Raw genomic sequence first — 55,345 nt, forward strand, 5'->3', positions numbered from 1 at the left:
TTTGCAGCAAATTTCCGGCCAAGTCGGAATTTACCTGACAATGCGGCGACGGAAATTTTTTAGGCCGATGACGACCCTTTAAGGGGCATTTCCCGGGAAGATGCAGTGCGGATGCACGCAGTACCCGCGCAAGTCATTGTTTTGCCTTCGCCTTACAATGCGCAGACCTTAACGAATTATTTTTGCAGGGACTCGTAAACACTTTGGTTACCATAATTCGTCATGCTTCGAACCAGTCAGTTCCGAAACCGGCGTGGTGTTTGCCCGCCCTTCGGATGTCCCAAAATCCCTCCGGCGTCGGCCGGGTGTGCGTGAACGGTTCGAGTAACGAGTATCATGGCGTTTTCTGCTGCGGCCTATAATGGCGCCGGTCTTGCCGGTTCGTCTTCCGTCAAGAGAGGCAAATCCTTCGCGTTCGGCCGAATGTCCGCCCTCCTTGGCGGCGGCGCCTTTGCCGGCCTTTTCGCCTTCGCCGCCTTTGCCTCGCTGCACAGCATGGCCGCCGCTTCGCATGGTGTCGGGCAGTTTGAAAAGACGCTGGTGACGCGATTTGCTTCCACGGAGACGGCAATTGCCCACGCGGCTGCGCGGGATATTCACGTGCGCAAGTTTTCCCGCCTGAGCGACCACAGCCATGGCCAGCAGAAGGCGGTTCGCCTCGCTGGCATCATGCCCGAGATCGGTGCAAAGGAATTCGGCGAGCGCTTCGGCGCGGCTGCCAACGCAAAAGGGCCGGCGACCGTGAAGCAGCTTGCCGCGCTCAAGCCGTCGGCGATCGTCGATTCGGCCCTGGGTCGCACCTCCGAGGTTGCCTATCAGAGCGCCGTTCCGCAGCACCCGGCATTTGAAGTGGCGCTGGCGCGGCCGCAGATCGAGGAAGAGGCAAGCAGCCTGCTGCCCGATGATGTGCCGCTGCCGAGCTTCCGTCCCGAGGTGGCGACGGCTCAGACGGTCGAGCCGTCACCGCGTCCCGCGACATCGTCCAAGACCGAGGAACATGTTCCGGCCGTCGCTTCGGCGCCGGCTTTCGATGCGCCGGTTCCCCTTCGCGCGCCTGCGCCGCCGAAGCAGAGCACCGGCGCCATGCTCGCCTTTGCAAAACCTGACAATCCGATGCGTGAGCCGAGCAAGATGGATGCGGTTCCGTGGCCGGATCGCGGTAACGGCACGGCCATCTACGATATTTCCTCCGGCGTGGTGCACATGCCGAATGGCGAGAAGCTCGAAGCGCATTCCGGCATCGGCAAGATGCGCGACAACCCCGATTACGTGCATGTGAGAATGCGCGGTTCGACGCCGCCTTCCAGCTATCGTCTGACGATGCGCGAGGCGCGGTTCCATGGCGTCGAGGCCATTCGCCTGACGCCGGAAAACGGCGTCAACCCGCACGGCCGCGACGGTCTTCTGGCGCATACCTACATGCTGGCGAAACGCGGCGAATCGAATGGCTGCGTGGTGTTCCGGGATTACCCGCGCTTCCTTGCGGCCTTCAAGCGCGGCGAAGTCAAGCGCATGGTGGTGGTGCCGAAGTTGAACGGCAACCGGCCGACACTTGCAAGCAGCGGCGGTAAAAGCGGCGGCAAGACCCTGCTCGGCATGTTTTCGCGCGGCAGCGATTCCTGAGCTTTCCGCATTTTCCTGACGTAAAACCGCTGCGCACTTTTACTGGAAATGCTCTAGCGACCGCGCCGCTGTGTCAGCACCATGCCGGCGAAGATGAGCAGGATGCCGAGTGCGCTCGCCCAGAGTTTCGGCGGATGATCGCCGAAAAGATCGAGAACCACGCCTGAGACCATCTGGCCGCTGATGACCAGAAGGGCGGTATTGACCGCACCGATGCGCGGAATGAGCCAGCTTCCCGAAGCGATGAAGACGACACCGATCGGCCCGCCGATAAAGGCAAGCCAGGGCGCATCGGCCGCGCCCGGCGGAATGAGGCCGCCGACGATGAGGCCGATGACCGTCAGCACGGCAAAACCGACAATGTGGTTCCAGAACGATGCGATGAGCGGCGAGTTGGACAGGCTGAGGCGGCCGTTGATCTGGCGGCTCAGCGCCACGAAGACGCCGCCGGTAAAGGCCATGGCGATCCAGACGATCATGCCGTTCTCCCGACAAGGATGATGAGCGCGCTACCGCACAGGATCAGCGCCACAGCCGCCATGTCCCGCAGGTCCGGCTTTCTTCTGGGCAGGCCGAAGAGGCCGAAAAGATCCGCGAGAAGACTGAAGATCACCTGTCCGCCAAGCCCGAGCGCGATGGTGCCGGAAAGCGCCAGCGGCGAATTGACGGCGGTGGAGGTGAGGATGACGATGGCCGCACCCACGACGCCGCCGCAATAGGCCCAGAGCGGCGCTTTCGGTTTTTCTGCCGCGCCCGCGTCTTTCTTCGGACGCATGATGGCGAGATAGATCAGCGCCGCCACCGTGCCGGTGCCATGCGCCGTCCAGGAGGAAAACAGCGCATTGCCGTAATGGGCAAGCTGACCGTTGAAATGCACCATCAATGTCAAAAGGCAGCCGCTGGCGAAGGCGGCGGCAAGATGCAGCGGGTTGAGGCGTGGATGCGTCGTGTCTGTCATGGCGGGCCGGAAAGCTGAAGATGGAGACGAGCTTTAGCCCATATGTGCCTGAAGCGGAATCGAATTGCGCCGGCTCACCGTTTTAGACGACATTATCCTGTGCGTTGCGGAACAAGCGATGCGGCCACGCATTATTCCACCATGAAGAAAACGACGCGCAAACCATTGAACCGGATGATGATTTTCGTCATTTCTATTTTCATTCTCGCAGCCGTGGTCGCGGCGGTCTATCTCGTCGGCTTCACGCCCGGCGAAGTGTAAGACGGATCGATCAGTGACCGGCCTGGGCGGTCTTGCCCTTGCCGCGCTCCATCGCAACGCACACTTTGGCGACGGCGAAGCGAATGCCGCGCAGCAGGAACCGGCTGGTTTCCAGATAGGCGCGGTAGGGCAGAACAGTGAAATAGCGCCAGCGCGGCAGGCGGTAGATGCGCAGATTGTTCTGGATCTGGCTTTCCCCATCCGCATCCTGCGTGGCGCAGAGCGGGTAGAGGAAGGCCGCCTTCAGCCCCGCGAGATATTCGAGATCGAATGCGATGTCATAAGCGAGCCGCATGGGGATCAGCTTCGATATCCATTTTCCGGCGCGACGGTTGACGAGATAGGCTCCCGACCCTTTTTCCCGCGTGATGGCAATGGCGAGCGAACGACCGTTGGAAAGCGGGCGGAACGGGAATTTACGGCCATTGCTCACCGTCGTGAGCCGCAGCAAGTCCCAGTCGCCGCCGTTCAGCACCGCCTCGTCGATGGCGTTGAGAAAATCATCGTCGAAGACCACGTCGTCCTCAAGGATGAGCGCGATATCGGCATCGCCCGCCATGAATTTATTGGCGCAGGCGACATGGCTGAGATAGCAGCCGATTTCCGGCGGCGAGGTACGGCGGCCATGCATGAGCATGTAGGAAATCTCGCTGAATTCCGGGATGGGGTAATTCAGTTCCCTGCCATTGACGCCGGGAACACGCTCCGCCTTGAGCCCCATGGCATCGAGGCGCGCGGTCATATCCGCGAGGCGTTTGGTGGCGCTGTCCATGTTGATCAGGAAAACGGCGAGCCTGCGCTGGCTTTTCGGTAATATATGCAAAGCTGTCCTCGCCAGTTCCACTTCCCCATTGCAACTCCTTTATTGCAACGGCATGACGTGGGCTATGGAAAAAGCAGCCTTCAGGCACTCATGGTTGTCGAATCAGACCTTTTCCACAAATCCGTCCAGCACGCGCTTCTGGCCGGCGCGGTCGAAGTCGATCGTCAGCTTGTTGCCTTCGATGGCGGAAATATTGCCATTGCCGAATTTGAGGTGGAAGACGCGGTCGCCGACAAAAAATTTCGATGGTGTGTCGGCAACGGATTTCGCCACCAGTTCGCCGTCAATCGTGCGGGTGCGCGGGCCGCTTTCGCCATAACCGATGCGTTCCACCGCATGGCCGGAGCGCGTGCCCCAATTGTCACGCGTGGCGTCGCTGCGGTTCTGCTGCGCGCGCTTCCAGCCGGGGGTGGAATAGTTGTTGGTGAAAGGATCGGCCTTGTCGAAGCGCGACTGGCCGTAGCCGCCGCGTCCGCCATAACCGCCGTAACTGCTGTCGGATGCCGCGACATCCACATGGGCGGGCGGCAATTCATCGAGGAAACGCGAGGGCAGGGTGGATTGCCACAGCCCGTGAATGCGCCGGTTCGACACGAACCAGATATGGCAGAGCTTCTTGGCGCGGGTGATGCCAACGTAAGCGAGGCGGCGTTCTTCCTCCAGACCGGAGCGCCCGCCTTCGTCCAGCGCCCGCTGGTGCGGGAACAGGCCTTCTTCCCAGCCGGGCAGGAAGACGGTGTCGAATTCCAGACCCTTGGCGGAGTGCAGCGTCATGATGGAGACGGCATCGAGATTTTCGTTCTGCTCGGCATCCATGACGAGGGCGACGTGCTCGAGGAAGCCGCGCATACTCTCGAAGGCCTCCATCGAGCGGATGAGTTCCTTCAGGTTCTCAAGCCGTCCGGGCGCTTCGGCCGTCTTGTCGGCCTGCCACATGGCGGTATAGCCGCTTTCGTCGAGAATCTGCTCGGCAAGCGTGGTGTGTTCGGTGTTTTCTAAGAGGCCCTGCCAGCGGCGGAAATCCTGCACCACATCGAACAGCGCCTTGCGCGCCTTCGGTTTCAGCTCGTCTGTCTCGATGATGTCGGTTGCTGCGGCCAGCATCGGGATATCGCGGGCGCGGGCATAGTCGTGCAGGTTACGGATCGTCGTATCGCCAAGACCACGCTTCGGCGTGTTGACGATCCGCTCGAAGGCGAGATCGTCGGCCGGCTGGCAGACGAGGCGGAAATAGGCCATGGCGTCGCGGATTTCGAGGCGCTCATAAAAGCGCGGGCCGCCGATGACGCGGTAATTGAGGCCAAGCGTGACGAAACGGTCTTCGAACTCGCGCATCTGGAAGGAGGCGCGGACGAGGATCGCCATGTCGTTCAGATTATGGTTCTTGCGCTGGAGCTGTTCGATTTCCTCGCCGACCGCACGGGCTTCCTCCTCGGAATCCCAGGCGGCATGCACCACGACCTTTTCGTCATCCGGGCTGCTGCGTTCTGTGAACAGCGTCTTGCCGAGACGGCCCTCATTATGGGCGATCAGATGGCCGGCCGCGCCGAGAATATGTTCGGTGGAGCGGTAGTTTCGTTCGAGCTTGATGACCTTGGCGCCCGGAAAATCCTTGTCGAAGCGGAGGATATTGTCCACTTCCGCGCCGCGCCAGCCATAGATCGACTGGTCGTCGTCACCCACGCAACAGACATTCTGCGGCTCACCCTTGGCGCGTTGGGCAAGCAGCCTGAGCCACATATATTGCGCCGTATTGGTGTCCTGATATTCGTCCACCAGAATGTAACGGAACTTCTGGTGATACTCCTTCAGAATATCGGTGTGGCGGCGGAAGATGCTGATCGGATGCATCAGAAGGTCGCCGAAGTCGCAGGCGTTCAGCGTTTTCAGTCGGTTCTGATAGGCGGTGTAAAGTTCGCGTCCCTTGCCGTTGGCGAAGGCGCGGCTGTCGCCCTCTGGAATGTCCGGCGGCGTCAGGCCCTTGTTCTTCCAGCCGTCGAACATGCCGGCGAACTGTTTTGCCGGCCAGCGCTTGTCGTCCAGACCTTCTGCCTGAATGAGCTGCTTGATCAGCCGCACCACGTCATCGGTATCGAGAATGGTGAAGTCCGATTTCAGGCCGACGAGTTCGGCATGGCGGCGTAAAAGCTTGACGCCAATGGAGTGGAAGGTGCCGAGCCAGGGCATGCCCTCGACAGCGCCGCCGACGAGAACGCCGATACGTTCCTTCATCTCGCGGGCAGCCTTGTTGGTAAAGGTCACGGCAAGAATCTGGCTCGGATAGGCGCGGCCGGTGGCGAGAATATGGGCGATGCGGGTCGTCAGAACGCGGGTCTTGCCGGTGCCGGCGCCGGCGAGGACGAGAACGGGTCCGTCCAGCGTTTCCACGGCATCGCGCTGTTCCGGGTTGAGGCCGGAAAGATAGTCGGGCGCAGCACGCGTCTGATCGCGCGCCGCCATGGCGCGGGCGGCAATGCCGAGCCCGCCGCCGCTTTCCGCACCGGCATTGTTCGTCGCCCTGCGCGGTGCGGCGGGTTCCTCATCGAAGAACGGCATATCGTCAAAACTGTTGCTCATGCGGCCCAATGTAGTGATTCGGGATATAAAGGCCAGAACCGTGTTCTGCTTTTATTCCGGTATCAACCGTCAAAACGCCCATTCCAAGGCATTTTTTCGTTTCATGTCTGCCTGTCGGCGTCGAAAGCGGCGTCAACGGGCACTTGCAGCGCCACCGCAAGCTGGTTGGTTTTGGCGGCAAGCGCGATGACGCGCAGCAAATCGGCATGCTGCTCTGTCGTCATGCCTTTCGCTTTGGCGGCTGCCGTGTGGGAATGGGCGCAATAGGAGCAGCCATTGGTGACGGAAACGGCGATATAGAGCATTTCCTTCACCACGGGATCGAGCGCCGAAGGTGTCGCCATCACCGCCTTGACCTCACCCCAGGTCTTTTCAAGCAGATCGGCATCGAAGGCGAGGTAGAGCCACATATTGTTGATGAAATCCGATTTGCGGGTGGCGCGGATGTCATCGAACACTGCTTTCACGCGCGGGTCGGTTTCCGGGTTTTCGGTCTTCGTCACGGTGCTCATGGCTTCCTCCGGTTATGGCGTCTCGGGGGCAGATTAGCCCAATGGCGGATATTTGCGACAGGAATGCACGGATGGATTGCGGATTTGCTGCTCCGGGCGGCATTTGCGGCCAAATTACAATTACGTAAGGAACGGATTTGTGCGTTGCCTTGCCTCAGCCAAGCGGGAATACTGCATCTGTCCCGGAACGTAGGTTTTCGGGAATGCTTTATGCTGCGCGGATCAACCGGAGAAATATATGCGGGTCTGGAAACAGGTGGGTGTCAGTGTTGCCGTGGTGGGAGCGGGGCTCTGTCTCTGGGGCTTCTATTCGCCCGAAGCCCGCAATGTGCTCGCCAGCATGGGGCTTGGCAAAACGCCTGCCGGGGCGATTGAAGTCGCCGCATCCGGCGGCCCGGCAGCCGGTGCGTCCACAGGGCAGAATGGCGGCGGTGCGCGCCGCAACGGCAACGCCACACTGGTGGTGACGGCCCCGGTGAAGAAGGGCACGGTCAATGACCGGCTGAATGCCATCGGCAATGGCGAGGCGATCCAGTCGGTCGTCGTCATGCCGCAGGCTTCCGGCACGCTTTCTGAAATTCGCACGTCGTCTGGCGCACGCGTCGTGAAGGGGCAGGTGCTTGCGCGGCTCGATGATGAAGAGCAGGTGATCGAGCGCGACAAGGCACAGGTGGTGCTGCGCAGCGCCGTTGAAAAATCCAATTCCTACAAGAACCTGAAATCCGTTTCCCGCCTCGATGTGCTGGATGCGCAGATTGCCGAAGAAGCCGCCAAACTTGCGCTGAGCACCGCCGAACTCAATCTCAAACGCCGCGACATCGTTGCGCCGATAGAGGGTGTGGCGGGTATCGTCGCCGCCAATATCGGCGATAACGTCACCACGCAGTCAACCATCGTCAGCATCGATGACCGTTCGGAAATTCTCGTCAATTTCTGGGCCCCCGAGCGGTTCGCAACCGCGATCAAGGTCGGCATGCCGGTGGAGGCGACGTCCATTTCCCGGCCGGGTGAGACCTTCAAGGGCGAGATCGAGGCCGTCGACAACCGCGTCGATGAGGCGAGCCGCACGATCCGCATCCGGGCGAAGTTCGGCAATGAGAAGGACGAGCTGAGGGCGGGCATGTCCTTCGGCGTCACCATGCGCTTCGCCGGGGAAACCTATGCCTCGGTCGATCCGCTGGCCGTGCAGTGGGATGCGGAAGGCTCCTATGTCTGGCGTGTGGCGGATAATAAATCTAACAAGGTGCGGGTTCAGATCGTGCAACGCAATCCCGATGCCGTTCTCGTCAAGGCGGAGCTGGCGGATGGCGAGCCTGTCGTAATCGAGGGCCTTCAGCGTGTCAGGGAAGGCGGCGCGGTCCGCGTCGGCAGCCAGCCGAAGCCCGAGGAGGTTGCCAGCCAATGACGACGCAACCGCCCTCGGTTAAGGATTCCAAGCTCGCCTTTACGGCATTGTTCGTGCGCCGACCGATCCTGGCGGCGGTTCTCAATACGCTTCTGGTCGTTGCCGGCCTTGCGGCGCTGGTGGGCGTTGAAGTGCGCGAATTGCCTGACGTCGACCGGCCGACGATCAGCGTCAGGACCACCTATGAGGGGGCGGCGCCCGAAACCATCGATCAGGAAGTGACGCAGACCATCGAAGGTGCGGTGGCGCGTGTCAGCGGTGTCAAGTCCATCTCGTCCAACTCGCAGTTCGGCACCAGCCGCGTGACGCTGGAATTCGGAGACGATGTCGACCTGGCGGTTGCCGCCAATGACGTGCGCGACGCCATCGGCCGCGTCACCAACGAGTTGCCTGACGATGCCGACGAGCCGCAGATCATCAAGGCGGATTCCGACAGCCAGCCGATTATGCGTCTCGCCGTCACCTCCTCCACGCTCAGCATGGAAGACCTGACCAAGCTGGTGGATGACGAGATCATCGACCGTCTGGCCGCCGTCGACGGCGTGGCCGATGTGGAGCTTTACGGCGATCAGGAAAAGGTTTTCCGGGTCGATCTCAATCAGGCCGCATTGGCGAGCCGTGGTTTGACGGTGACCGACGTTTCCAATGCGCTTGCCAGCGCCGCCCTCGATGTGCCGGCGGGATCGCTGAAAAGCACGACGCAGGATATCGTTGTGCGCGCCACGGCCAGCTTGACGAAGCCTGAGGATTTCTCCAACCTTCTCATCAAGAACAATATCCGCCTCAGGGACGTCGCGACCGTCATGCTGGGGGCGGATGACGAATCCACCTCGCTGCGCTCCAATGGCGTGCAGGGCGTCGGTCTCGGTGTCATCCGTCAGGCGCAGTCGAACACGCTCAGTATCTCGACGGGCGTGAAGGCCGCCGTCGACACCATGTCGGCCAATCTGCCCGAAGGTACGCGCATCGTCGTAACCAGTGACGATGCCGTCTTCATCGAAGGCGCGCTGCATGAGGTCGAGCTGGCGCTCGGTCTCTCGGCGATCATCGTCGTCGTCGTGCTTTATCTCTTCCTGCGCGATTGGCGCGCCACCCTCATTCCGGCAATCACCATGCCGGTGGCGCTGATCGGCACCATCGTCGCCATCTATATGGTCGGTTTCTCGGTCAATATTCTGACCCTGCTTGCCATCGTTCTGGCGACCGGTCTCGTGGTCGATGACGCCATCGTGGTGCTGGAAAATATCGTGCGCCGCCGGGCGGAAGGCATGGGGCCGCGGGCTGCCGCCGTTCTCGGTACGCAGGAAGTCTTTTTCGCGGTCATCGCGACGACGGCGACGCTTGCCGCCGTGTTCATTCCACTCTCTTTCCTGCCGGGTCAGCTTGGCGGTCTGTTCCGCGAATTCGGTTTCGTTCTGGCTTTCGCGGTGGGTTTGTCCTCCATCGTGGCGCTGACACTCTGCCCGATGCTCGCTTCGCGCATGTTGAAGGAGGGGCTGAAAGAGCCGACGGGGCCGCTCGCATGGTTCGGCAATGTCTTTGCCTCCACCTACAAAACGACGCTTTCCGCCTGCCTCAACAATCCGCTGATCGTCATCGTTGTTGCGCTCATCTTTTCCGGCCTGTCATGGATCGCCTTCGGCATGATCCAGAACGAGCTGACGCCGCGCGAGGACCGCGCCTCGGTCATGATGCGGGTTACCGCGCCGCAGGGTGTTAGCCTTGAATATACCCGCGACCAGCTGCAGCGGATCGAGGAAAACCTGCAGCCGCTGCGCGACAGCGGTGAGATCCGCAATATCTACTCCATCACCGGCATGAACGGCTCGTCCAATACTGGTTTCATGGTGCTGACGCTCGCGCCCTGGGCCGACCGTGAGCGCACGCAGAACCAGATTGCCGCCGATGTCACCTCCGCCGCCAACAGGGTGCCGGCGCTGCGCGGTAATGCGATGCAGCCGAACAGCCTCAGAATTCGCGGTGCCGGCAACGGCCTACAGATGGCGATGGTCGGCAGCAATTATGCGGCGCTGACCGAGGCGACGCAGAAATTGCTGCTTTCCATGGAGGAGAGCGGCCTGTTCGATACGCCTCGTTTCGACAATGAACCCAATCAGGCGCAGATTTCCGTCTCCATAGACCGCGAGCGTGCGTCGGATCTCGGCATCGATATCACCGGCCTGTCGCGCGCCATGCAGTCGCTGCTGGAAGGGCGCTCGATTGTCGACGTCTTCGTGGATGGCGATGCGATCCCGGTGCGGCTTTTGTCTTCCACCCGGCCGATCAACGATCCGACCGATCTGGAAAACGTCTTCCTGAAAACCGGCGACGGCAAGATCGTGCCGATGTCGGTCATCGCCACGCTGAAGGAAAATGCGGTTGCGCCGCAGCTCAACCGCGAGCAGCAGCTTCCCTCCGTCGGCTTTACCGCCAACCTCAAGGATGGCGTTTCGCTGGGCGAGGCGCTGCAAAAGGTGAATGAGCTCTCGCAATCCGTCATGCCGCCCGGCGCCCGTCTGCTGCCGCTCGGCGAGGCTGCGACGCTGGAGGAAAATTCGAGCGGCATGCTGCTGACCTTCGGTTTTGCCATCGCCATCATCTTCCTCGTGCTGGCGGCGCAATTCGAAAGCGTGCTGAGTTCGGTCATCATCATGACCACGGTGCCGCTCGGCCTTGCCTGCGCGGTCATCGCGCTGCTCGTTACCGGATCGAGCCTCAACGTCTATAGCCAGATTGGGCTTGTGCTGCTCGTCGGTGTGATGGCCAAGAACGGTATTCTCATCGTCGAATTCGCCAATCATCTGCGCGATCAGGGCGCAACCGTGCGGGAAGCCATTGAAAAGGCCACCAGCATTCGCCTGCGCCCCGTCATGATGACGATGATCGCGACCATTCTCGGCGGTGTGCCGCTGGTGCTGGCGCAGGGCGCCGGCGCGGAAGCGCGCATCGCGCTCGGCTGGGTCATTGTCGGCGGTCTCGGTTTTGCGACGCTGGTGACGCTTTACATCACGCCGGTCTCCTACCTGCTGATCGCCCGCTTCGCCAAACCGCAGGCGGATGAGGAAATCCGCCTTCACCGCGAGCTTGAACTTGCCGCCCGCCGCAAGGCGCTGGAAGAGGACAAGCCGCTGCTGGCGGCGGAATAAAAACGGTTGCCGCCAAACAGTGTTTGGCGCAATCGCGATGCTGGACAAAGCGTTAACCTTATCCCATACCACCTGACGGAATTTCGTAACGGATCGAATCCTTTACGAGCAGATGTTGCGGTGGAGACGGACGATGGCGCTGAAAGATGTGGTGGCGGGAAAGCGAAACGAAGAGGGTATCGCGTCAGCGCTCGCGGTGCTGAAGCAGCAGCTCGGCGACAGGCTCCAGACCGGACAGGCGTTTCGCGAGCAGCATGGCCACACCACCACCTATCTGACCCTGCAGGCGCCTGACGGCGTCGTCTTTGCCGAGAGTGCGGACGATGTGAAGGCGGTGGTAAAGGTCTGCGCGCAACACAAGGTGCCGGTCATTCCTTTCGGAACGGGCTCTTCGCTGGAAGGGCAGGTGAATGCGCCGAACGGCGGAATCTGCATCGATTTCAGCCGGATGAATCGCATCATTGAGGTGAATGCCGAAGATCTTGACGTGACGGTGGAGCCGGGCGTGACGCGCGAGGACCTCAATGTCTATCTACGCGATACCGGTCTGTTCTTCCCCATCGATCCCGGCGCCAATGCCTCCATCGGCGGCATGGCCTCGACGCGGGCCTCCGGCACCAATGCCGTGCGTTACGGTACGATGAAGGACAATGTGCTGGCCGTCACGGCTGTCGTCGCCAATGGCGAGGAAATCCGCACCGCCCGCCGCGCCCGCAAGTCGTCTGCGGGTTACGATCTGACGCGGCTTTTCGTGGGTGCCGAGGGGACGCTGGGTGTCATTACCTCCGTTACGCTGCGGCTTCAGGGTATTCCGGAAAAGATCGCCGGCGGGGTCTGCACTTTCGACAGCATCAAGGCTGCCTGCGATGCCGTCATCATGACGATCCAGATGGGGGTTCCGGTCGCCCGCATCGAATTGCTGGACGAGGTGCAGGTGCGGGCCTGCAACGCCTATTCCGGCCTGAACTACGCGGAGAAACCGACACTCTTCGTGGAGTTCCACGGCACCGAGGAAACGGCGGCGCTGCAATCGCAGCAGTTCGCCGAGATCGCCGCCGAATGCGGCGGCGTGGATTTCCGCTGGACCAGCGACGCGGCCGAGCGCAACAAGCTGTGGAAGGCGCGGCATGACGCCTACTGGGCGTCCCGCGCGCTCGCGCCCCATCTCGACGGGCTTTCCACCGATGTTTGCGTGCCGATTTCGCGGCTGGCGGATTGCGTGGTGGAAACCCAGCAGGATATTCAGGAAAACGGTTTTCTGGCACCGATCGTCGGCCATGCGGGCGACGGTAACTTCCACGTCCTCATCCTCTTCGATGGCAAGGACGCGGAAAGCGTTGCGAAAACCGAAGCATTCGTCGCCCGCCTCAACCGCCGGGCCATCGCCATGGACGGCACCTGCACCGGTGAACACGGCATCGGCCAGGGCAAGATGAGTTTTCTGGCCGAAGAGGCGGGAAATGCACTGGATTTGATGCGTGCCATCAAAACGTCGCTCGATCCCGATAACATCTTCAATCCGGGCAAGTTGTTCCGTCTTGTCTGATCATTCTCATATTTGATTGGTACAAAAGGCTGCTTGCCGTTAAGGCAGAAAAGAATAGGTTTGCAGCGTTCGCGAAGGGAGATGCAGGTCAGTGCTCGGACGTATTCTGGTTTTTCTGGGCGGACTGCTGGCCGTGGTGCTGTTTTCGGCGCTACTTATTCCCTATTTCGTCGACTGGACGGATTTCCGCCGCGATTTCGAGGATCAGGCAAGCCGTATTCTCGGCAAGAAGGTGGTGGTGCATGGCCGCGTCGAAGCCCGTATCCTGCCTTTCCCTTCGGTGACATTGCATGATGTGCGCGCCGGAACGGATGCGGATGGATCGCCGCTCATTCAGGTCGCCCGTTTTTCCATGGATGCCGAGCTTGCACCTTTCCTCTCCGGCGAGGCGCGTATCTTCGACATGCGCATCGAGGAACCCAAGGCCAAGATACGGTTGCTGAAGGACGGCACGCTGGACTGGATGCGCGGCAGCCGGGCGGAAATTCCCGCCCGTACCGTGGTTCTGGAAAGCGTGCAGATCGAAGGCGGGCAGATCGAATTCATCGACGAGCAATCCGGCCGCAACCGTGTCGTGACCGGCCTCAATGCCGACATGTCCGCCAATTCGCTGGCCGGGCCGTGGAAGGCGGAGGGACGCGCCGCCGTCGACGGACATCCGGGCTCCTTCTCGCTCTCCAGCAGCGAGCCCGATTATGCCGCCGGCCGCATGGGGCTGAGGGTGCGGCTGGTGCCGGATGAACATCCGGTCGAGGTCGATCTCGATGGCGCGATTGCCGCAACGGCGGGAAAGCCGGCCTATAGCGGTTCTTTCTCCTTCAGCTTCCGCGAAGACGAAAAGCAGAAGCAGCAGGCCGGACAATCGCTGTTTTCCTCGCCGCGCACCCGCGGCAGTTTTGAACTCACCAATGAGAGCGTGCGTATCCCGAGCTACCGCATGGAACTCGGCGGCAGTGAAAACCCCTATGTTGTGACCGGGGAAGCGACGCTCGATACCGGCGCCAAGCCGGAATTCCTGCTGACGGCCGATGGCCAGCAGATCGATGTCGCCCGCTTTGCGCCGCCCGTCGTGCAGGCGGGCAAGACCTCGCGCCAGCCCACCGCCTCGGTTCGCCAGCGTATCGAGGCCTTTGCGGCCATGGTGGCACGCATTCCGGTGCCGCCGGTGCCGGGCAAGGCGAGCATCAGCCTTCCGGCGCTCGTTTCCGATGACACGACCATTCGCGACATCAGGCTGGATGTGCGCCCTGAAGGCAGCGGCTGGCAGGTGGTGAATGCCGTGGCGACCCTGCCGGGCCGGACGCAACTTGAGGCCAAGGGATTGTTGACGCTTCTCGGCGGCCCCGCTTTCAACGGCAATCTGCTTCTCGCCTCCAACCAGCCTTCGGGTCTGGCGAACTGGCTTTCCGGTTCCGTCGATCCGGCGATCCGCCAGCTCAATGCCGCCGGTTTTTCCGCCGATGTCTCGCTGACGACGCTCAACCAGCGTTTCGACAATCTGGAGCTTGCAGTCGGCGATGCGTCGCTGAAGGGTGAGCTGGAGCGGCGCTCCGACGGCAAGACCTCCAATCTTTCCATCGATCTTGCCGGTAACGAAATCGATCTCGATGCGCTGAAGGCGCTCGGCAGCCTGGCGCTTGGCGATCAGGTCGGCAGTTCCGTCCTCGACCACCGCATTACCGCGAAATTCAAAGCTGACCGGTTCAACATGGCCGGTGTGACCGCCAATCATGTCGAGACCGCCTTCACCATGGCGGGGGGCGTTCTCTCGCTGGAGAACATGACGGCCGGAGACATAGCCGGTGCGGAAGTCAGGGCAAGGGGTGAGCTGCAGGGTTCGCTGCTGAAATATGCGGGCAAGGGCACGGTGAACCTGCATGCGGCGGATATGCAGCCGTTCTTCACCATGCTGCAGCAGAAATTGCCGAACCATCCATTCCTCAGCCGTCTGGCGGCGAGCGCGCCGTGGTACGCCAATTCCGATCTGGCAATGGATGTTTCGGTCAATAGCGAAAATGGCGGCGCCAATGTCGCCGTTTCCGGTACCGTCAATGGCAGCCGACTGTCGGCCGTGGCCAAGATGCCGGATTTCCTGTCGATCACTGATGATACCGCCATGTCGCTGGAAGCGGTTCTGAAAAACCAGTCGACGGCCATCCTGTTCGGGCAGGCGGGGCTCGATCCGCTGCCCTTCGATGCGGATGGCGAGGGGCTTTTGTCCATCAAGCTCAACGGCACGCTCGGCTCGCCCGCCCAGACGGAACTGCGCTTCTCGACGGAGCGCACGCATTTTTCGATGAACGGTTCCTTTGCCGTTTCGTCGGCCAGTTTCGGTGAGGGCAGCGCTGACGTGGCGCTCGAAAGCGCCGACATCGAGCCCTATCTCATCATGAACGCCGTCGGCCTGCCGCAGCTTGGCGGCGGCATGGCGTTGAAGGCCAATGCGAAAGTGGCGGTGGATGGGCAAAAGATCGCGCTTTCCTCGATAGGCGGGCAGGCGGGCGGAAATCCGTTCTCGGGCAATCTGACCTTCCAGCGCGCCGCGCCCTATCCCGTCACCGGCGATCTTGCGGTCAGAACGGCCGATCTTGCCTGGCTGGGTGACGCGATCTATGGGCCGGTGATCGATCCGGAAACCGGGGCGCTCAACGCCAAGCCGCTGGCCATGGCCGCGTTCCCGCAGCTCAAGGCTGCGCTTGCCTTGAAAGCGGAAAGCTTCGAGGCCGGGCCCTTCGGCACGGCCACGGGTGTTTCGGCCAAAGTCACGCATGATGCGGGCAGCCTCTCGCTCGACGATGTTGCCGGCACCTTCATGGGCGGCAAACTCACGGGACGGCTCGCCATGTCCACGGGCGAGGGGGCGGGCATTTTCCGCACCAAGATCGCGGTGACCGACGCCAATCCGGAGCCGATCCTGTGGGCGAATGCCAATGGGCCGGTCGCGGCGGGCCGGGTCGCCATCGACCTGACGGCCGAATCGACCGGTAAGAGCGTCGGTGAAATGCTGAGATCGGCAGGCGGTTCGGGTGAAATCCGGGTCGGTGGGCTGGTGCTGAAGGGGCTTAATCCCGGCACCCTGCCACCGATCCTGCAGGCGGCGGACGGCTTGCAGCAACCGATCGACGCGCCCAAGGTGCGGCCGCTGGTGGACCAGAGCCTGTGGCAGGGCGAAATCGGCCTCGGCGATGTGGCCTTGCCATTCTCGCTGAATGGCGGCGCGCTTCATTTCAAGAATTTGCGTGCGGGGATCGATCCGGTAACGCTGACGGCCGATGCAACGGTCGATCTTGCTGCTTCGACGGTGAATGGCGACCTCGATCTCCTGTTCAATCCCGGCACCGAAACGGTTGCGGGGGCCGAGCCTTCGGTGCGCCTGAATTATAACGGCCCGCTTGCCGCGCCGGCTTTGACGACCGACGTTTCGGCGCTCAGCAATTACCTGTCGCTCCGGGCTTTCGAAAAGGAGCGCCGCCGGGTGGAGGCCATGCAGGCCAGCGTTCTCGAAAAGCAGCGCCTGCGCCGCGAAGTGGCGCTTTATCGCTCTCAGGCGGCCGAGCGGCAGGCCGAGAAGGAACGGGCGGAGGCGGAAGCCAAGGCCAAGGCCGAGGAAGAGGCACGTTTGAAGGCTGCGGCCGAAGAACGTCTGCGTCAGGAAAAGGAACAGCAGGAGCGGTTGCAGCAGCAACAGCAACAACAGGAACAGGGGCAACAACCGACGCCCGAGCGGCAATCCGCGCCGGTTCTGGTGGTGCCTCCGACGGAAAACGCCATCCGGCAACTGGCGCCTGAAAACGCTCCCGCCACGCCGTAAGCTTGCGTGGCAGGGGAGGCCGATCTCCCTTTAAGCTGGTTGACGGACGGCGCGGGGCTCCCCTCCGTATGCCGCGTCATTCTCCGGCCTGTTTCTTAACGTGTTTAGATTTTTGGCGCAGTTCCGAGGACGTCGAACGAAAGTACGTTCTTCACCGGCGACTTCAAGGGGACCGGACAGCAATGGTTTGACCTAGCGATAAGGCCAATCCGGCAAAGGTTTGCGGCCTTCCGCGGCGAGCATTTTGCGCCGCCCATCAATCGCTTTGACGGAGAAATCCTGACGAAACTGTCAAATCCAGGTTTCGCGTTCGCCGAATGGCGTGTCGGCGTCGAAATTTTTGGTGCCAATCCTGGCGCTTTCACCGGAAAGGCTCGGCTTTTCCGCATTTCCGCTCGACGATGCCGATTTTTCTGCGCTGTTTTCGAGAGCCTCGAGCTGAGCTTTGAGCGACGCGATTGCGCTCTTCAGCTCTTCCTGTGCTTTCGCTTCCGTGGTCTGGGCAAGCTCCGACTGCTTTTCGGCAATCTGTGCTTTCAGTTCGGAAACGCTTGAAGACGATGTGGATGAAGAAGACAGCAGGGAAACAGCGGTGCTCGTTCCCGAAACGGCAGAAACCATGGTCGCCTCGTGGCGGATGTGTGGAATGGAAGGATCTGAAACAAAATCTGAAAGCAAGGCTACGCAATACGGGGATGCCTTGGAGCGCAGATTATGCCGCTAATGTTTAATGAATACTTTCACGGCGTTACGAGTTTTCGGCGGAATTTTTCGTAGTGGCTGGATGGGTAAAATCCGGCGGGCGAGATGCCCGCTCGTGGCCGGAGCGTCTTTGACAGGACAGCTTGCGGAAGGTCAGCGGGTTTTCAGCCAGTTCAGCACATAAACCCGCAGCGACGAGGACAGGTTGCTGTCGGCGGAGCGGTTGTCGTCTATTTCGGCAAGCAGGGCCGCGAAACTGATCTTGCGTCTTTCCGCAATGGTTTTCAGCTCGTCCCAGAAGGCATCCTCGAGTGAAATGCTGGTGCGGTGGCCGTGCAACGTCGCGGAGTGCTTGCGGATCATCAGATCGGTCTCCGGTGAAACCGGTTGGAGGTCTGAATCATGTCTCCCCGGCAAGTCCCTGTTTTGCGATTCTTTTCCGATAGTCCCGAAATTCGCGACGGTCGGCCGGCGTGTCAGTCTTTACCGGTCCCGTCATCGTTTTTTTCGAGCCGCCCCTGATCGAGCGCCTTTTCGGCCTTTTCGTTCAGGGCCGAGGTAAGATTTTTTTCGGTCTTGGTGCGGCCGAAGGACAGGCGGTTCTGCTCCGCCTGCTTTTCTTTTTCGCTACGGGCTTTCTGTTTGCGAAACTGGCGCAGATTGACGATATCGGCCGCCATGGGGATATGTCTCCTCGGGTTTCGTAAGCTCGGCGTAAAAGCCGTTATTGCTTCTTGCGGAAGGCATCCAGCGAAACGACCGAGCCTTCCTTCTTTTCCTCGCCGGATTTGGGCGTCTCGGAAGCGGCAGCGGGTTTTGCCTCATGGGAAACGGGATAAGCGGTGATCTCCGCGTCTTCGATTTCTTCCTCTTCGGCCAGAGGCACGTCGAATTCGAGCTCGAAATTGACGGAAGGATCGTAGAAACCGCGAATGGCGTTATAGGGAATGACCAGCTTTTCCGGCGTATCCGAGAAGGACAGGCCGATTTCGAAGCCGGTTTCGGTTACTTTCAGGTCCCAGAACTGGTGCTGGATAACGATGGTCATCTGCTCGGCATATTTCGCCTTGAGGTGCTGGGAAATCCGCACGCCCGGCGCGCCGGTCAGGAATGTGATGAAGAAGTGGTGGTCGCCGGGCAGACGGCCGGTTGCGGCCACTTCACCCAAAACCTTACGAATAACGCCGCGAAGGGCATCCTGTGCGAGAATGTCGTAACGGATATGATCCTGCCCCATGCGGTCCTGTCTTTCCCTTATTCGAACGTCTTTTCATGCACGGCGCGGCTTGCGCGCCAAGGACGCTGTAACACTTTGAATCTTCGCGTAATCCTTGAGCCGGGATCATTTCCGATCCTGACGCTCACGCGTTGGCCAAGTATACGCAATGTCCTGAACGGCAGCAACGGAAAAGCCGATGCCGATTGCGAGTCAGCTATCATATAACCAATTCAGGCAAAATGGAGAAGGTGGAGGTTTCTGTTGCCAGGTACCTCCGAACCCCGCCTCACGGGGCTAACCGTGAGGACTTTAGAGCGGAATTCCCGCACCGCCATTAGGCAGCGAGAGCATATTCCTTAGCGTTGTTGTCGTTTGCAACTACACTTGTGACCCGATAACGGCGGTATCATGCCGAGCAAAAGTTCGATCTTTACGCCCTTGTCGATCCTATTTCGCCCCCATCAAAAGCCGGCCTTCGTTTCATGAAAGTCCGCCGGTTTTTGGTGGAGGCGCCGGGTACCGCCCCCGGGTCCAATAGGTTTATTACACCGACCGTTTATCGCCATAGCCGGGTTGCCCCGGCAAGGCTCATATAGGCGTTTCGACCGCCTGAGAAAAGGGGGGTGATGACAATTCCATGAAAAGGTTTCGTGATTGCGGCCCGCACTTTAGACAATTCTTGACGACGAGGGATTGCTGTCCCATTGTCCATGCAACCGGTCACCAGAAGCAACACCGGGCCGGGGACACACGAAGGAGTGGACATGACTGACTATCTCGCAGATGTGAAGAAATACGACGCAGCAGCCGACGAAGCCGTGGTCGGCAAGATCGTCAAGCATCTCGGCATCGCCCTGCGCAACCGGGATTCCTCGCTGGTGTCCGCTTCCGATCCGGAAGAGCTTGCACGTGTGAAGGCGAGCTGGTGCGGCAAGAAGCTCGGCGTGACCGACGGTACGGCCGATCAGGCAATCGATGCCGTTGCCAAGGCCATGGCGGCGGACCGCTCCAAATCGCGCGTGACCTTTTATTATCTGGTCGCCAAGGAACTCGGGAAACTGCAATCTCTCTGATTTTTCCTGAAAGGCGGGGATAAGCGTTTCTCCGGTGATTGGTTCTGCCGCCCTGTGCTATTATATTCCCCTGGTATCAGGGAATCGGCGGCAGAACGCATGAAACAATATCTCGATCTTCTCCGGCATGTGATGGAAACCGGCTCCGACCGTGGAGACCGCACCGGCACGGGTACGCGCTCGGTGTTCGGTTACCAGATGCGTTTCGACCTTTCCGAAGGTTTTCCGGTTCTCACTACCAAGAAGCTGCATCTGCGCTCCATCATTCATGAACTGCTGTGGTTCCTGAAGGGCGATACCAATATCGCCTATCTCAAGGAAAACGGCGTTTCCATCTGGGACGAGTGGGCCGATGAGAACGGCGATCTCGGTCCGGTCTATGGTGCGCAGTGGCGCTCGTGGCCCACACCGGACGGTCGCCATGTCGATCAGATCGCGCTTTTGATCGAGAGCCTGAAAACCAATCCGAACTCCCGCCGTCACATCGTTTCGGCATGGAACCCGGCGCTGGTGGACGAGATGGCGCTGCCGCCCTGCCATTGCCTGTTCCAGTTCTATGTTTCGGATGGAAAGCTCTCCTGCCAGCTCTATCAGCGCTCGGCCGACATTTTTCTCGGCGTGCCTTTCAATATTGCGTCCTATGCGCTTCTGACGCTGATGGTGGCGCAGGTCACCGGCCTGAAGCCGGGCGATTTCGTCCATACGCTCGGCGATGCGCATATCTATGCCAATCATTTCGAGCAGGCGAAGCTGCAGATGACCCGCATGCCGAAGGCCCTGCCGACGATGCGCCTCAACCCGGATGTGAAGGATATTTTCAGCTTTAAGTTCGAAGACTTTACGCTGGAAAACTACGAGGCCGATTCAAGCATCAAGGCGCCGATCGCGGTATGAGCGAGCCGCGTGTCACCATCATCGTTGCGGTGTCCGAAAACGGCGTCATCGGCCGCGACCTCGACATGCCGTGGAAGCTTTCCACCGACCTCAAGCGCTTCAAGGCGATGACGATGGGCAAGCCGCTCATCATGGGCCGCAAGACATTTTTATCCGTCGGCGAGCGTCCATTGCCGGGCCGCCCGCATATCATCGTCAGCCGCAATGCCGATTACCGGCCGCAAGGCGTGGATGTCGTCTCCTCGCTGGATGAGGCTTTGAAGCTTGCCAGAAGCAAGGCTGCGGAACTGGGTGTGGATGAGGTCTTCGTGGCCGGTGGCGGTGAGATTTACCGTCAGGCCATGCCCTTCGCCGATCAACTTTCCGTCACCCATGTCGCGGTAAAGCTCGATGGCGACACTTTTTTTCCGGAAATCGATCCTGCCGTTTTTGAGAAAACCGAGGAAATCCCCGCTCCCGCAGGGGAAAAGGACAATTATCCGGTTCTGTTTACCACTTATGTGCGAAGAGCCGCGTCAAAGTGAACTATTTACCCTGATTGGGTATTTAGTTACCACCTCTGCGTTGAAACGGACGCTTCTCCTTCCTATAACGGGTCGATATTCCCGCCGCACGCGAGCAATCGCTTTCGAACGGAACCGGGAGAGGCTTTTATAAAGAGGTATTGATGCCCTGGAGCAATCAGAATGGCGGCGGCGGCCCTTGGGGCGGCGGCGGTGGAGGAAACAACCAGGGCGGCGGTGGCGGCCCATGGGGGCAGGGGCCTAACCGGCCTCGCGGCGGTGGCGGCGGCAATGGCGGCCCGCCCGATCTCGAAGAGATCATCCGGCGCAGCCAGGACCGTTTCAAGAATGTGCTGCCCGGCGGCTTCAACGGCGGTGCGGTTGCCATCGTGGTTCTCGTCGTGCTGGTTTTCCTCGGCATCCAGTCCATCTATACCGTCCAGCCGGACGAGCGCGGCGTGGAGCTGCGTTTCGGACGTCCGAAGGACGAAATCTCGATGCCCGGTCTGCATTTCCATCTGTGGCCGATCGAGACGGTCGAAATCGTCAAGGTTACCGAGCAGCAGCAGAATATCGGTTCGCGCGCCTCGTCGTCTTCGTCGAGCGGCGTGATGCTGACGGGCGACCAGAACATCGTCAACGTGCAGTTCTCGGTGCTCTATACGGTTTCGGATCCGAAATCCTATCTCTTCAACGTCGACAGCCCGGCCGAAACCCTGCAGCAGGTTTCCGAAAGCGCCATGCGCGAAGTCGTCGGCCGTCGTCCGGCACAGGACATCTTCCGCGATAACCGTCAGGCGATTGCGGCGGATGTGCGCACCATCATCCAGTCCACCATGGACGGTTATGGCGCCGGCATTTCCATCAATGCCGTGGCGATCGAAGATGCGGCGCCGCCGCGCGAAGTGGCCGACGCCTTCGACGAAGTGCAGCGCGCCGAACAGGACGAAGACCGCTTCGTTCAGGAAGCCAACCAGTACGCCAACCAGAAGCTCGGCGCCGCTCGCGGTCAGGCCGCGCAGATCCTCGAAGAAGCGAACGCGTACAAGTCGCGCGTCGTCAACGAGGCGCAGGGTGAGGCGCAGCGCTTCGTCTCCATCTATGACCAGTATCGCACCGCGCCGGACGTGACCCGCCAGCGCATGTTCCTGGAAACGATGGAACAGGTCCTGAAGGGCTCCAACAAGATCATCATCGACGAGAAACAGGGCGTGGTGCCTTATCTGCCTCTGAACGAGATCATGCGCAACAATCCGGGCGCAGCACAGCAGGGAGGCAACTGATATGGGTAACCGTCTTTCTGCCATTCTCGTCGGTCTCGCCGTCGTGCTTTTCCTCGGTTACTCGTCGATCTTCGTCGTCAACGAGCGCCAGCAGGCCATCGTCGTCCGCTTCGGTGAAATCCAGGATGTGAAAACCGCGCCGGGCCTCTATTTCAAGCTGCCCTTCGCCTTCATGGATGCCGACCGGGTGCAATATATCGAGAACCGGGCGCTGCGCTTCGATCACGACAATATCCGTGTTCAGGTTTCCGGCGGCAAGTTCTACGAGGTCGATGCCTTCGTGGTCTATCGCATCACGGATGCGCGCCGCTTCCGGCAGACGGTCTCGGGTGACCAGATGTCGGCGGAATCTCGCCTGCGTACCCGTCTCGACGCCTCGCTGCGCCGGGTCTACGGTCTGCGCGGCTTCGAATCGGCGCTTTCGGACGCTCGTGCATCGATGATGCAGGAAGTGCGTGACGATCTGCGTCCCGATGCGGAATCGCTCGGCATCAGCATCGTGGATGTCCGCATTCGCCGTACCGATCTGACGCAGGAAGTCTCGCAGCAGACCTTCGAGCGCATGAAGTCGGAACGTCTGGCCGAGGCCGAACTGATCCGCGCCCGCGGTAACGAAGAGGCGCAGCGTCGCCGCGCCATCGCCGACCGTCAGGTCGTCGAGCTGGAATCCGACGCCCGCCGTCAGTCCGAAGTTCTGCGCGGTGAAGGCGATGCGGAGCGCAACAAGGTGTTCGGCGAGGCTTTCCAGCGCGATCCGAACTTCTTCGAGTTCTATCGCTCCATGTCCGCCTATGCCAATGCGCTGAACGGCAACGGCACGACGCTGGTTCTGTCTCCGGACTCGACCTTCTTCCGTTATTTCAACAATATCGACGGTGCGGCTCCTGCCGCTCCGGCTGCCCCGCAGCCAGCACCGGCGAACTGATAGCGGATAAAATGATTTTGGAGGGGCCGGTTTTACCGGCCCTTTCTTTTTGGTCCGTTTTCGTGCCAATGCTGTGGCTAAGGGCAAGGCGTCCCCCGCCTGTTCACGAAAAGGTATTTTTACACTTCATCATTCCGCCTTATGCTTTGCCGATATATGCAGGGCAAGACTATTTGAAACGCGAGGACGCTTATGGCCGTGACCCTTCTTTCGCCTTTTCGCAGCAGCATCGCCGCAGTCGCGGGCATCGCGCTTGTGGCAGGTAGCCTGACGGCACCGGTTGCTGCGAGAGCGCAGAGCCATGGGCCGGAATCGGTGGCCGATCTCGCCGAGCCGCTTCTCGATGCGGTGGTGAATATTTCCACGTCGCAGAACGTCAAGACCGAGGGCAAGGGCCCTGTTCCGCCGCGTCTGCCGGAGGGCTCGCCCTTCCAGGAATTCTTCAAGGATTATTTCGACAGCCAGAAGCCCGAGGGTGGCGAAAAGGTGAGTTCGCTGGGTTCGGGTTTCGTCATCGATCCGGCGGGCTATGTGGTTACCAACAACCACGTTATCGAGGGTGCTGACGCCATCGAGGTGATTTTCCCGAACGGATCGAAGCTCAAGGCAACGCTGGTCGGCACCGATACCAAAACCGACCTTTCGGTGTTGAAGGTGGAGCCGAAAACGCCGCTGAAGGCCGTCAAGTTCGGCGATTCGCGCAGCATGCGCATCGGCGACTGGGTGATGGCCATCGGCAACCCCTTCGGGCTTGGCGGCTCGCTGACAGTGGGTGTCATTTCCGCGCGCGGGCGTAATATCAATGCCGGTCCCTATGATAATTTCATCCAGACGGATGCGGCCATCAACAAGGGCAATTCCGGCGGTCCGCTCTTCAACATGAAGGGTGAGGTTATCGGCATCAATACGGCGATCATTTCCCCGAGCGGCGGTTCGATCGGCATCGGTTTCGCCGTGCCGACGGAGCTTGCCCAGAATATCGTCCAGCAGCTCATCGAGTTCGGTGAGACGCGTCGCGGCTGGCTTGGCGTTCGCGTCCAGCCCGTCACCGACGATGTGGCGGCAAGTCTCGGCATGGACAGCGCCAAGGGTGCGCTGATCTCCGGCGTCGCCAAGGGCGGACCGGTGGAGAACGGCCCTATCCAGGCCGGCGATGTCGTGCTGAAATTCGACGGCAAGGATATTCATGAGATGCGCGACCTCTTGCGGATCGTGGCGGAAAGCCCGGTCGGCAAGGAGGTCGATGTGGTGATCTTGCGTGACGGCAGGCAAGAGACCGTCAAGGTCAAGCTCGGGCAATTGCAGGATACGACCGACGAAAAGGCCTCGGCCGAAGATCAGCAGAGCGAAGACGGCGATGGCGGTGTGGTTGCACCGGAAGATGATGGCGGCGCCGACGATCAGGCGCAGGACCAGACGCCGGAAGTGCGCGAGGCGCCGCAGAGCGTGCTCGGCATGAACCTCGTGGTGCTGAGCAACGAGTTGCGCACCGAAAAGGGCATTGCCGAAAGCGTCGAAGGCGTGCTGGTGGCGAGCGTCGATCCGGGTTCGCCCGCCGAGCAGAAGGGTATGAAGGCCGGCGATATCATCGTCGAGGTTGGGCAGGATTTCATGGAAGTTCCGGGCGACGTGCTGGTGCGCGTCAACGGCCTGAAATCCGAAGGCCGCAAGAATGCGCATATGATGGTGGCCGATGCGCAGGGTAATCTGCGCGTCGTGGCGCTACCGCTGGAATAAGGCGCTTTCCGCCCGGTCAGGCAGGAATCGGGTGGTTGTGATCCCGGCCGCTCTCTAATTCTTGGTCTCCATCGAACGGAGGCCAAGGATATGAAATTACTCGAAAACAAGGTTGCCATCATCACCGGCGCGTCATCCGGCATCGGCCGGGCGACGGCGATGCTGTTTGCGGCCGAAGGTGCGGCCGTTGTCATCAATGCGCGCGGCGAAAAGGCCCTGCATGAGGTTGCCGCAGATATTCGTGAGGCCGGCGGCCGCGTCCACGCGGTTGCCGGCGATGCCGGTGTTGCCGAAACCCATTCGCGGTTGGCGGATGAGGCCATAAGCGTCTTCGGTGGCCTCGACATCGCCGTCAACAATGCCGGAGCGGTGGGGGCCATGAAACCGCTGGCGGAGATTTTGCCTGCGGAATGGGATCATGCGCTCAACGTCAATCTCACTTCCGCCTTTCTGGGCGCGCGCTACCAGATTCCGCCGATGTTGATGCGGGGTGGCGGTTCCATCGTCTTCACCTCGAGCTTCGTCGGCACCAGCGCCGGCATACCGGGCATGGCGGCTTATGGCGCGGCCAAGGCGGGGTTGATGGGGCTGGTGAAAGGCATCACCGCCGACTATGCGGTCAAAGGCATTCGCGCCAATGCGCTGCTGCCCGGCGGGGTCGATACACCTGCCGCGGGAGACGACGCGCAGAAGGAATGGGCCGCCGGCCTGCACGCGATGAAACGTATCGCTGAGCCGCCGGAAATTGCGCGGGCAGCGCTTTTCCTCGCAAGCCCCATGGCGAGCTTCGTCGCCGGTGCCGCTCTGTTCGCCGATGGCGGCAATGCCGCGGTGAAATGACCTTGGGAACTGGCGGGCAGGTGTCTTATCGCGCCCGCCATTCCTCCAGCGTCAGCGCATAGGTGACGTGCGGCCGCAGATGCGGATGCGTGTCTTCCGGCACGCGGGGATGGTCGAAGTCGCGGGAAGGATCGCGCTTCAGGCCGATGCGCTCCATCACCGCCGACTATGCGATCAAAGGCATTCGCGCCAATGCGCTGCTGCCCGGCGGGGTCGATACACCTGCTGCGGGAGACGACGCCCAGAAGGAATGGGCCGCCGGCCTGCATGCAATGAAACGTATCGCGGAGCCGCCGGAAATTGCGCGGGCAGCGCTTTTCCTCGCGAGCCCCATGGCGAGCTTCGTCGCCGGTGCCGCTCTGTTCGCCGATGGCGGCAATGCCGCCGTGAAATGACCTTGGGAACTGGCGGGCAGGTGCCTTATCGCGCCCGCCACTCCTCCAGCGTCAGCGCATAGGTGACGTGCGGCCGCAGATGCGGATGCGTCTCTTCCGGCACGCGGGGATGGTCGAAGTCGCGGGAAGGATCGCGCTTCAGGCCGATGCGCTCCATCACCGCCGTCGAACGGTGGTTGTTGTGGACGGCGAAGGAGACGATTTCCGGCGTTTCCTTTTCGTCGAAGGCCATGACGAGCAGCGACTGCGCCGCTTCCGTGACATAGCCGTGCCCCCAGAAGCGGGTGGCGAGCCGCCAGCCGATCTCCATGGTGCCGACCGGGAAGGGCGGATCGAGGTTCATGACGGGGGAGATGCCGCAGAAGCCCATGACCTCGCCGGTTTCACGCAGTTCCATGGCGTAAAAGCCATAGCCGCTGCCGCGGATCATGCCGTTGATGGTTTCCAGCACGGCGTCCGCTTCCGCATGGCTGCGGCGGAAGGGGAAAAACTCCATGACTTTTTCGTCGGCGTTGATTTCGCGGAACAGGTCACGGTCGCTCTCCTTCCACTCGCGCAGAATGAGTCGTGGCGTCTCTCGGATGATCATGGAGTGACAAAATCCGTCTTGCGATAGCCCTGGATGTAAAGAAGCGCGGTCAGGTCGCCATGGTCGATGCGCATCTGCGCCTCGGCGGCCACGGCCGGTTTGGCGTGCAGGGCAACGCCTGCGCCGGCGAGATGCAGCATGCCCAGATCGTTGGCACCATCGCCGACCGCCATCGCCTCTTCCGGCGAGATGCCGAGCCTTGCGGCGATATCGTTCAGCGCGTCCACCTTGGCCTGTTTGCCGAGGATCGGTTCGGCAACGGTGCCGTCAAGTTCGCCATTGGCTTCGCCGAGCAGATTGGCGCGGTCCTCATCGAAACCCAGCATGGCGGCGACGCGGCCGGTGAAGACGGTGAAGCCGCCGGAAACGAGGGCGGTGTAATAGCCCTTGGCCTTCATGGTGGCGATCAGCTCCCTGCCGCCGGGGGTAAGCGTGATGCGCTTTTCGATGACATCGTCGATAACCGAGACAGGCAGGCCCTTCAGCAGCGCCACACGTTCCCGCAGTGCGGGTTCGAAGGCGATCTCGCCATTCATGGCGCGGGCGGTAATAGCGGAAACTTTTTCCTTCAGCCCGACTTCGGCGGCCAGCTCGTCAATGCATTCCTGGCCGATCATGGTCGAATCCATATCGGCGATCAGCAGTTTCTTGCGGCGCTGATCCTGTTCCTGGATGACGATATCGACTGGCTGGCCGGCAAGCGTGGCTGCAATGGCGCTCCGCGCCTGTTCGGCTGCTGTGCCGGAAGGCAGGGCGATATCGCAGGCAATGCCATCGGCCAGCCAATAAAGGCCCGATGCGTTGACGGCTTTTGCGGCCGCCTCGCCGAGGGCCGGTGTCAGAACAGGATTTGACGGATTGGCGATAAGCGTGGCAACGAGAGCCATGATGAAAAACCTTGATGAGAATTTTGATGCGATCCTGATAACCGGCCCGACGGCAAGCGGCAAGTCCGCGCTTGCGCTTCGTCTGGCGCGGGAGCGGGACGGCGTCGTCATCAATGCCGACAGCATGCAGGTTTACGACACGCTGCGGGTGCTGACCGCGCGGCCGTCCGAAGACGAGATGGAGGGCGTGCCGCATCTTCTCTACGGCCATGTGCCGGCGAGCAGCCTCTATTCAACCGGCGAATGGCTGCGGGAGATTTCCGCCCTGCTTGCGGATTTGCGCGGGCAGGGGCGTTTGCCCGTCATCGTCGGCGGTACGGGGCTTTATTTCAAGGCGCTGACGGGTGGGCTTTCCGACATGCCCGCCATTCCCGATGACATCCGCGATGGGCTGCGTGCCCGGCTGATCGGGGAGGGGGCGGCTGCGCTCCATGCCGAACTCGCACGGCACGATCCGACCATGGCGGATATGCTGCAGCCGGGAGACGGCCAGCGTATTGTCCGGGCGCTGGAGGTGCTCAAGGCGACCGGAAAGTCGATCCGGGATTTTCAGCGCGCCAGCGGCCCGATAATCGTCGATCCCGACCGGGCGCAAAAATTTGTCGTCCTGCCGGAAAGGCCGGTGCTGCATGACCGCATCAACCGGCGTTTCGAGATGATGATGGATAGCGGGGCGGTGGAGGAGGTGCAGGCGCTTCTCGCGCTCAACCTTGCATCCGATGCCACCGCAATGAAGGCGATCGGCGTTGCCCAGATTGCCGATATGCTGGCCGGGCGCATCGGCGAGGTGGAGGTGATCGAAAAATCGGCGGCCGCGACCCGTCAATATGCCAAACGGCAGATGACCTGGTTCCGCAACCAGATGGGGGACGACTGGACACGTATCCAGCCGTGAGAGCGCCCATCAATCTTTCCGGTAGAGACTGCCGAGCGGCTTCTTCAGCAGGCTTTCGCGGAGCGAGGGACGTGCATCGCCGGGCGGTGGGCCATTCTGCGCCTGCATCTGGAAACTCGCCTTGCGCAATTCGTTGACGGCGCCGGAGGCGGCATCGGGTGCCGCCGGATTTGGCGATCCGGAGAGCGTGCGGCCGGGCAGCATGTCCGGGCGGTAGGGCTCATATCCCTCCGGTGCGGCCGTTCCCAGTTCCCGCTTCCAGCGGTCGATGTCGTCCGTCTCCCGTGGTGCGGCTGCCGGCTCCGGCAGATCGGAAAAGGCTGCTTCGACGCTTTGCTGGAAGCCGGTGATAACAGGCTTGGCTGTGGCGCGCATGCGGGTGACGATGTTGTTCAGATCGACCGTGTCAGGGGTTTCATGGTTCGTATGGCTGATGGTGCCGCTTGCTTTCGGCAATTTGGCCGTGGCCACGCGGTCGAAACGCATGCGCATCGGCACATTGACGGCCTCGCCGAAGGCGATGGCCTCGCCATTGCCGATGGAAGACAGAAAGCTGGTGGTCGAGGTCGATGCGTTCGGTACGGCGGAGAGAATGATCTTCTGGTCGATCTCGTTCGACAGCCGCATGGCGAAAACGGTCGAGCATTGCGACAGGATGGTCTGGTCCAGTTCGCTTGGCCGCTGGCTGATGACGCCGAGCGAAATGCCGTATTTGCGGCCTTCCTTGGCGATCTGGGCAATGGATTGCCGGGTGGGGAAAAAGCCGCGCTCTGGATCGGCGGGCACATAACGGTGCGCTTCCTCGCAGACGACAAGCATATGCAGCGAGCCGCGCGCCAGCACCGCCAGTTCGAAGGACATGCGGCAGAGGACGGAGACCACCGAATTCACCACTTCGGAGGGGATGCCGGAGAGCTGGAACACCGAAATCGGCTTGCCTTCCCCGGGAATGCGGAAAATATGCGCGACCGTCTCCAGAATGGTGTCGCTGATCGTATTGCTGGAGAACATGAAATTGTAGCGCGTGTCGTTGATGGCCGAGAGAATGCGGCCTTTCAGCGAACGCAGCGCGGGTTTTTCGCCACGCCCTTCCAGCCGGCCGATACGCTCGTCGATGAGGGCGAGAAGATCGGCCATGCGATAGGGCACCGGCGTATCCGGCGTGATCGCGCTCTTGTCGGACGTGCGGCGCACGGCGGAACCCTCGGTGCCGCGAAATGCCTTTTTCGCTTCCGGAACGAGGTCGCGAAGGACATCCATTTCTTCCGGCACGGGCTTGCGGCCGCGGAAAATCACTTCCGCAAATTCCTCAAGGCGCATCAGCCAGAAGGGAAGATCCAGCGTATCGGTGTCGATGACGACCGAATGATCGGGAAAGGCGGCCGCGAATTCATTGTGCGGATCGAGAATGAGGACACGCAGCTTCGGGTCGGTCTCGATCGCCTTTTTCAGAAGGAGCGAGACGGCGGTGGTCTTGCCCACACCCGTCGAGCCGACGACGGCGAAATGTTTGGCGAGCATCTGGGGAATGCTGATGGTGGCGTTGATCGTGTCGTCCTGCGTCAGCCTGCCGATCGTGCAGGCGTCGCGCTTGCCGCTGTCGTAAATCTTGGCAAGATCGCTGGTGCGGATGCGATGCGCCACTGCACCGAGATAGGGGTAACGGGAAATGCCGGTGGAAAAGCGCTCGCTGCCGTCCTCGGTGCGATAGACTTCGCCCACCAGTTCAACCTCGATCAGCAGCCTGTTCGGCCTGTCCGCCGCCCAGTAGTCCTCGCCGGTTCGCATGGAAAAGACCAGCGCCGCCACACGGCTCGTACCCATTTCGATGGAGATCAGGCGTCCGACGGACCAGAGCTGCGAGACATCGGTGGTGCCGGGTTCCGTTTCGGCGGCGATGGTGGCATGCGCACCGTTACAGGCGATGACGCGGCCCAGCATGCGGTTCGCCGGCTGCTGGCCGGATCGCCGTTCGTTTTCGTCCATGCGGGACGCATTATGAAACGTGTCGTTACTCACATTTTTTCCCGGTACATGCGGATGATCGCGGTGGTTCGGGCAGTATCTGCGTTCTCGATATTAAAAGATTATGCTTAACAACATGTGTATCGGCTGCGTTCGAAAATTTCGCCGAAGCAGCCTTTCGGGTAATAAAAGAAGGCGGTGGCGATTTTTTCCCGCAATATGCGTTGACGGCTGGCGCTTTTGTGGCTAACACTCCGGCCCATGAAAAATCTTAACGTACTTATCGTGGTGGGACGGCGCATGGGCAGGATGGTGTAACCATCCGGCGAAAGCACCCATGCGCTGAACGAGGCTCCTCTAGGGGCCTTTTTTTATGTCTTCAAACAGGCCCTCGGGCTCCTCGATATCCAAAGCCAAAGCGGGATGGAAACAGGCAATGACGGATAAGGACAATACGGAAAACAGCAATCGCATGACAGGTGCGGAGATCGTTCTGCAGGCGCTGAAGGATAATGGCGTCGAGCACATCTTCGGTTACCCTGGTGGTGCCGTGCTTCCGATCTATGACGAGATTTTCCAGCAGGAAGACATCCAGCACATTCTCGTGCGCCACGAGCAGGGCGCCGGCCATGCGGCCGAAGGTTATGCCCGTTCCACCGGCAAGGTCGGCGTCATGCTCGTCACCTCCGGCCCCGGCGCGACCAATGCGGTCACGCCGCTGCAGGATGCGCTGATGGATTCCATTCCGCTCGTCTGCCTGTCCGGCCAGGTTCCCACCACGCTGATCGGTTCCGACGCGTTTCAGGAATGTGATACCGTCGGCATTACGCGCCCCTGCACCAAGCACAACTGGCTGGTCAAGGACGTCAACGAACTGGCGGGCATCATTCACGAGGCTTTCCGCATCGCGCAGACGGGTCGTCCCGGTCCTGTCGTCGTTGATATTCCGAAGGACATCCAGTTCGCCACCGGCACCTATACGCCGCCTTCCGCTTCCGTTCAGCAGAAGAGCTACAAGCCGAAGGTTCAGGGCGATCTGAACGCCATTCATGCGGCCATCGAGCTGATGTCGAAGGCGAAGAAGCCGGTTTTCTATACCGGCGGCGGCGTCATCAATTCCGGCCCGGAGGCAACCCGTTTGCTGCGCGAACTGGTCGAGCTGACCGGCTTCCCGATCACCTCGACGCTGATGGGTCTCGGCGCTTATCCGGCTTCCGGCAAGAACTGGCTCGGCATGCTGGGCATGCACGGTTCCTACGAAGCCAATATGACGATGCATGATTGCGACGTTCTGGTCTGCGTCGGCGCGCGTTTCGACGACCGAATTACCGGCCGCATCAATGCCTTCTCGCCGAACTCGAAGAAGATCCATATCGACATCGACCCGTCCTCGATCAACAAGACGGTTCGCGTCGATGTTCCTGTTATCGGCGATGTCAGCCATGTTCTGGAGGATATGGTTCGCCTGTGGCGCGCTCTGCCGAAGAAGGTTGAGAAGGCGCAGACGGCCGACTGGTGGGCGCAGATCGAGCGCTGGCGCGCCCGCAATTCCTTCGCCTACAAGAATTCCAACGATGTCATCATGCCGCAATATGCCTTGCAGCGGCTCTATGAGGCGTCGAAGGGCCGCAACACTTACATTACCACCGAAGTCGGCCAGCATCAGATGTGGGCGGCGCAGTTCTTCGGTTTCGAGGAGCCGAACCACTGGATGACCTCGGGCGGTCTCGGCACCATGGGCTATGGCCTGCCGGCGGCCATCGGCGTTCAGGTCGCGCATCCGGACGCGCTGGTCATCGATATTGCCGGCGACGCCTCGATCCAGATGTGCATTCAGGAAATGTCCTGCGCCATCCAGTACGGTCTGCCGGTGAAGATCTTTATCCTCAACAACCAGTATATGGGCATGGTGCGCCAATGGCAGCAGCTGCTGCATGGCAACCGCCTGTCCAATTCCTATACGGAAGCCATGCCCGATTTCGTCAAGCTGGCGGAAGCCTATGGCGCGGTCGGCATGTATTGCGACGATCCGAAGGAACTGGACGACAAGATTGCAGAAATGATCGCGGTCAAGAAGCCGGTCATTTTCGATTGCCGCGTCGCCAATCTTGCCAATTGCTTCCCGATGATCCCGTCTGGTAAAGCCCATAACGAGATGCTGTTGCCGGATGAGGCGACGGATGAAGCGGTTGCCAACGCCATTGACGCCAAGGGCCGTCAGCTAGTCTGAGCCGGGAGAGGAAAAGGACATGAACGCACACCTACAACCCACCGGCTCGGCCTATTTCATCCAGAAGGAAACGGCTGCCGTCGAAAATCACACGCTGTCGGTTCTCGTCAGCAACGAGCCGGGCGTTCTCGCCCGGGTCATCGGCCTGTTCTCCGGCCGCGGCTACAACATCGAAAGCCTGACGGTTTCGGAAACGGAACATGAGGCGCATCTGTCGCGCATCACCATCGTTACGCGCGGCACACCCATCGTGCTGGAGCAGATCAAGGCGCAGCTTGAGCGGATCGTGCCGGTGCACCGGGTTCTCGATCTCACCGTTCGCGCCCGCGAACTCGGTCAGGAGCGGCCTATCGAGCGCGAAGTGGCGCTCATCAAGGTCGCCGGTTCCGGCGAGGACCGCGCTGAGACGCTGCGCCTTGCCGATGCGTTTCAGGCCAAGGTAGTGGATGCGACGGTGGAGCATTTCATCTTCGAGATCACCGGCAAGTCGTCGAAGATCGACCAGTTCGTGGCGATCATCAAGCCGCTCGGCCTGATCGAGATTTGCCGCACCGGTATCGCGGCGATGAATCGCGGCCCGCAGGGGATGTAACCTCCATATCCGGAGCATATGTTGGAATATAAGCCCGCGGTTCGCCGCGGGTTTTTTTATGGCTTCGTCCGGATCGGCAGACATTCAACCATATGGTTGACTTTCCGCATTGACAGTCTATATTCAACAACATGGTTGAATTATCCGCTTCACATCTCGATACCGTCTTTCATGCCCTTGGCGACGCCACGCGGCGCACGATGCTACGCGATCTTTCCCTTGGTGAGCGAACGGTGAGCCAGTTGGCCCGGCCGTTCGACATATCGCTCGCCGCCGCCTCGAAACATATCAAGGCGCTGGAAAATGCGGGGCTTATCCGCCGCGAGGTGAGGGGGCGCATCCATGTCTGCCGTCTTGCGCCGGAACCCTTGGCAGAGGCGCATGAATGGCTCGATTTCTACCGACAGTTCTGGGGCAGCCGCCTCGATATTCTTGAGCAAATGCTCAGGGAGGATGATCAGGGAAAAATCCCTGCAGATGGAGGAAATGACAATGGCTGATATTGCAATGCCTGACGCCTATGGCCGTCTTGTCGAACCGACGACCCTGAAGATCGAACGGCTGCTGCCGGGGCCGATCGAGCGGGTATGGGCCTATCTGACACAAAGCGAGCTTCGCCGTCGCTGGCTGGCTTCCGGCGAAATGCGGCTTGCGCCCGATGCGCCGTTCGAACTCGTCTGGCGTAACGATGAGCTTTCCGATCCGCCGGGCCGTCGCCCGGAAGGCTTTTCCGAAGAGCACAGGATGGCGTCCCGCATCATCACCGTCGTTCCGCCGCACCGCCTTGTCTTCAGTTGGGGCGAGGGCGCGGAGGTGTCCATCGAGCTTCAGGCTCTGGGCAAGGACGTGCTTCTGACGCTGGTTCATCGCCGGCTTGCGGATCGCACGACCAAGCTCAATGTCAGCGCCGGCTGGCACGTGCACCTCGATATTCTCGCTGCCCGGCTTCAGGAAGAGGAGCCGGAACCCTTCTGGGATACCTGGCTGGGGCTGAAAGAGGAATATGAACACCGCATACCGTAATGAAGCGCGGTGCGTTCTCATGGTCTGACGGCGCGGCTTGCCGCGCCGTTTCTTCCGGTCCGTGCCTGATGTCGCATCCCCGCACAACGGGCCTGCTTTTCGGCGTGGCGTTCACATTCCGATTCAATCGCTTGAGCGATTGATTCCGAAGTGTTTCGTAACTCTCTGTTACCTCACAGCATTTCCAACGCGGTCTTGCGCGTCGGCGGCGGGAAGACGGCGTCCAGCGCCGCCCAGTCTTCCTCGGTTATTTCAAGATCGGTCGCGCCGCGATTTTCCTCGACGCGGGAAACGCTGGCGGATTTCGGGATGGCGATGACGCCGTCCCTCTCCAGAAGAAAGGCGAGCGCCAGTTGCGCCGGTGTCGCCTGATAGGCCTTGGAGATGCGGATGAGTTCGTGGTTCTTCAAGATGCGGCCCTGCTCGATGGGGGAATAGGCCATCAGCGGCACGCCGCGCTCCTGGCACCAGGGCAGCAGCGAAAACTCCGGCCCACGTCGGGACAGATTGTAGAGCACCTGATTGGCGGCGCAGTTCTTGCCGCCGGGAACCGCGAAAAGCTCCTCCATGTCGTCGGTGTCGAAATTGGAGACGCCCCAGTCGCCGATCTTGCCGTCGCTCTTCAGCCTTTCGAAAGCCGCCACGGTTTCCGCAAGCGAATGCTCGCCGCGCCAGTGCAGCAGATAGAGGTCGATATGGTCGGTGCCGAGCCTTGCAAGGCTGCGCTCGCAGGCCTCCGCCGTGCCTCTTTCGCTGGCGTTCCAGGGATAGACCTTGCTGACCAGAAACACGTCCTGTCGACGACCGGCGATGGCCGCGCCGACCACCTCTTCCGATCTGCCGTCCGCATACATTTCCGCCGTGTCGATCAGCGTCATGCCGAGATCGATCGCCTTGCGGATGCTTTCGACCTCCTGCGGCGCGGATGATCTCGTCTCCCCCATGTTCCAGGTGCCGAGGCCAAGGGCGGGAACCTCTTTTCCGGAGGGCAGGGTGACGGAAGGAATATCGTCATACATGGGTTCGCTCCAGCGGTTGGTAGTCGGACAATAGAACTTTGTTCCGACTTCTCAAAGCCGGCATGGAGAGGATCGATCCATCAAAAAAATTGACCACGGCCATCGATCCGGCGGGGTGGCCTGATGTTGGTCCGGCGGATAGGATTTCGGCTCAAGGAGAAATCATGACTGTCGAAACTCTTGTCGCGCTGGTGCTGTTTGCCTTCACCACATCCATCACGCCCGGCCCGAACAATATGATGCTTTTTGCCTCCGGCGTGAATTTCGGATTCCGCCGCACCATCCCGCATATGCTGGGCATCGGGGCGGGGTTCCTGTCGCTGCTGATCGGGGTCGGCTTCGGTCTCGGCGCGTTGTTGCATTCGGTGCCCGTGCTTTACACCGGGCTGAAATTCGCAGGCGGGCTCTATCTCGTCTGGATTGCGTGGAAGATCGGCACCTCCCGCAGCCTGAGCGAAGGTTCGGCCGCATCGGAGCCGATGAGTTTCCTTGCCGCGGCCGCCTTTCAGTGGGTCAATCCCAAGGCGTGGGTGATGGCGGTGACGGCGATGGCGACCTATACGGATGAACGGCAATATTTCCTCACCGTGCTTGTCGTCGGTGTGGCCTTCGCCGCGGTCAATCTTCCCAGCGTTTCCACCTGGGCCGGTTTCGGCTCGGCATTGCGGGAATGGCTGGCGGTGCCGGTCCGGCTCAAATGGTTCAATATCACCATGGCCGTGCTTCTCGTCATCAGCCTCTGGCCGATGCTGAAATAACGGTCTTCACGTCGGGAACTGCCGGTAGCATTCCTCGGCGATCGCTTGCACCTCGTCGCGCGTCAGCTCGGCGGACACGGCGTAACCCAGTTCATTGTCGATCCAGTAGAAGGTCTCGATGCCGTCGGCGCTGGCCATGCGGAAGCTGGTGGTGCGGTTTTCCTCGTTGTGGCCGATCAGCACCGTCACCCGACGGCCGGTCTTGTCCTGATACATCAGCATCGCGCCCGGTTTGCCGCTGACGGGGATAAGACGCCCGCCGACGAGGTCGTATCCGATCTTCGAGAGATCGGGGATGGTGAAGGGGTAACCGAGCCGCTTGCCGAGCCATGTGGCGAGATGCTGCTGTTCTCCCGCGCCGACTTCGACGGGATGGCGCACCTCGCTCGCATAGATGAGATAGGCGGATTTCGCCTGTGCGGGAATATCCGTCGTCAGCGACGCCAGCGTCACGTCCTGCGGTGTGGAAAAAGACGGCGGCAGAAGCCTGCCCGCCGCAGCACCCGCCACGAAGATCAAAAGGGCTGCCGCTGTTTGCAGGAGAACCGGTTTTGCCCGCCATGCGCGATCCTTCTTTTGCGGGCTGAGCATCGATGCGTCATGCGGATGTGCGGCGGCATAGGAGGCGAAGGCGTTGCGCAGAATATCGGCCTGTTTTCTCCATTCCTCCACACGGGCCTGCTCTTCCGGCCTTTCCGCCAGCCAGGCCTCGACAGCCGCGCGGTCATCGTCGGAAAGAAGTCCGTCGACATAGGCGTGCAGATCGTCTTCGGTTATGGCCTCTAGCCGTTTCATCTTGGTCTCCGCAGGGGTATGATATTATCCGCCGCCAGATGCTGGCGAAGGGTTTCGCGGGCGCGGGACAGTCTGGACATGACGGTGCCGAGCGGGATCGACAATGTCTCGGCCGCCTCCTGATAGCTGTAGCCTTCCACCGTCACCAGCATCAGCACGGCGCGCATGTCCGGTGAAAGAAGTGCCAGAGCGCCGTGCAGCCGGTCATTCTCCAGCGTATCGCCGAGGGTGTCGGCAATGGCGATGCTCTCATGGCCGTCCAGGCTCTCGGACGGGTGGCGTTTCTCGGCGCGGTGGCGGTTACGATAAAGATTCGTCATTATCGTATAAGCCCATGATTTCAAACCCGTTCCGCGCCATTGCCTTTTATTGGCCAGCGCCTTTTCCACGCAGTCCTGCAAGAGGTCTTCGCCATCGGCGTCGGAACGGGAAAGGCTGCGGGAATAACGGCGCAGCATGGGCATCAGCGCCAGCATTTCGGTTTCGAAACTGCCGGCTGCGGGGGAATGGTTCCCCCGCTTTTCGTCCTTCATGCCATCAGGGTTTTGCGGCATCCCATACACCGTTCATACCGTCGCCGGTGGCGTCGCCTTTTTTCGTGTCCTTGACCCAGTAATAAAGCGGCATGCCATCCTTCGCCCATTGCATCTTGCCGTCCTTGCGCTTCACGAGGGAATAGGCGCCCTCGGCCTTGTCGCTTGCGGCTGCGAAAAACGGCGGCCAGTTCACCGCGCATTTGTCATAACAATTGGATACGCCCTTCTTGTCGTTCTTGAAAGTGTAGAGCGTCATGCCTTTTTCGCCCGCCAGCACATCGCCCTTGGCGGTCTTGACGGTTTCGACCATAGGGGCGGCATAGGCCGTTCCGGCAAAAGCCAGAACGAGGGCGGGAACGATAAAGCGGATCTTCATGGACATATCCTCCTTGGTTCGGGCGGCCTCTGCCGCCAGCACATCAAGAGACACCGCAGCCCGACGGATTATTCCCTGCGGCAACGAATTTTCGCGATTTTTAAACTTATCCATTGAGCTAACTATTTCGATATGATAGTTAGCCTTATGGAAAACTATTCAGACGCGCTCAACGATATCTTTCAGTCTCTTGCCGATCCGACCCGCAGGGCGGTGATCCTGCGGCTGGGCGGCGGGGAGGCGAGCATCGGAACGCTGGCCGAACCCTTCGACATGGCCCTGCCATCCTTCATGAAACATATCCGCCAGCTGGAAGAGGCGGGGCTGATCGTGACGCGCAAGCAGGGGCGTGTCCGGTTCTGTTCCCTGGAGAAACAGAGGTTCTCCATGCTCGATGGCTGGTTGTCGCAACAACGCGCCATCTGGGAAGGCCGCACCGACCGGCTCGAACAATTCGTCATGGCGCAACAGGACAGGATGTCCAGCAAAGGGGAGAATGACCAATGACCGAGACTTTCAATCCCGATCTCGACCTGAAGGTTTCACGCATCATCAGGGCGCCGCGCCGGCTCGTCTGGAATGCCTGGACGGACAAGGCCAGCCTCGAACAATGGTGGGTGCCGCATCCCGGCCAATGCCGGGTCGACCGCATGGAGCTCCATCCCGGCGGCGCCTTCGAAACGCGCTATAGCGAGGACGGCACGGCCTTCGGTCCGCATGTCAAAGGATGTTTCCTGGCGGTGGATCATGAGCAGCGTCTGGTTTTCACCGATGCGCTGACGGCGGGTTTTCGCCCCTCCGCCCAGCCGTTCCTCACCGCCGTGATGACATTTCGCGATCACCCCGACGGCATGGAATATGTGGCCTATGCCATGCACAATAACCCTGAGGATCGCGACAGGCACGCGGAGATGGGTTTCTTCGACGGTTGGAACACGGTTGCGGAGCAGCTGGCGCAGCTTGTCGAGCGACAGGCGGTCAATTGAGCCGCATCAGCCGAACAGGGGAATGTCCGGCTTGTTGAGCATGAGCCAGATGATGCCGAGAACCGCGAAAAAGGCGGGAAAACCACAGGCGAACCAGATGCGGTAAAGCCGGAACCATTGCGCCGGCAGGGCCTGTCCGGTGGCGGCGCAGTCGCGGGCGATATCGCGCAGTCTGATCTGTATCCACACCACCGGCAGCCAGAAAATGCCGGTGAAGACATAAAGGGCGAGCGAAAGCGCGATCCAGCCCTCGGTCAGCGGCCAGCCGATGATGCGCGCGAGAAAATATCCGGTGACCGGCTGGATGATCGCGGCGGTGGCGGTAAAGACCGTGTCGGCGATGACGACGGTGCCTGAGACATGGGCGATCAGCGCCGGGCTGGCCGTCCGCCGTGCCATCACCATGAAAAAGGCAATGCCCGCGCCGGTGCCGAACAGCACCGTCGCGCCGATGACATGGGCAAGCCGCAGAAGTTCCTCAAGTGCCATCAGCGTTCATCCAAGGTGGCGAGGGCAACGAGCGTCAGGGCGACGGAAGGCAGAACCTTGACCAGAGGACCGAGCGGATCGAGCCAAAGGGTCGGTTCCAGCAGGCTGCCGCCGGCCAGATAAGCGGCGCTGACCAGCAGCATGGCGACCAGCGCTTTTCTGGCGAGCGGCCGCAGCAGGACGGCGATGCCGAGGGCTATATCGATGAGGCAGGTGGCGAGCGTGAGAATGACAGCCGGCGCCTGCGGCATAAAGGGCAGGAAATGCGCCACTGCTCCAGTGATATTCAGCAGCGGTACGAGGCCGGACAGCAGCCAGAATAAAGACAGGCAGAGAACGATCAGGGGTTTCAGCAGATATAATCTGGCAAACCACAGGTCCTGCACGCCGGAAGGGTGGGCGGCCAGCGTCTGTTCCAGGGTCTTGAGTGAGGCCATCGCCGGTCCAGCTTCATTCTCCGTCACGATGCCTTCCGACATGACTGTCATGGCGGTCGAACGCAGCGGCGACCGCCAGCCGAGTTTGCCTGCGGCATCCGCCACAAGGCCGACGGGGCGCATGAAGGCGGCGGGAAGATTTATGACCGGAGCACGGCGCAGGCCCAGCCATTGCCGGTGTCTGGCGACCACGTCCTGCAACGTCAGCGTTTCCTTCGCGGCGAGTTCGAGATCGCTGCCCGGCGGGATTTCGTCGTCGATCGCCGCGCATACCACGGTTGCCACATCCTCCACCGCGACCGTCCGGACGGCGATTTGTCCATTGACGAGCGGGACCACGAAGGGAAAGCCTGCAAGCGCGCGCACGAGTGCCGTGCCGCCGTGCGCGTTTCGCCCAACCACCAGCGCGGGGCTCAGAATGACGTGAGGCAGACCGCTTGCGGCGAGCGCCTCATCGGCTCGGCGTTTGGTGGCGAGGAAGGGCAGGCCGGATGCGGCCCCCGCCGTGCGGGCCGATATCTGGATTATCCGTCTGCCGCCCGCCTGCGCCGCTGCTTCATAGAGCGCCAGCATCGCTTTTTCCTGCGTCGCGGCAAGGTCATCCGACAGGCCGTCCTGCAGCGCGCCCGCGCAATTGACAATGGCGTCATGGTCATGGACGAGCGATGACCAGTCTGTCGCGTGCGTCATCCTGGAAAGATCGGCTGAGACCCAGTTGGCGAAAGGCCATTTGTCGCGGGCGCGGGTGACCGAACGCGCCAGCCCCGTCACGGCATGCCCGCGGAGGTGCAGGCTTTTGAGAACCTCCGAACCGATGAAACCTGTTGCGCCGAGAATCAATATCTTCATACAAGGGATGATAGCGACCACGGCTTAAAAACCAGCCGTGTTTTATTGCCGCATTCTCACGTAGCGATTCATCTTTCGTTCTTTTTTTGTTGCGCATGACGCTCGAATCCTGCGATGAGGGCGCATGTTATTTTCACCGCAACAGGACGAAGCGCTGAAGGCTGTTTCCCGCTGGCTGAAGGAAGGCCGGACGCCGGTTTTCCGGCTGTTCGGTTATGCCGGAACGGGTAAGACGACGCTTGCCAAGCATTTCGCGGAAAATGTCGATGGCGAGGTGCTGTTTGCGGCCTTCACCGGCAAGGCGGCGCAGGTGCTGCGCTCGCGCGGGGCGACCAATGCCCGCACCATCCATTCGCTGATCTATCGCCCGCGCGGTGAAGAAACGGTGGAAGACGAGGAAACCGGCAAGACTTCGATTGCGCCGATGTTCTCCATCAACCGCCAGAGCCCGCTTGCCAAGGCGGCGCTCATCATCATCGATGAATGTTCGATGGTGGACGAGCAGCTCGGCAGGGACCTGATGAGCTTCGGCACGCCGATTCTCGTGCTTGGCGATCCCGGCCAGCTGCCGCCGGTTTCGGGCGGCGGCTTCTTTACCGAGCAGGAGCCGGATTATCTGCTGTCGGAAATCCATCGGCAGGCCAAGGACAATCCCATCATCCATCTCGCCATGGATGTGCGGGAAGGCCGGGAGATCATGCGCGGCGATTACGGGACGGCGCAGGTGATTTCCAAATCCGAGGTGACGCAGTCGCTGGTTCTCGATGCCGATCAGGTGCTGGTCGGCACCAACCGCACCCGCCGCCGTTACAATCAGCGGCTTCGCGAGCTGAAGGGTTTTACCGCCGACTACCCGCAATCCGGCGACAAGCTGGTCTGCCTCCGGAACGATCCGGCCAAGGGGCTGCTCAACGGTTCGCTTTGGCAGGTGATGAGTTCTTCGCGCGAAACGGTGAAGCCCGGCATCAACCTGATGATCCGGCCTGAAGACGACGATATGGATCGTGGTGCTGCCAAGATCAAATTGCTGAAGGCGGCCTTCGAGGATGTGGAGACGGAAATTCCGTGGTCCACCCGCAAGCGTTATGACGAGTTCGATTTCGGCTATGCGCTGACCGTGCACAAGGCGCAGGGTTCGCAGTGGAACAATGTGGTTCTCTTCGACGAGAGCTATGCTTTCCGGGACTCGCGCGAGAGGTGGCTTTACACCGCCATTACCCGTGCGGCAGAGACACTGACAATCGTTCGTTGATCGTGACTATGCACGGATGACGCCGAGCAGAACCGCCTTGGCGACCGCCTGAAAGCGGTTGCTGGCATTGAACTTGCCGATGATCTTCGCCTCGAGAACATTGAGATCGCTGCCCGAAAGACCAAGCGCGCGGGCGAGCCTCACCGGGGCGTAACCCTCCGCCATCAGCTCCAGACATTTTCGTTCGGTGTCGGTGAGGGCGATGTCCTTTGCCGGCGCCCGTTCCGCGCCATCCATGCCGTCCGCATCCGTGTCGGCGACCAGCAGTTCCTCGATCTGCTGGGCCTGGCGCTGAAGGGTGGAAAGCTCGGCCGTCAATTCCCGCTTCCGCTGCCGCAGCGCGGCGTGGAATATATCGTCCGCCTCGCTTTGCGAGAGCGAACGGACGAATTTTTCCATGATCTCGGTAATGGCGGCGACGGAAATGCCCACTTCACGGCAGACGTTGATGACGGCCATGCGCTGGACGTTGCGGTGGGTATAGACCCGCATCTGGCCGATCCGCTTCGAGGTCAGCAGCGCCTTTTCTTCGTAAAAATGCAGCGTCCGGTGGGTCACCCCGAAGATATTGGCCATGTCGGCGATGGGCACGGGTTCTGCGGGCAGAGAGGAGGGCAGGCTTATATCCGGTAGAAAGCTGCTGATCCTTAGATTGGGTTTGTCCTCGTCGCCGTGACTTTCGAACGGCATCCGGCCATCCTGCATTGTCTCCCCCTTCGCGCTCTTTGACAGTGTGCCTGCCTTTTTAAAGGTGCCCGTTGCTTGTTCCCCCAAGACGGGCATGTTTTCCGATCAAGACCTCATGCCAAACGCTACATCAGAACCGTAACGTGTATTGCCTGTTTTCGTTCCCGTAATAATAAAAAATTCGCCGGCCTTCTTGCGATTGGCCTCAACCTGCGTGAAACAGGATGTCAATTCCGAACCGGAGCCCCGATGCCATGCCCGCAAAACTTTCTGTCAATCTGAACGCAATTGCCATGTTACGCAACCGCCGCGATCTTCCATGGCCGGATGTCGCGCATTTCGGGCATATTGCACTGGCGGCGGGGGCAAGCGGGCTGACTGTACACCCGCGGCCGGATCAGCGCCATATCCGCTTTTCCGATCTGCCGGTGCTGCGCGCCCTGATCGACGACAGTTTTCCCGGCGCGGAATTCAACATCGAAGGTTATCCGACCGAGGATTTCCTCGTTCTTTGCGAAAAGACCCAACCGGAGCAGGTGACGCTGGTGCCCGACGATCCCTCGCAGGCAACCTCCGACCACGGCTGGGATTTCCGCAAGCACGGCGTTTTCCTGAAAGACGTGGTGGGGCGCCTGAAGGCTGGCGGCATGCGCGTCTCGCTTTTTGCCGATGGCGATGGCGAACGCGAGCCGGTGGAACTGGCGGCCGAGACGGGGGCGGCGCGTATCGAACTTTACACCGGCCCCTATGGCGGCTGTTTTGACGATCCGCAAAAGGGTGATGCGCTTCTCGAAAAGCTCGGGCAGACGGCGGATCACGCCCTGGCGCTCGGGCTTGCCGTCAATGCCGGCCATGACCTCACCGTCGCAAACCTGCCCAAGCTGATGAAACGCATCCCTTATCTGGCCGAGGTTTCCATCGGTCACGGGCTGACGGCGGATGCGCTTGAATATGGCATGGCTGAAACAGTCCGGCGTTTTTGTCACGCCTGCGGTCAGGCTATTTCATAACCAAAGTCAATTTTTTTGCCTATAGTTTGCCGGCGCATGCTCCGTGCGCGAGCTTATGAAGGCAGAAGACATATGCAAGAACATCATGTTGTCGTCGTGGGTGGAGGCTTCGGCGGTTTGCAACTGGTACACGGGCTGGAGGGGGCCCCTGTCCGCATCACATTGATAGATCGTCGCAATCACCACCTGTTCCAGCCATTGCTTTATCAGGTTGCGACGACGGCTCTGGCGACATCCGAAATCGCCTGGCCGATCCGCCATCTCTACCGCGACCGCAAGGAGGTCACGACCCTGCTTGCGGAGGTGACCGGCGTGGACCGTGCGGCGCGGACCGTGCATTTAAGTTCGGGTCAGGTGATCGGTTTCGATACGCTGGTGCTGGCCACCGGCGCCCGCCACGCCTATTTCGGCCGCGACGAGTGGGAGCGCTCCGCCCCCGGCCTCAAGACGCTTGAAGATGCGACGACAATCCGTCGCCGCCTGCTTCTGGCTTTCGAGCGCGCCGAACTCGCCACCAGCGAAGAGGAACGGCAGGCGCTGCTGACTTTCGTCATTATCGGCGCAGGCCCGACGGGCGTGGAAATGGCGGGCATGATTGCTGAACTGGCCCACAAGGCGCTGCCGGCGGAATTCCGCAATGTGGATACCAGAAAGACCCGGGTGCTGCTCGTCGAGGCCGGCCCTCGCGTTCTGCCGGTCTTCACGGAAGATCTTTCGGCCTATGCGAAGGAAGCACTCGAAAAACTCGGTGTCGAGGTGCTGCTCGGCACGCCGGTAACGGCGTGCAGCGATGAGGGCGTGACGGTGGGCGAGACCTATTATCCCTGCCGCACCGTGGTCTGGGCTGCCGGCGTGCAGGCGTCGCCCGCCGCAAAATGGCTCAACGCCGCCGCCGACCGGGCGGGACGTGCCGTCGTCGGGCCGCATCTTCATCTGGAAGACGACCCGAACATCTTCGTCATCGGCGATACGGCCGCCGTCAATCAGGAAAACGGCAAGCCGGTGCCGGGCATCGCACCCGCGGCAAAGCAGCAGGGCGCCTATGTTGCGAAGGTCATCAAGGCGCGGCTGGCCGGCCAGCCGTCGCCGCCGCCGTTCCGCTATAGCCATCAGGGCAATCTGGCGACCATCGGCAAACGTGCGGCGGTGATCGATTTCGGCAGGTTCAAGCTTAAGGGCGTGCTGGCGTGGTGGATATGGGGGCTTGCCCATATCTACTTCCTGATCGGAACCCGGTCGCGGCTTGCCGTGGCCTGGAGCTGGCTGTGGATTTACTTAAGCGGCCAGCACAGCGCGCGGCTGATTACCCAGAAAGAGACGCTGAAGGACGAGGCCTGAGGGCAGGGCGGGCAAATGACAAGGGCGGGAAGCATGGCTTCCCGCCCTTGTGTTATGACAGCTGCGCCAAACTACTCCTCCGTCATGCCGGACTCGATCCGGCATCCAGCCGACGCGGCTCTCGCGCGCCGAGAAGAGTTTTTTCAGCCCAAGGACTTGGGCTGACTGGACCCCGGATCTAGTCCGGGGTGACGGAGTGGGGATGTGGCGAGCCTGCCCTATCCAACGCTCACGCGTCGAGCGACGCCATATCGATGACGAAGCGATACCGCACATCGCTCTTCAGCACGCGCTCATAGGCTTCGTTGACATCCTGAATGTTGATCGTCTCGATTTCCGAGACGATGTTGTGCTCGCCGCAGAAATCCAGCATATCCTGGGTTTCCTTGATCGAACCGATCATCGAGCCGGACAGGTTCTTCGCGCCGATGATGAGCGAGAAGGCGTGCACCGGGATTGCATGTTCCGGCGCACCGACGACGACCATGCTGCCCTTGGGCTTCAGGAGGCCGAGATAGGCATTCCAGTCGATGGCGACGCCGGCCGTGCAGATGATGAGGTCGAAGGTGCCGGCCAGCTTCTCGAAGGTCGAGGCGTCGCTGGTGGCGTAATAGTCCTTCGCACCGAGCTTCAGACCGTCTTCCTTCTTCGACAGCGTCTGCGAGAGAACGGTGATATCCGCGCCCATGGCCGCGCCGAGCTTGACGCCCATATGACCGAGACCGCCCATGCCGACAATCGCGACCTTCTGGCCGGGACCGGCGTTCCAGCGACGCAGCGGCGAATAGAGCGTGATGCCGGCGCAGAGAAGCGGTGCGGAAGCGTCGAGTGGCAGGTTGTCCGGGATCGACAGGACGTAACCTTCCTTGACGACGATCGAGTCGGAATAACCGCCATGGGTCGCGGTCTTCGTGAAGGGATCGACGTCGTTGTAGGTCTGGACGAGGCCGGGCATGTAATGCTCGTTGTCCAGATCGCGTGTGGCGCAGCCGACGCAGGAATCGACGAAGCAGCCGACGCCGACATGGTCGCCGACCTTGAACTTCGTAACCTTGGAACCGACAGCTTTCACGACGCCGGCGATCTCATGGCCGGGAACGATCGGGTAGACGGCGTTCTTCCATTCGTTGCGGACGGTGTGGATGTCCGAGTGGCAGATGCCGGCATATTTGATATCGATGACGACGTCGTCATCGTTCGGCTCGCGGCGTTCGAAGGTGAACGGGGTAAGCGGCTTCGACGCATCGGTCGCAGCGTAACCTCTAGCAATAGCCATCTGAATATCCTTTCGGGAGTTGGGGACGACGGAATATGCGATGGAAGCGCGAGGCGGCGTTAGAGCGATCCTCCAAGCTTTTTGCACGATCCTGCAAAAATATGGTGGCGCACTCTTTGCGCGGGCCGCGCGGCTTTCTAGATAAAAGGCAATCAGACACATCTCTTCCTTCAGTTAAGGGATTTCCCCTATGTCCTTGCCGTTCAATGTCTATCAGGAGATCGCCTCCATTGCCGCGCGGCATGCCACCCAGGACGGCGAGGTGCAGACGGCAATCGACTCCCTCGGCATCAGCCGGCGCACGACGCCGAGCGCCCCATGCCACGGCAGCTATCGCCCCTGTCTCGCGCTGGTGATCCAGGGCTCGAAAAGCGTTCAATTGGGAACGGACACCATCAACTATGGCGCAGGGGATTATCTCCTGACCTCGCTTGATCTGCCGGTTGCATGGCGGGTGGTGGAGGCGAGCAGGGAGGTGCCGCATTTCTGCATCGCACTTGCCATCGACAGCGAAAAGCTGCTCGATCTCATGCGGCGCGTGCCCATCGATCCGCCTGCGGAGCCGGCGAACGCCCAGCGCGGCATCGTCGTCAATACGGCCACGCCGGAACTTCTTGATGCGGCTATCCGCCTGTTGCGCCTGCTCGACCGTCCGGCGGACATTGCGGCCATGGCGCCGCTGATCGAACAGGAAATACTCTACCGCATTCTGACCGGACCGGCCGGCGGGCAGCTTATGAACATCATCGCGGCCGGCAGCCACGGAAACCGCATCGCCCGCGCCATTGCCTGGCTGCGCGAGAATTTCGCACGCCAGCTGCGTATCGAGGATCTGGCCGATCATATCGGCATGAGCGTCTCGTCCTTCCATCATCATTTCAAGACGATCACGGCCATGACGCCGGTTCAGTACCAGAAGCAACTGCGGCTGCATGAGGCGCGGCGGCTGATGCTGCTGGAGCGGCTGGATGCGGGCACCGCCGGCCACCGCGTCGGTTATCAGAGCCCGTCGCAGTTCAGCCGCGAATATAGCCGTTTCTACGGATTATCGCCGTCGCGGGATATTGATGCATCGCGGGAGATCAGCGCGGCTGGGTAGTTGGGAAGGTTGTGCGTCGGTTAGTGGATCGATGGCGGGTGGGGCTTACCCCCCTCTGCCCTGCCGGGCATCTCCCCCTCAAGGGGGGAGATCGGCAGGAGGCCCTACCATCGCTCCATTCGCAAACGTTGAGATGGGCGAGACCCAACCACGAGTCGATCTCCCCCCTTGAGGGGGAGATGCCCGGCAGGGCAGAGGGGGGCAAGCCCCACCCGCCATTGATCTGCCACCAACACAAAACCTCCCAGTAAAGCTCCCCAAGCCGGCATCCACACTGCGCCGCACCGCGTCAATTCTCATCCTCCCCTGAAGAATCCGCTTGACGGGCAAGCAGCCTCCGCTTAAATGGCGCTCGAACCGTACCGTACGGTACATTAATCGAGCCCCTGGAGTGAAAAAGACTTGGCTTCCGACCCGATCACAGCGCAGGAATTTTCGCCGCGCCAGAACGCCGTTCTGGACCAGGCATTGCGTCTATTGGTCGAGGGCGGCGAGAAAGCGCTTACCACATCCGGGCTGGCGCGTGCCGCCAACTGTTCCAAGGAAAGCCTCTACAAGTGGTTCGGCGACCGGGACGGCCTGCTGGCGGCGATGATCACCTTTCAGCAGAGCAAGGTCCGCACCTTCGAAAAGGCGGGCGACCGCGTGTCTGCGCCGCAGCTTGCCGATCACCTCGAGGTTTTTGCGCATGATCTGCTGGATGTGCTGGCGGGTGACGTGTCACTGGCGCTTAACCGTCTGGCGATAGGGCAGGCGAGCCGTGACGGCTCGAAGCTCGGCGATCTGCTGCTGGAACGCGGCCGTCGCCAGATCGACCGGCGGGCGCGGGGGTTGATCGAAGCGGGTCGCCGTTCCGGCTATCTGCGTTTCGATGACGCTGAAGAGGCGTATCGCGGTTTTTACGGCCTCATCGTTTCGGATTTGCATGTGCGCATGCTGCTGGGCGAGGCGCCGGAGAAGGATTTTTCCGCCCGGGCGAAGAAGGCGGTCGTCGCCTTTCTGACCCTTTACGGTACGGAAAAGGTACATTCGGAACTCAGCGGCAAACCCGCCTGAGATTCCGGTTCAGACAACTGAGAGACAAGCATTAGGGAAGGACCATAAAATGCGCGTTTATTATGATCGTGATGCCGATCTCAATCTCATCAAGTCCAAGAATGTCGTCATCGTCGGTTACGGCTCCCAGGGCCGCGCCCATGCGCTGAACCTCAAGGATTCCGGCGCCAAGAACGTCGTCATCGCTCTGAAGGCCGGTTCGCCGACCGTCAAGAAGGCCGAAGCCGACGGCTTCAAGGTCATGACCGTTGCCGAAGCCGCCAAGTGGGGCGACCTTCTGATGATGGCGACGCCGGACGAACTCCAGGCCGACATCTACAAGGCCGACATCGCCGGCAACATCCGTGATGGCGCGGCAATCGCTTTCGCACACGGCCTCAACGTTCACTTCGGCCTCATCGAGCCGAAGGCATCGCTCGACGTCGTCATGATCGCACCGAAGGGCCCCGGCCACACGGTTCGCGGCGAATACCAGAAGGGCGGCGGCGTTCCCTGCCTCGTTGCCGTTCATCAGAACGCTTCCGGCAACGCCCTTGAACTCGCTCTCTCCTACGCCTGCGGCGTTGGCGGCGGCCGTTCGGGCATCATCGAAACCAACTTCAAGGAAGAGTGCGAAACCGACCTCTTCGGCGAACAGGTCGTTCTGTGCGGCGGTCTCGTCGAGCTCATCCGCGCCGGTTTCGAAACTCTGGTCGAAGCCGGTTACGCACCGGAAATGGCCTATTTCGAGTGCCTGCACGAAGTGAAGCTGATCGTCGACCTGATCTATGAAGGCGGCATCGCCAACATGAACTACTCGATCTCCAACACGGCCGAGTGGGGCGAATACGTCACCGGTCCGCGCATCATCACCGCCGACACCAAGGCTGAAATGAAGCGCGTTCTGCACGACATCCAGACCGGCAAGTTCACCTCCGAGTGGATGCAGGAATGGAAGGCCGGCGGCGCCCGCTTCAAGGGCATTCGTCGCAACAACGACGCCCACCAGATCGAAGAAGTCGGCGCCAAGCTGCGCGGCATGATGCCCTGGATCGGCAAGAACAAGCTGGTCGACAAGGCCGTCAACTAAGCTTCATTGCCTGTTGGGGAAAATATGGAGGCCGGAGCGAAAGCTCCGGCCTTTTTGTTTTCGATGTGCTGTCACACGATGGCCTCTTCTTCTTCGATAACCACCGAAACAGGGAAGTGATCGGAGAACCCACCGAGATTGACGTTTTTGACCGCATCGCCCTTCGACAGGCCGAAGCGGATCGGCCCCTCATTCTTGCTGTGGCTGACCATGGCGGCAATGGCTTCGATTTTTGCTGTCTCCTCGCGCGCCTTGAAGCCGCTGCTACCGGTTAGAAGCGATCGGGAAACGAGGATTTGATCGAAGATATTGGCATCGCCGTTGAAATAGAGCGTGCCGTAGATCGTTCTTGCCGTGCCGACGGAATCGACCACCGGCTGGCGCAGGTAATTCCAGGTGAGATTGTAGAACATGGCCGATTGCGAGTTTTCGACATCGTCCCGCTCGCGGGTGGAATTGGCGTGGTAGCGCAGCGAGGCATCGGAAGGATCGTCGTTGAAGTCGCCGAAGGCGATGACAGCGATGTCGTTTCCTTTTTCTTCCCTAATGCGCTGATGCCAATAGCCTAGCGTCTCACCGGCCGTCATGCGAAAACCGGCGCTTTCCACCGCGCCGCCAGAGCGGGACGGCCAGTGATTGGAGAGCGCGATAAGCTGGCGGCGGCCCTTGGTGATGAAGGTGCATTGGGTAATGTCGCGCGTGCCGGTGCGGCGCATCACGAAATGGCTGAAAATCTCGTTTTCGTTAATCAGCAGCTTTTTGCTGTCGTAGATGAAGGCGGTATCGATGCCGCGCTGGTCCTTGCTGGAATCGGCATGTACGACACGATAAGAACGCGCGGGCATGAGGTCGTTCAGATGTTCCGCCAGCGTCTCCAGAACGAAACGGTTCTCGACTTCGCACACACCGAGCAGATCCGGTCCCGCGCCGCCGATCTGGCTTATGATCAGACCGAGCTGCTTGACCTTGGTTTTGAACAGGTCCTCGGTCCAGCCTTTCAGATCGTTCTTCAGCCGTTCGGCAATCCACGGCTCGCGCGCCGGATAACCCTCCGGCGCAAACAGGTTTTCGACATTCCAGAACGCCAGGACATATTGGGTCATGATCCGCACACCTCCGGTTGGTTTTTCAAGCCTAGTGGAAGTTTTTGCCATAACAACTTGAAATTGTCATGAGGGTGGGCGGCCGGCGCAATTTTCCCGTTCTTGGCCTTACTTCGCCGGCGGGATGACACCCTTCGTCAGAAGGAAGCAGCCATAAAACCGGGTTTCGCCCGTGGTGATGACGCAATAGGCTTTTTTTGCCTGTTCGTAGAAGGCGAAGCGCTCGATGCCATACATGGGAGCGGATTTTCCTTCCGCCGCGTCGATTTCCTTCTGCACTTCCACCTGTACCGGCTCCAGTTGATCCGGGGCGCCCATCACTTCCATGCGGCCGACGGAAGGCTGCAGCGGCGTGTCGAGCGGCAGGACGGAGAGGATCGCCTTCATGGCGCGGGCTGCGGAGACGTTGTCGATATGCAGCACCTTGCCGACGGTCGTGTGGCGGGCAACGGAATCGGAGGGGAAGTTGGTGTCGGAGATCACCAGCGTATCGCCGTGACCCATGGCGCGCAGCGCGTGCAGGACATCGGCATTCAGCGCCGGGTCGATATTTTTCAGCATGTCGTCAAACTCCCATGATGCTTTCGCCGTGTTACGGCGCGCGCGCAATCCAGCCGGAAAACCTTGCTGCGTCAATCGCAAAGGTGTGATTGTGAAGCTTTGCGCAAGGGTGTATTTGGCTTTGTCCGCAAAATCGGGTCTCAAGGCAGGTCGGTTGCGGGCAAGGTGCAGGGAGGCAGAAATAATTCGAAAAACTGATAAGTCAGTATTGCTGACGTATCGACATTTCTGTAAAGATGCACGCATAAAAACGACACAAGAGGAAACGTACCCATGCTCAATTGGGAACAAATTTTCGCCACGCGCTCTTCGCGCATGAAAGCGTCCGAAATCCGTGAGTTGCTGAAGCTGCTCGAGCAGCCCGATATCATCTCCTTTGCCGGCGGTATTCCGGACCCGGCTCTTTTTCCCGCAGAGGAGTTCCAGCAGGCTTATGCGGAAATTTTTTCGGGTTCGCAGGTCAACTCGGCGCTGCAATATTCGGTGAGCGAAGGTTACAAGCCTCTGCGCGAATGGCTGGCGGGCGAAATGGCAGAGATCGGCATCGACTGCACCGCCGACAATGTCTTCATCGTTTCCGGTTCGCAGCAGGGTCTCGATTATCTCGGCAAGCTGTTCCTGTCGCCGAAGGATACGGCGCTGGTGACGTGGCCGACCTATCTCGGCGCACTTTCCGCTTTCAACGCCTATGAGCCGAATTACGACCAGCTCAATCCGGGCGGTAACCGCACGCCGGAGGCCTACCGCGAAACCGCCGCCAAGCATGGCGGTGCGGTGAAGTTCGCCTATCTCTCGGCCGATTTCTCCAACCCGACCGGCGAGACCGTCGATCTGGCCGGCCGCGAAAAGGTTCTGGCGCTGGCTGACGAGCTCGATATCGCCGTCATCGAAGACGCTGCTTACCAGTCACTGCGTTACGATGGCGAGGCTGTTCCGCCGATCATGGCGCTCGACATCGCCCGCTCGGGCGGCATCGAGAACACCCGTACCATCTATTGCGGCAGCTTTTCGAAGACGCTCGCACCGGGCCTTCGCGTCGGTTACATCGTCGCTTCCGCGCCTGTTATCCGCAAGCTGGTGCTGATGAAGCAGGCCGCCGACCTGCATTCCTCCACCATCAACCAGATCGCCATCGAACGTGTCGCCTCGCGCGGCTTCGACAAGCAGGTCGCCAAGATCAAGGCCGCTTACAGCGCCCGTCGCGACGCGATGCTGGCTGCGCTCGACAAATATATGCCGAAGGGTACGCGCTGGACGAAGCCGGAAGGTGGCATGTTCATCTGGGTGACGTTGCCTGAGGGCATGGATGGCGCGGCACTGCTGGCGAAATCCATCGCCACGGAAAAGGTCGCTTTCGTTCCCGGCCGGGCATTCTTCGCGGATGGCTCGGGTACGAACACGCTGCGCATCAGCTTCTCCTGCGCCAATGAGGCGATGATCGAGGAAGGCATGAAGCGGCTTGGCCGATTGATCGCGACGGCGCAGGCGGAAACGGGCGAGGCGCTGCCGGCGATTTGAGGGCGGCGGTTCTCGGGAGTGACGGAGGTTGTGGCTTCACCCCCCTCTGTCCTGCCGGACATCTCCCCCTCAAGGGGGGAGATCGACCTGTGGCAAGGTCTCGCCCATCTCAACGCTCACGAATGAAGTGGTGGTAACGCCTCTTGCCGATCTCCCCCCTTGAGGGGGAGATGCCCGGCAGGGCAGAGGGGGGTGAGCCGCAAGCGCCAAGGGGCACTGTTCCCCTCAATCTCGACGATCCCAACAGATCACACCCAAAAATCCTGCCTGTCACATACATGTTATGCAATCATGTTTTAGCGGTCCCACCAAACAACAGGGACTGGACCCATGAAAACGCTGCTCTCCGCTTTCACCGCCATCGTGTCGCTCGGCTTCATCGCCACCGCTGCCAATGCCGCCGATCTGGTGCTTTACACCAGCCAGCCCAACGAGGACGCGCAGGCGACCGTTGATGGTTTCAAGGCCGCCAATCCCGGTCTCGAGGTTGAATGGGTACGTGACGGAACGCCGAAGATCATGGCGAAGCTGATGGCTGAGATCAATGCCGGCAATCCGGTTGCCGACGTGCTTTTGATCGCCGATACCGTGACGCTGGAGCGCATGAAGCAGGCTGGCCAGCTTCTCGCCCATAAGTCTGCGGAAGCGAAGAATATCGACGCCTCGCTCTACGATGCGGACGGCTTCTATTATTCCACCAAGCTCATCACGACAGGCATCATGTACAACACTGCCGCCGCGATGAAGCCGACGAGCTGGAAGGATCTGGCCAAGGCAGAAGCCAAGGGTCTGGTGACCATGCCGAGCCCGCTGACCTCGGGTGCGGCGCTGATCCATGCGCAGACGCTTGCCGCCGTTAAGGATCTCGGCTGGGATTACTACAAGCAGCTGAAGGCCAATGAAGCCATTGCCGGCGGTGGCAACGGCGCGGTTCTGAAGTCCGTCGCTTCGGGCGAAAAGGCCTATGGCGTCGTCGTCGACTACATGCCGATCCGCGAAAAGGCCAAGGGCGCGCCGGTTGAGTTCGTCTTCCCGGAAGAGGGCGTTTCGGCCGTCACCGAGCCGGTCGCGATCATCAAGGGCACCAAGCATGAGGAAGCGGCGAAGAAGTTCGTCGATTACGTGCTGTCCGAAAAGGGCCAGCAGGGCTTCGTCAAGCTCGGTTACATCCCGGTTCGTGCCGATGCCGGCATGCCGGAAGGTTTCCCGGCCCGCGACAAGATCAAGGTTCTGCCGCTCAACGCTGCCGATGCGCTGAAGAATTCCGAACAGGACCTGAAGACCTTCTCCGATATTTTCGGCTCCAAGGGCTGATAAAGCGGAATGACCCGTTCCAATGCCTATGGAAGCAGCCAGCCGCGCTGGCTGTTTCCTTTTGTGGTCAGCGTTGTTTTTGCGCTCAGCGCCCTGCCGCTCGGGCGGCTCGCCTATACCGGCATCATATCGTCACTTAACGGTGACATATGGCGACTTCTCGCCGATCCCGCCCTTTGGGATGCGGCGCTGAACACGCTCTCCACATCGTTTTTCGGTATGCTGATTTCGCTCGGCATCGGCGGCGCTTTCGCACTGGCGCTGACGCTTTGCGACATCCGCGGCAAGTCGATCTTGAGCTTCCTGTTCATGCTGCCGATGATGATCCCGCCGCAGGTGACGGCGCTGTCGTGGATCGGCATGACAGGCCCGTCGAGCACGCTGTTGAAGGCCATCGGCCTTGCGCCGCCGATGGGATCGCCGCAGCCGCTTTATTCCATTGCGGGTATCGCGCTTCTGCTCGGCGTGCAGCATGCGCCGCTCGTCTATCTGTCGCTGCGGGCCGGTCTGCTGGCCTTGCCGCAGGATGGCATCGAGGCAGCCAAGCTCTCCGGCGCTTCGCCGCGTCGCGTGCTGTTCGATATCATCCTGCCGCTGTCGACGCCGGGATTGATCGCCGGGGCGGCGATTTCCTTCGTGTCCAGTGTCGGCAATTTCGGCATTCCGGCGATCCTCGGCATTCCCGCCTCGATCTTCACCCTGCCGACGCTGATCTACAGCCGTTTTGCCAGTTTCGGCACCAGCACCTTCGGCGATATCGCCATTCTCTCCACCATGATCGCCATCATCTCGGTCGCCGGGCTTGCGCTTCAGGAACGGGCGATGAAGGGCAGGGACTATCGCATCATCGGCCTTTCCGGCAAAGCGGCGACCTTCCGGCTTGGGCTGTGGCGGGTGGCGGCGGAGCTTGCCCTGTGGTTCGTGCTGTTCTTTATGCTGGTGGCGCCGCTGACGGCGCTGGTGGCAAGCTCGCTCGCGCCTGCCTATGGCGTGCCGCTCAGCATCAAGACGGCGACGCTGCATGCCTATGAGGAATTGCTTTACCGCCAGAGCGTGACCCGTACCGCCTTCCGCAACTCGTTGTTTCTGGCGACGGCCACCTCACTTTGCCTGCTGGCGGTGACGGTGCTGACGGCCTATTTTCTGGTGCGCGGCAAGAGCCGCTTCATGTTCCTGCTTTCGGCGCTGGTGGATATTCCCTATGCGCTGCCGGGGGTGGTGATTTCCGTCTCCTTCGTGCTGCTTTTCGCCGCTCCCATCCCGCTTGTCGGCATCACGCTTTACGGCACGATCTGGATCATTCTGCTCGCCTATTTCTCCTCCTTCTTCGCCGTCAGCCTCAAGCCCATGGTCAGCGCCTTCCTGCAATTCGATCCGTCGCTGGAAGAGGCGGCAAGGCTCTC

At 60.8% G+C, this 55,345-nt stretch carries 51 protein-coding genes, 1 other RNA gene and 2 pseudogenes (1 of these 54 running past the window's edge); 30 read left to right on the forward strand and 24 right to left on the reverse strand.

The genetic code is table 11. From position 1 onward, the window contains the following. Window positions 1-336: 336 nt before the first annotated feature. A complete protein-coding gene (locus tag ACQZ5N_RS09600) occupies window positions 337-1,623 on the forward strand; it encodes a tlde1 domain-containing protein (RefSeq protein ID WP_448732777.1) in 1,287 nt (428 codons plus the stop codon). A 53-nt stretch (window positions 1,624-1,676) separates the two neighbouring features. On the opposite strand, the gene ACQZ5N_RS09605 is transcribed toward ACQZ5N_RS09600, so the two are convergent. The 5 genes from ACQZ5N_RS09605 to ACQZ5N_RS09625 all read right to left on the reverse strand — a co-directional run bounded on the left by ACQZ5N_RS09605 (window position 1,677) and on the right by ACQZ5N_RS09625 (window position 6,754). Further along, window positions 1,677-2,102 (reverse strand): DMT family transporter, encoded by a 426-nt coding sequence (locus ACQZ5N_RS09605; protein ID WP_020812062.1) that lies wholly within the window; start codon window positions 2,100-2,102, stop codon window positions 1,677-1,679. After that, a complete protein-coding gene (locus tag ACQZ5N_RS09610) occupies window positions 2,099-2,581 on the reverse strand; it encodes a DMT family transporter (RefSeq protein ID WP_020812061.1) in 483 nt (160 codons plus the stop codon). Before ACQZ5N_RS09610 ends, ACQZ5N_RS09605 begins: the two co-directional genes overlap by 4 nt. Before the next feature lie 271 nt (window positions 2,582-2,852). Then, entirely contained in the window at window positions 2,853-3,665 is an 813-nt protein-coding gene (locus tag ACQZ5N_RS09615; protein ID WP_003522355.1) for a glycosyltransferase family 25 protein, read from the reverse strand. A 102-nt stretch (window positions 3,666-3,767) separates the two neighbouring features. Continuing rightward, window positions 3,768-6,242: an ATP-dependent helicase gene (locus tag ACQZ5N_RS09620; RefSeq protein ID WP_448732778.1), complete on the reverse strand. Its 2,475-nt coding sequence runs from the start codon at window positions 6,240-6,242 to the stop codon at window positions 3,768-3,770. A 101-nt stretch (window positions 6,243-6,343) separates the two neighbouring features. Beyond that, window positions 6,344-6,754 carry a carboxymuconolactone decarboxylase family protein gene (locus tag ACQZ5N_RS09625; RefSeq protein ID WP_065655832.1) on the reverse strand — a complete coding sequence of 137 codons (411 nt, stop codon included), beginning with the start codon at window positions 6,752-6,754 and terminating at the stop codon, window positions 6,344-6,346. 238 nt (window positions 6,755-6,992) lie between these two features. Between ACQZ5N_RS09625 and ACQZ5N_RS09630 the strand changes: the two genes are divergently transcribed. The 4 genes from ACQZ5N_RS09630 to ACQZ5N_RS09645 all read left to right on the forward strand — a co-directional run bounded on the left by ACQZ5N_RS09630 (window position 6,993) and on the right by ACQZ5N_RS09645 (window position 16,662). Beyond that, window positions 6,993-8,159 carry an efflux RND transporter periplasmic adaptor subunit gene (locus ACQZ5N_RS09630; RefSeq protein WP_448732779.1) on the forward strand — a complete coding sequence of 389 codons (1,167 nt, stop codon included), beginning with the start codon at window positions 6,993-6,995 and terminating at the stop codon, window positions 8,157-8,159. Next, window positions 8,156-11,305: an efflux RND transporter permease subunit gene (locus tag ACQZ5N_RS09635; protein ID WP_448732780.1), complete on the forward strand. Its 3,150-nt coding sequence runs from the start codon at window positions 8,156-8,158 to the stop codon at window positions 11,303-11,305. Before ACQZ5N_RS09630 ends, ACQZ5N_RS09635 begins: the two co-directional genes overlap by 4 nt. 133 nt (window positions 11,306-11,438) lie before the next feature. Further along, window positions 11,439-12,851, forward strand: a complete 1,413-nt coding sequence (locus tag ACQZ5N_RS09640) for an FAD-binding oxidoreductase (RefSeq protein ID WP_448732781.1) — start codon at window positions 11,439-11,441, stop codon at window positions 12,849-12,851. A gap of 91 nt (window positions 12,852-12,942) precedes the next feature. Beyond that, window positions 12,943-16,662: an AsmA family protein gene (locus ACQZ5N_RS09645; protein WP_448732782.1), complete on the forward strand. Its 3,720-nt coding sequence runs from the start codon at window positions 12,943-12,945 to the stop codon at window positions 16,660-16,662. Window positions 16,663-16,953: 291 nt separating this feature from the next. Here the strand turns inward: ACQZ5N_RS09645 and ACQZ5N_RS09650 are convergent, their stop codons facing one another. From ACQZ5N_RS09650 to ssrA, 5 genes are all read right to left on the reverse strand, one after another. Continuing rightward, a complete protein-coding gene (locus ACQZ5N_RS09650; RefSeq protein ID WP_174057050.1) occupies window positions 16,954-17,283 on the reverse strand; it encodes a hypothetical protein in 330 nt (109 codons plus the stop codon). Between the two features lie 234 nt (window positions 17,284-17,517). Beyond that, window positions 17,518-17,727: a ribbon-helix-helix domain-containing protein gene (locus ACQZ5N_RS09655; protein ID WP_003522362.1), complete on the reverse strand. Its 210-nt coding sequence runs from the start codon at window positions 17,725-17,727 to the stop codon at window positions 17,518-17,520. Window positions 17,728-17,840: 113 nt separating this feature from the next. Continuing rightward, window positions 17,841-18,044: a DUF4169 family protein gene (locus tag ACQZ5N_RS09660; RefSeq protein ID WP_003522363.1), complete on the reverse strand. Its 204-nt coding sequence runs from the start codon at window positions 18,042-18,044 to the stop codon at window positions 17,841-17,843. Between the two features lie 44 nt (window positions 18,045-18,088). Continuing rightward, complete coding sequence (locus ACQZ5N_RS09665) at window positions 18,089-18,601, reverse strand: SspB family protein (RefSeq protein WP_020812051.1); 513 nt, start codon at window positions 18,599-18,601, stop codon at window positions 18,089-18,091. 229 nt (window positions 18,602-18,830) lie between these two features. After that, window positions 18,831-19,205: a transfer-messenger RNA gene (gene ssrA / locus ACQZ5N_RS09670) on the reverse strand. 142 nt (window positions 19,206-19,347) lie between these two features. Here ssrA and ACQZ5N_RS09675 point away from each other — a divergent pair. From ACQZ5N_RS09675 to ACQZ5N_RS09705, 7 genes are all read left to right on the forward strand, one after another. Continuing rightward, window positions 19,348-19,656, forward strand: a complete 309-nt coding sequence (locus ACQZ5N_RS09675) for a DUF2853 family protein (protein WP_003522365.1) — start codon at window positions 19,348-19,350, stop codon at window positions 19,654-19,656. A gap of 99 nt (window positions 19,657-19,755) precedes the next feature. Next, window positions 19,756-20,550, forward strand: coding sequence for a thymidylate synthase (locus tag ACQZ5N_RS09680; protein ID WP_448732783.1), 795 nt, complete (start codon window positions 19,756-19,758; stop codon window positions 20,548-20,550). Beyond that, window positions 20,547-21,074, forward strand: coding sequence for a dihydrofolate reductase (locus ACQZ5N_RS09685; RefSeq protein WP_059756715.1), 528 nt, complete (start codon window positions 20,547-20,549; stop codon window positions 21,072-21,074). Before ACQZ5N_RS09680 ends, ACQZ5N_RS09685 begins: the two co-directional genes overlap by 4 nt. Window positions 21,075-21,217: 143 nt before the next feature. Next, on the forward strand, window positions 21,218-22,336 hold the full coding sequence (gene hflK / locus ACQZ5N_RS09690) for an FtsH protease activity modulator HflK (RefSeq protein ID WP_003522368.1): 1,119 nt from the start codon (window positions 21,218-21,220) through the stop codon (window positions 22,334-22,336). 1 nt (window position 22,337) lies between these two features. Next, complete coding sequence (hflC, locus tag ACQZ5N_RS09695; protein ID WP_174057047.1) at window positions 22,338-23,261, forward strand: protease modulator HflC; 924 nt, start codon at window positions 22,338-22,340, stop codon at window positions 23,259-23,261. 192 nt (window positions 23,262-23,453) lie between these two features. Then, on the forward strand, window positions 23,454-24,998 hold the full coding sequence (locus ACQZ5N_RS09700) for a Do family serine endopeptidase (protein WP_003522370.1): 1,545 nt from the start codon (window positions 23,454-23,456) through the stop codon (window positions 24,996-24,998). A 90-nt stretch (window positions 24,999-25,088) separates the two neighbouring features. Beyond that, entirely contained in the window at window positions 25,089-25,838 is a 750-nt protein-coding gene (locus tag ACQZ5N_RS09705; RefSeq protein WP_448732784.1) for an SDR family oxidoreductase, read from the forward strand. Between the two features lie 25 nt (window positions 25,839-25,863). Here ACQZ5N_RS09705 and ACQZ5N_RS09710 read toward each other — a convergent pair. Then, window positions 25,864-26,004 (reverse strand): annotated as a pseudogene (locus tag ACQZ5N_RS09710) (GNAT family N-acetyltransferase); the annotation flags it as partial. Here ACQZ5N_RS09710 and ACQZ5N_RS09715 point away from each other — a divergent pair. Further along, a pseudogene (locus ACQZ5N_RS09715) lies at window positions 25,985-26,233 on the forward strand (SDR family oxidoreductase); the annotation flags it as partial. The pseudogenes ACQZ5N_RS09710 and ACQZ5N_RS09715 overlap by 20 nt on opposite strands. 25 nt (window positions 26,234-26,258) lie before the next feature. On the opposite strand, the gene ACQZ5N_RS09720 reads toward ACQZ5N_RS09715, so the two are convergent. Together ACQZ5N_RS09720 and serB are read right to left on the reverse strand one after the other, a co-directional pair. Beyond that, window positions 26,259-26,822: a GNAT family N-acetyltransferase gene (locus ACQZ5N_RS09720; RefSeq protein ID WP_020812046.1), complete on the reverse strand. Its 564-nt coding sequence runs from the start codon at window positions 26,820-26,822 to the stop codon at window positions 26,259-26,261. Further along, entirely contained in the window at window positions 26,819-27,709 is an 891-nt protein-coding gene (gene serB, locus ACQZ5N_RS09725; protein ID WP_020812045.1) for a phosphoserine phosphatase SerB, read from the reverse strand. The genes ACQZ5N_RS09720 and serB overlap by 4 nt, the downstream gene beginning before the upstream one ends. Here serB and miaA point away from each other — a divergent pair. Further along, the gene (gene miaA / locus ACQZ5N_RS09730) at window positions 27,708-28,604 is read left to right on the forward strand and encodes a tRNA (adenosine(37)-N6)-dimethylallyltransferase MiaA (protein ID WP_448732785.1); all 897 of its coding nucleotides are present in this window, start codon (window positions 27,708-27,710) and stop codon (window positions 28,602-28,604) included. The genes serB and miaA overlap by 2 nt on opposite strands. A 9-nt stretch (window positions 28,605-28,613) precedes the next feature. Here the strand turns inward: miaA and ACQZ5N_RS09735 are convergent, their stop codons facing one another. Continuing rightward, window positions 28,614-30,623 (reverse strand): ATP-binding protein, encoded by a 2,010-nt coding sequence (locus tag ACQZ5N_RS09735; protein ID WP_448732786.1) that lies wholly within the window; start codon window positions 30,621-30,623, stop codon window positions 28,614-28,616. A gap of 382 nt (window positions 30,624-31,005) precedes the next feature. Here ACQZ5N_RS09735 and ACQZ5N_RS09740 point away from each other — a divergent pair, with 382 nt between their 5' ends. From ACQZ5N_RS09740 to ACQZ5N_RS09755, 4 genes are all read left to right on the forward strand, one after another. Continuing rightward, window positions 31,006-32,799, forward strand: a complete 1,794-nt coding sequence (locus ACQZ5N_RS09740) for an acetolactate synthase 3 large subunit (RefSeq protein ID WP_448732787.1) — start codon at window positions 31,006-31,008, stop codon at window positions 32,797-32,799. 19 nt (window positions 32,800-32,818) lie between these two features. Beyond that, a complete protein-coding gene (gene ilvN, locus ACQZ5N_RS09745) occupies window positions 32,819-33,391 on the forward strand; it encodes an acetolactate synthase small subunit (protein ID WP_003522378.1) in 573 nt (190 codons plus the stop codon). A 131-nt stretch (window positions 33,392-33,522) separates the two neighbouring features. Further along, the gene (locus tag ACQZ5N_RS09750) at window positions 33,523-33,891 is read left to right on the forward strand and encodes an ArsR/SmtB family transcription factor (protein ID WP_031233868.1); all 369 of its coding nucleotides are present in this window, start codon (window positions 33,523-33,525) and stop codon (window positions 33,889-33,891) included. After that, window positions 33,884-34,414: an SRPBCC family protein gene (locus tag ACQZ5N_RS09755; RefSeq protein ID WP_059756730.1), complete on the forward strand. Its 531-nt coding sequence runs from the start codon at window positions 33,884-33,886 to the stop codon at window positions 34,412-34,414. The genes ACQZ5N_RS09750 and ACQZ5N_RS09755 overlap by 8 nt, the downstream gene beginning before the upstream one ends. 173 nt (window positions 34,415-34,587) lie before the next feature. On the opposite strand, the gene ACQZ5N_RS09760 is transcribed toward ACQZ5N_RS09755, so the two are convergent. Then, window positions 34,588-35,433 (reverse strand): aldo/keto reductase, encoded by an 846-nt coding sequence (locus ACQZ5N_RS09760; RefSeq protein WP_448732788.1) that lies wholly within the window; start codon window positions 35,431-35,433, stop codon window positions 34,588-34,590. A gap of 164 nt (window positions 35,434-35,597) precedes the next feature. On the opposite strand from ACQZ5N_RS09760, the gene ACQZ5N_RS09765 reads away from it, so the two are divergent. Next, the gene (locus ACQZ5N_RS09765) at window positions 35,598-36,191 is read left to right on the forward strand and encodes a LysE family translocator (RefSeq protein WP_080856548.1); all 594 of its coding nucleotides are present in this window, start codon (window positions 35,598-35,600) and stop codon (window positions 36,189-36,191) included. A 6-nt stretch (window positions 36,192-36,197) separates the two neighbouring features. On the opposite strand, the gene ACQZ5N_RS09770 is transcribed toward ACQZ5N_RS09765, so the two are convergent. Genes ACQZ5N_RS09770 through ACQZ5N_RS09780 form a run of 3 tightly spaced genes read right to left on the reverse strand, consistent with a single transcriptional unit; the run spans window position 36,198 to window position 37,904 of the window. Beyond that, window positions 36,198-36,986, reverse strand: coding sequence for an anti-sigma factor family protein (locus ACQZ5N_RS09770; protein WP_269313831.1), 789 nt, complete (start codon window positions 36,984-36,986; stop codon window positions 36,198-36,200). Next, window positions 36,983-37,540 carry an RNA polymerase sigma factor gene (locus ACQZ5N_RS09775; protein ID WP_448732789.1) on the reverse strand — a complete coding sequence of 186 codons (558 nt, stop codon included), beginning with the start codon at window positions 37,538-37,540 and terminating at the stop codon, window positions 36,983-36,985. Before ACQZ5N_RS09775 ends, ACQZ5N_RS09770 begins: the two co-directional genes overlap by 4 nt. Beyond that, entirely contained in the window at window positions 37,524-37,904 is a 381-nt protein-coding gene (locus ACQZ5N_RS09780) for a COG4315 family predicted lipoprotein (protein WP_078051963.1), read from the reverse strand. The genes ACQZ5N_RS09775 and ACQZ5N_RS09780 overlap by 17 nt, the downstream gene beginning before the upstream one ends. A 141-nt stretch (window positions 37,905-38,045) precedes the next feature. Here ACQZ5N_RS09780 and ACQZ5N_RS09785 point away from each other — a divergent pair, with 141 nt between their 5' ends. Together ACQZ5N_RS09785 and ACQZ5N_RS09790 are read left to right on the forward strand one after the other, a co-directional pair. Continuing rightward, on the forward strand, window positions 38,046-38,405 hold the full coding sequence (locus ACQZ5N_RS09785) for an ArsR/SmtB family transcription factor (RefSeq protein WP_198939095.1): 360 nt from the start codon (window positions 38,046-38,048) through the stop codon (window positions 38,403-38,405). Continuing rightward, window positions 38,402-38,884: an SRPBCC family protein gene (locus ACQZ5N_RS09790; protein WP_448732790.1), complete on the forward strand. Its 483-nt coding sequence runs from the start codon at window positions 38,402-38,404 to the stop codon at window positions 38,882-38,884. Before ACQZ5N_RS09785 ends, ACQZ5N_RS09790 begins: the two co-directional genes overlap by 4 nt. 6 nt (window positions 38,885-38,890) lie before the next feature. On the opposite strand, the gene ACQZ5N_RS09795 is transcribed toward ACQZ5N_RS09790, so the two are convergent. Together ACQZ5N_RS09795 and ACQZ5N_RS09800 are read right to left on the reverse strand one after the other, a co-directional pair. Then, a complete protein-coding gene (locus ACQZ5N_RS09795) occupies window positions 38,891-39,373 on the reverse strand; it encodes a DUF2269 family protein (RefSeq protein ID WP_142779444.1) in 483 nt (160 codons plus the stop codon). Beyond that, window positions 39,373-40,659 carry an SDR family oxidoreductase gene (locus tag ACQZ5N_RS09800; protein WP_448732791.1) on the reverse strand — a complete coding sequence of 429 codons (1,287 nt, stop codon included), beginning with the start codon at window positions 40,657-40,659 and terminating at the stop codon, window positions 39,373-39,375. Before ACQZ5N_RS09800 ends, ACQZ5N_RS09795 begins: the two co-directional genes overlap by 1 nt. Window positions 40,660-40,783: 124 nt before the next feature. On the opposite strand from ACQZ5N_RS09800, the gene ACQZ5N_RS09805 reads away from it, so the two are divergent. Continuing rightward, a complete protein-coding gene (locus ACQZ5N_RS09805) occupies window positions 40,784-41,911 on the forward strand; it encodes an ATP-dependent DNA helicase (RefSeq protein WP_003522390.1) in 1,128 nt (375 codons plus the stop codon). Between the two features lie 6 nt (window positions 41,912-41,917). On the opposite strand, the gene ACQZ5N_RS09810 is transcribed toward ACQZ5N_RS09805, so the two are convergent. Continuing rightward, window positions 41,918-42,616 (reverse strand): MerR family transcriptional regulator, encoded by a 699-nt coding sequence (locus ACQZ5N_RS09810; RefSeq protein WP_080851513.1) that lies wholly within the window; start codon window positions 42,614-42,616, stop codon window positions 41,918-41,920. A 236-nt stretch (window positions 42,617-42,852) separates the two neighbouring features. Here ACQZ5N_RS09810 and ACQZ5N_RS09815 point away from each other — a divergent pair, with 236 nt between their 5' ends. Continuing rightward, window positions 42,853-43,608, forward strand: a complete 756-nt coding sequence (locus tag ACQZ5N_RS09815) for a pyridoxine 5'-phosphate synthase (RefSeq protein WP_448732792.1) — start codon at window positions 42,853-42,855, stop codon at window positions 43,606-43,608. A 72-nt stretch (window positions 43,609-43,680) separates the two neighbouring features. Then, a complete protein-coding gene (locus ACQZ5N_RS09820) occupies window positions 43,681-44,946 on the forward strand; it encodes an NAD(P)/FAD-dependent oxidoreductase (RefSeq protein ID WP_448732793.1) in 1,266 nt (421 codons plus the stop codon). Window positions 44,947-45,175: 229 nt separating this feature from the next. On the opposite strand, the gene ACQZ5N_RS09825 is transcribed toward ACQZ5N_RS09820, so the two are convergent. Then, window positions 45,176-46,222: an NAD(P)-dependent alcohol dehydrogenase gene (locus ACQZ5N_RS09825; RefSeq protein WP_142779439.1), complete on the reverse strand. Its 1,047-nt coding sequence runs from the start codon at window positions 46,220-46,222 to the stop codon at window positions 45,176-45,178. 190 nt (window positions 46,223-46,412) lie between these two features. On the opposite strand from ACQZ5N_RS09825, the gene ACQZ5N_RS09830 reads away from it, so the two are divergent. From ACQZ5N_RS09830 to ilvC, 3 genes are all read left to right on the forward strand, one after another. Beyond that, entirely contained in the window at window positions 46,413-47,321 is a 909-nt protein-coding gene (locus ACQZ5N_RS09830; protein WP_020811163.1) for an AraC family transcriptional regulator, read from the forward strand. Between the two features lie 402 nt (window positions 47,322-47,723). Continuing rightward, window positions 47,724-48,377, forward strand: a complete 654-nt coding sequence (locus ACQZ5N_RS09835) for a TetR/AcrR family transcriptional regulator (RefSeq protein ID WP_448732794.1) — start codon at window positions 47,724-47,726, stop codon at window positions 48,375-48,377. A gap of 49 nt (window positions 48,378-48,426) precedes the next feature. Next, entirely contained in the window at window positions 48,427-49,446 is a 1,020-nt protein-coding gene (gene ilvC, locus ACQZ5N_RS09840; protein ID WP_046798127.1) for a ketol-acid reductoisomerase, read from the forward strand. Window positions 49,447-49,517: 71 nt separating this feature from the next. Here the strand turns inward: ilvC and ACQZ5N_RS09845 are convergent, their stop codons facing one another. After that, window positions 49,518-50,549, reverse strand: a complete 1,032-nt coding sequence (locus ACQZ5N_RS09845) for an endonuclease/exonuclease/phosphatase family protein (protein WP_448732795.1) — start codon at window positions 50,547-50,549, stop codon at window positions 49,518-49,520. 108 nt (window positions 50,550-50,657) lie between these two features. Further along, entirely contained in the window at window positions 50,658-51,110 is a 453-nt protein-coding gene (locus tag ACQZ5N_RS09850; RefSeq protein ID WP_003522400.1) for an RbsD/FucU family protein, read from the reverse strand. 273 nt (window positions 51,111-51,383) lie between these two features. Here ACQZ5N_RS09850 and ACQZ5N_RS09855 point away from each other — a divergent pair, with 273 nt between their 5' ends. The 3 genes from ACQZ5N_RS09855 to ACQZ5N_RS09865 all read left to right on the forward strand — a co-directional run. Next, a complete protein-coding gene (locus ACQZ5N_RS09855; protein WP_448732796.1) occupies window positions 51,384-52,628 on the forward strand; it encodes an aminotransferase-like domain-containing protein in 1,245 nt (414 codons plus the stop codon). Window positions 52,629-52,958: 330 nt separating this feature from the next. Then, window positions 52,959-53,942 carry an ABC transporter substrate-binding protein gene (locus ACQZ5N_RS09860; protein ID WP_035223972.1) on the forward strand — a complete coding sequence of 328 codons (984 nt, stop codon included), beginning with the start codon at window positions 52,959-52,961 and terminating at the stop codon, window positions 53,940-53,942. 9 nt (window positions 53,943-53,951) lie between these two features. Then, on the forward strand, window positions 53,952-55,345 hold the 5' portion of the coding sequence (locus tag ACQZ5N_RS09865; protein WP_448732797.1) for an ABC transporter permease. 301 nt of this gene lie beyond the right edge of the window; only the first 1,394 of its 1,695 coding nucleotides appear in the window; the start codon lies at window positions 53,952-53,954; the stop codon falls past the right edge of the window.

Source organism: Agrobacterium sp. 22-221-1 (assembly GCF_053522445.1).

Excerpts from the sequence above, each read along its gene's own strand:
- ACQZ5N_RS09600 (WP_448732777.1), top strand. The coding sequence starts at position 337 with ATGGCGTTTTCTGCTGCGGCCTATAATGGCGCCGGTCTTGCCGGTTCG.
- ACQZ5N_RS09605 (WP_020812062.1), bottom strand. The coding sequence starts at position 2,102 with ATGATCGTCTGGATCGCCATGGCCTTTACCGGCGGCGTCTTCGTGGCG.
- ACQZ5N_RS09610 (WP_020812061.1), bottom strand. The coding sequence starts at position 2,581 with ATGACAGACACGACGCATCCACGCCTCAACCCGCTGCATCTTGCCGCC.
- ACQZ5N_RS09620 (WP_448732778.1), bottom strand. The coding sequence starts at position 6,242 with ATGAGCAACAGTTTTGACGATATGCCGTTCTTCGATGAGGAACCCGCC.
- ACQZ5N_RS09625 (WP_065655832.1), bottom strand. The coding sequence starts at position 6,754 with ATGAGCACCGTGACGAAGACCGAAAACCCGGAAACCGACCCGCGCGTG.
- ACQZ5N_RS09630 (WP_448732779.1), top strand. The coding sequence starts at position 6,993 with ATGCGGGTCTGGAAACAGGTGGGTGTCAGTGTTGCCGTGGTGGGAGCG.
- ACQZ5N_RS09635 (WP_448732780.1), top strand. The coding sequence starts at position 8,156 with ATGACGACGCAACCGCCCTCGGTTAAGGATTCCAAGCTCGCCTTTACG.
- ACQZ5N_RS09640 (WP_448732781.1), top strand. The coding sequence starts at position 11,439 with ATGGCGCTGAAAGATGTGGTGGCGGGAAAGCGAAACGAAGAGGGTATC.
- ACQZ5N_RS09650 (WP_174057050.1), bottom strand. The coding sequence starts at position 17,283 with ATGGTTTCTGCCGTTTCGGGAACGAGCACCGCTGTTTCCCTGCTGTCT.
- ACQZ5N_RS09655 (WP_003522362.1), bottom strand. The coding sequence starts at position 17,727 with ATGATCCGCAAGCACTCCGCGACGTTGCACGGCCACCGCACCAGCATT.
- ACQZ5N_RS09660 (WP_003522363.1), bottom strand. The coding sequence starts at position 18,044 with ATGGCGGCCGATATCGTCAATCTGCGCCAGTTTCGCAAACAGAAAGCC.
- ACQZ5N_RS09665 (WP_020812051.1), bottom strand. The coding sequence starts at position 18,601 with ATGGGGCAGGATCATATCCGTTACGACATTCTCGCACAGGATGCCCTT.
- ACQZ5N_RS09675 (WP_003522365.1), top strand. The coding sequence starts at position 19,348 with ATGACTGACTATCTCGCAGATGTGAAGAAATACGACGCAGCAGCCGAC.
- ACQZ5N_RS09680 (WP_448732783.1), top strand. The coding sequence starts at position 19,756 with ATGAAACAATATCTCGATCTTCTCCGGCATGTGATGGAAACCGGCTCC.
- ACQZ5N_RS09685 (WP_059756715.1), top strand. The coding sequence starts at position 20,547 with ATGAGCGAGCCGCGTGTCACCATCATCGTTGCGGTGTCCGAAAACGGC.
- hflK (WP_003522368.1), top strand. The coding sequence starts at position 21,218 with ATGCCCTGGAGCAATCAGAATGGCGGCGGCGGCCCTTGGGGCGGCGGC.
- hflC (WP_174057047.1), top strand. The coding sequence starts at position 22,338 with ATGGGTAACCGTCTTTCTGCCATTCTCGTCGGTCTCGCCGTCGTGCTT.
- ACQZ5N_RS09700 (WP_003522370.1), top strand. The coding sequence starts at position 23,454 with ATGGCCGTGACCCTTCTTTCGCCTTTTCGCAGCAGCATCGCCGCAGTC.
- ACQZ5N_RS09705 (WP_448732784.1), top strand. The coding sequence starts at position 25,089 with ATGAAATTACTCGAAAACAAGGTTGCCATCATCACCGGCGCGTCATCC.
- ACQZ5N_RS09720 (WP_020812046.1), bottom strand. The coding sequence starts at position 26,822 with ATGATCATCCGAGAGACGCCACGACTCATTCTGCGCGAGTGGAAGGAG.
- miaA (WP_448732785.1), top strand. The coding sequence starts at position 27,708 with ATGATGAAAAACCTTGATGAGAATTTTGATGCGATCCTGATAACCGGC.
- serB (WP_020812045.1), bottom strand. The coding sequence starts at position 27,709 with ATGGCTCTCGTTGCCACGCTTATCGCCAATCCGTCAAATCCTGTTCTG.
- ACQZ5N_RS09740 (WP_448732787.1), top strand. The coding sequence starts at position 31,006 with ATGACGGATAAGGACAATACGGAAAACAGCAATCGCATGACAGGTGCG.
- ilvN (WP_003522378.1), top strand. The coding sequence starts at position 32,819 with ATGAACGCACACCTACAACCCACCGGCTCGGCCTATTTCATCCAGAAG.
- ACQZ5N_RS09750 (WP_031233868.1), top strand. The coding sequence starts at position 33,523 with ATGGTTGAATTATCCGCTTCACATCTCGATACCGTCTTTCATGCCCTT.
- ACQZ5N_RS09755 (WP_059756730.1), top strand. The coding sequence starts at position 33,884 with ATGGCTGATATTGCAATGCCTGACGCCTATGGCCGTCTTGTCGAACCG.
- ACQZ5N_RS09760 (WP_448732788.1), bottom strand. The coding sequence starts at position 35,433 with ATGTATGACGATATTCCTTCCGTCACCCTGCCCTCCGGAAAAGAGGTT.
- ACQZ5N_RS09765 (WP_080856548.1), top strand. The coding sequence starts at position 35,598 with ATGACTGTCGAAACTCTTGTCGCGCTGGTGCTGTTTGCCTTCACCACA.
- ACQZ5N_RS09770 (WP_269313831.1), bottom strand. The coding sequence starts at position 36,986 with ATGAAACGGCTAGAGGCCATAACCGAAGACGATCTGCACGCCTATGTC.
- ACQZ5N_RS09775 (WP_448732789.1), bottom strand. The coding sequence starts at position 37,540 with ATGCCGCAAAACCCTGATGGCATGAAGGACGAAAAGCGGGGGAACCAT.
- ACQZ5N_RS09780 (WP_078051963.1), bottom strand. The coding sequence starts at position 37,904 with ATGTCCATGAAGATCCGCTTTATCGTTCCCGCCCTCGTTCTGGCTTTT.
- ACQZ5N_RS09785 (WP_198939095.1), top strand. The coding sequence starts at position 38,046 with ATGGAAAACTATTCAGACGCGCTCAACGATATCTTTCAGTCTCTTGCC.
- ACQZ5N_RS09790 (WP_448732790.1), top strand. The coding sequence starts at position 38,402 with ATGACCGAGACTTTCAATCCCGATCTCGACCTGAAGGTTTCACGCATC.
- ACQZ5N_RS09795 (WP_142779444.1), bottom strand. The coding sequence starts at position 39,373 with ATGGCACTTGAGGAACTTCTGCGGCTTGCCCATGTCATCGGCGCGACG.
- ACQZ5N_RS09800 (WP_448732791.1), bottom strand. The coding sequence starts at position 40,659 with ATGAAGATATTGATTCTCGGCGCAACAGGTTTCATCGGTTCGGAGGTT.
- ACQZ5N_RS09805 (WP_003522390.1), top strand. The coding sequence starts at position 40,784 with ATGTTATTTTCACCGCAACAGGACGAAGCGCTGAAGGCTGTTTCCCGC.
- ACQZ5N_RS09810 (WP_080851513.1), bottom strand. The coding sequence starts at position 42,616 with ATGCAGGATGGCCGGATGCCGTTCGAAAGTCACGGCGACGAGGACAAA.
- ACQZ5N_RS09815 (WP_448732792.1), top strand. The coding sequence starts at position 42,853 with ATGCCCGCAAAACTTTCTGTCAATCTGAACGCAATTGCCATGTTACGC.
- ACQZ5N_RS09820 (WP_448732793.1), top strand. The coding sequence starts at position 43,681 with ATGCAAGAACATCATGTTGTCGTCGTGGGTGGAGGCTTCGGCGGTTTG.
- ACQZ5N_RS09825 (WP_142779439.1), bottom strand. The coding sequence starts at position 46,222 with ATGGCTATTGCTAGAGGTTACGCTGCGACCGATGCGTCGAAGCCGCTT.
- ACQZ5N_RS09830 (WP_020811163.1), top strand. The coding sequence starts at position 46,413 with ATGTCCTTGCCGTTCAATGTCTATCAGGAGATCGCCTCCATTGCCGCG.
- ilvC (WP_046798127.1), top strand. The coding sequence starts at position 48,427 with ATGCGCGTTTATTATGATCGTGATGCCGATCTCAATCTCATCAAGTCC.
- ACQZ5N_RS09845 (WP_448732795.1), bottom strand. The coding sequence starts at position 50,549 with ATGACCCAATATGTCCTGGCGTTCTGGAATGTCGAAAACCTGTTTGCG.
- ACQZ5N_RS09850 (WP_003522400.1), bottom strand. The coding sequence starts at position 51,110 with ATGCTGAAAAATATCGACCCGGCGCTGAATGCCGATGTCCTGCACGCG.
- ACQZ5N_RS09855 (WP_448732796.1), top strand. The coding sequence starts at position 51,384 with ATGCTCAATTGGGAACAAATTTTCGCCACGCGCTCTTCGCGCATGAAA.
- ACQZ5N_RS09860 (WP_035223972.1), top strand. The coding sequence starts at position 52,959 with ATGAAAACGCTGCTCTCCGCTTTCACCGCCATCGTGTCGCTCGGCTTC.